General features: G+C 37.8%; 51 protein-coding genes and 1 pseudogene (1 of these 52 running past the window's edge). 16 read left to right on the top strand and 36 right to left on the bottom strand.

Features of this window, described 5'->3' with window-relative positions; genetic code table 11:
• From IEV74_RS17130 to IEV74_RS17120, 3 genes are all read right to left on the bottom strand, one after another.
• Nucleotides 1-1,216, bottom strand: partial view of an ABC transporter permease gene (locus IEV74_RS17130; protein WP_188456592.1) — the 5' portion only. 35 nt of this gene lie to the left of the window's left edge; the window shows 1,216 of its 1,251 coding nt (coding positions 1-1,216); it begins with the start codon at nucleotides 1,214-1,216; its stop codon lies beyond the left edge, outside the window.
• The gene (locus tag IEV74_RS17125) at nucleotides 1,209-2,108 is read right to left on the bottom strand and encodes an ABC transporter ATP-binding protein (RefSeq protein ID WP_188456591.1); all 900 of its coding nucleotides are present in this window, start codon (nucleotides 2,106-2,108) and stop codon (nucleotides 1,209-1,211) included. The genes IEV74_RS17130 and IEV74_RS17125 overlap by 8 nt, the downstream gene beginning before the upstream one ends.
• A 171-nt stretch (nucleotides 2,109-2,279) precedes the next feature.
• Nucleotides 2,280-2,489 carry a helix-turn-helix transcriptional regulator gene (locus IEV74_RS17120; protein WP_188456590.1) on the bottom strand — a complete coding sequence of 70 codons (210 nt, stop codon included), beginning with the start codon at nucleotides 2,487-2,489 and terminating at the stop codon, nucleotides 2,280-2,282.
• Nucleotides 2,490-2,664: 175 nt separating this feature from the next.
• Between IEV74_RS17120 and IEV74_RS17115 the strand changes: the two genes are divergently transcribed.
• Complete coding sequence (locus IEV74_RS17115) at nucleotides 2,665-2,850, top strand: YhzD family protein (RefSeq protein ID WP_188456589.1); 186 nt, start codon at nucleotides 2,665-2,667, stop codon at nucleotides 2,848-2,850.
• Nucleotides 2,851-2,902: 52 nt separating this feature from the next.
• Here IEV74_RS17115 and IEV74_RS17110 read toward each other — a convergent pair whose 3' ends face one another.
• Together IEV74_RS17110 and IEV74_RS17105 are read right to left on the bottom strand one after the other, a co-directional pair.
• A complete protein-coding gene (locus tag IEV74_RS17110) occupies nucleotides 2,903-3,673 on the bottom strand; it encodes an enoyl-CoA hydratase-related protein (protein WP_188456588.1) in 771 nt (256 codons plus the stop codon).
• Between the two features lie 117 nt (nucleotides 3,674-3,790).
• Complete coding sequence (locus tag IEV74_RS17105) at nucleotides 3,791-4,153, bottom strand: YlbF/YmcA family competence regulator (protein ID WP_188456587.1); 363 nt, start codon at nucleotides 4,151-4,153, stop codon at nucleotides 3,791-3,793.
• Between the two features lie 551 nt (nucleotides 4,154-4,704).
• Here IEV74_RS17105 and IEV74_RS17100 point away from each other — a divergent pair.
• The gene (locus IEV74_RS17100) at nucleotides 4,705-5,595 is read left to right on the top strand and encodes a PucR family transcriptional regulator (protein ID WP_188456586.1); all 891 of its coding nucleotides are present in this window, start codon (nucleotides 4,705-4,707) and stop codon (nucleotides 5,593-5,595) included.
• Between the two features lie 112 nt (nucleotides 5,596-5,707).
• Complete coding sequence (locus tag IEV74_RS17095; protein WP_188456585.1) at nucleotides 5,708-6,805, top strand: ABC transporter ATP-binding protein; 1,098 nt, start codon at nucleotides 5,708-5,710, stop codon at nucleotides 6,803-6,805.
• Between the two features lie 204 nt (nucleotides 6,806-7,009).
• On the opposite strand, the gene IEV74_RS17090 is transcribed toward IEV74_RS17095, so the two are convergent.
• Nucleotides 7,010-7,210 (bottom strand): alpha/beta-type small acid-soluble spore protein, encoded by a 201-nt coding sequence (locus IEV74_RS17090; RefSeq protein ID WP_188456584.1) that lies wholly within the window; start codon nucleotides 7,208-7,210, stop codon nucleotides 7,010-7,012.
• A 476-nt stretch (nucleotides 7,211-7,686) separates the two neighbouring features.
• Nucleotides 7,687-9,072, bottom strand: a complete 1,386-nt coding sequence (gene fumC / locus IEV74_RS17085; protein WP_188456583.1) for a class II fumarate hydratase — start codon at nucleotides 9,070-9,072, stop codon at nucleotides 7,687-7,689.
• Between the two features lie 263 nt (nucleotides 9,073-9,335).
• Here fumC and IEV74_RS17080 point away from each other — a divergent pair, with 263 nt between their 5' ends.
• On the top strand, nucleotides 9,336-10,253 hold the full coding sequence (locus tag IEV74_RS17080; protein ID WP_188456582.1) for a zinc dependent phospholipase C family protein: 918 nt from the start codon (nucleotides 9,336-9,338) through the stop codon (nucleotides 10,251-10,253).
• Between the two features lie 405 nt (nucleotides 10,254-10,658).
• Here the strand turns inward: IEV74_RS17080 and IEV74_RS17075 are convergent, their stop codons facing one another.
• Both IEV74_RS17075 and IEV74_RS17070 read right to left on the bottom strand, forming a co-directional pair.
• The gene (locus tag IEV74_RS17075; RefSeq protein WP_188456581.1) at nucleotides 10,659-11,960 is read right to left on the bottom strand and encodes an MFS transporter; all 1,302 of its coding nucleotides are present in this window, start codon (nucleotides 11,958-11,960) and stop codon (nucleotides 10,659-10,661) included.
• 101 nt (nucleotides 11,961-12,061) lie between these two features.
• The gene (locus tag IEV74_RS17070) at nucleotides 12,062-12,295 is read right to left on the bottom strand and encodes an IDEAL domain-containing protein (protein ID WP_188456580.1); all 234 of its coding nucleotides are present in this window, start codon (nucleotides 12,293-12,295) and stop codon (nucleotides 12,062-12,064) included.
• Between the two features lie 248 nt (nucleotides 12,296-12,543).
• Between IEV74_RS17070 and IEV74_RS17065 the strand changes: the two genes are divergently transcribed.
• Nucleotides 12,544-13,416: a cation diffusion facilitator family transporter gene (locus IEV74_RS17065; protein WP_188456579.1), complete on the top strand. Its 873-nt coding sequence runs from the start codon at nucleotides 12,544-12,546 to the stop codon at nucleotides 13,414-13,416.
• Between the two features lie 124 nt (nucleotides 13,417-13,540).
• Here the strand turns inward: IEV74_RS17065 and IEV74_RS17060 are convergent, their stop codons facing one another.
• The 3 genes from IEV74_RS17060 to IEV74_RS17050 are packed head-to-tail and all read right to left on the bottom strand — an operon-like array spanning nucleotide 13,541 to nucleotide 15,131.
• On the bottom strand, nucleotides 13,541-14,071 hold the full coding sequence (locus IEV74_RS17060; RefSeq protein ID WP_188456578.1) for a GNAT family N-acetyltransferase: 531 nt from the start codon (nucleotides 14,069-14,071) through the stop codon (nucleotides 13,541-13,543).
• Between the two features lie 41 nt (nucleotides 14,072-14,112).
• On the bottom strand, nucleotides 14,113-14,406 hold the full coding sequence (locus IEV74_RS17055) for an AzlD domain-containing protein (protein WP_188456577.1): 294 nt from the start codon (nucleotides 14,404-14,406) through the stop codon (nucleotides 14,113-14,115).
• Nucleotides 14,403-15,131, bottom strand: a complete 729-nt coding sequence (locus tag IEV74_RS17050; protein ID WP_188456576.1) for an AzlC family ABC transporter permease — start codon at nucleotides 15,129-15,131, stop codon at nucleotides 14,403-14,405. The genes IEV74_RS17055 and IEV74_RS17050 overlap by 4 nt, the downstream gene beginning before the upstream one ends.
• A gap of 373 nt (nucleotides 15,132-15,504) precedes the next feature.
• Between IEV74_RS17050 and nhaC the strand changes: the two genes are divergently transcribed.
• Nucleotides 15,505-16,872 (top strand): Na+/H+ antiporter NhaC, encoded by a 1,368-nt coding sequence (gene nhaC, locus IEV74_RS17045; protein WP_188456575.1) that lies wholly within the window; start codon nucleotides 15,505-15,507, stop codon nucleotides 16,870-16,872.
• Nucleotides 16,873-16,886: 14 nt separating this feature from the next.
• Here the strand turns inward: nhaC and IEV74_RS17040 are convergent, their stop codons facing one another.
• Together IEV74_RS17040 and map are read right to left on the bottom strand one after the other, a co-directional pair.
• On the bottom strand, nucleotides 16,887-17,663 hold the full coding sequence (locus IEV74_RS17040) for a cobalamin-binding protein (RefSeq protein WP_188456574.1): 777 nt from the start codon (nucleotides 17,661-17,663) through the stop codon (nucleotides 16,887-16,889).
• 26 nt (nucleotides 17,664-17,689) lie between these two features.
• The gene (map, locus tag IEV74_RS17035; RefSeq protein ID WP_188456573.1) at nucleotides 17,690-18,442 is read right to left on the bottom strand and encodes a type I methionyl aminopeptidase; all 753 of its coding nucleotides are present in this window, start codon (nucleotides 18,440-18,442) and stop codon (nucleotides 17,690-17,692) included.
• 236 nt (nucleotides 18,443-18,678) lie between these two features.
• Here map and IEV74_RS20050 point away from each other — a divergent pair.
• Nucleotides 18,679-18,786, top strand: a pseudogene (locus IEV74_RS20050) (YjcZ family sporulation protein); the annotation flags it as partial.
• Between the two features lie 109 nt (nucleotides 18,787-18,895).
• Entirely contained in the window at nucleotides 18,896-19,009 is a 114-nt protein-coding gene (locus IEV74_RS17025) for a YjcZ family sporulation protein (RefSeq protein ID WP_188456572.1), read from the top strand.
• Between the two features lie 107 nt (nucleotides 19,010-19,116).
• Here the strand turns inward: IEV74_RS17025 and IEV74_RS17020 are convergent, their stop codons facing one another.
• The 7 genes from IEV74_RS17020 to IEV74_RS16990 form a co-directional block, all read right to left on the bottom strand.
• A complete protein-coding gene (locus IEV74_RS17020; protein WP_188456571.1) occupies nucleotides 19,117-19,875 on the bottom strand; it encodes a (S)-benzoin forming benzil reductase in 759 nt (252 codons plus the stop codon).
• Between the two features lie 125 nt (nucleotides 19,876-20,000).
• Complete coding sequence (locus IEV74_RS17015) at nucleotides 20,001-21,371, bottom strand: dipeptidase (protein WP_188456570.1); 1,371 nt, start codon at nucleotides 21,369-21,371, stop codon at nucleotides 20,001-20,003.
• A gap of 303 nt (nucleotides 21,372-21,674) precedes the next feature.
• Nucleotides 21,675-22,811, bottom strand: a complete 1,137-nt coding sequence (locus tag IEV74_RS17010) for a bifunctional cystathionine gamma-lyase/homocysteine desulfhydrase (protein WP_188456569.1) — start codon at nucleotides 22,809-22,811, stop codon at nucleotides 21,675-21,677.
• Between the two features lies 1 nt (nucleotide 22,812).
• Nucleotides 22,813-23,748, bottom strand: a complete 936-nt coding sequence (locus tag IEV74_RS17005; protein WP_188456568.1) for a PLP-dependent cysteine synthase family protein — start codon at nucleotides 23,746-23,748, stop codon at nucleotides 22,813-22,815.
• A gap of 15 nt (nucleotides 23,749-23,763) precedes the next feature.
• Nucleotides 23,764-24,225, bottom strand: a complete 462-nt coding sequence (locus IEV74_RS17000; protein WP_188456567.1) for an S-ribosylhomocysteine lyase — start codon at nucleotides 24,223-24,225, stop codon at nucleotides 23,764-23,766.
• A 19-nt stretch (nucleotides 24,226-24,244) separates the two neighbouring features.
• Entirely contained in the window at nucleotides 24,245-24,883 is a 639-nt protein-coding gene (locus tag IEV74_RS16995; protein ID WP_188456566.1) for a class I SAM-dependent methyltransferase, read from the bottom strand.
• 292 nt (nucleotides 24,884-25,175) lie between these two features.
• Nucleotides 25,176-25,841 (bottom strand): YhcN/YlaJ family sporulation lipoprotein, encoded by a 666-nt coding sequence (locus tag IEV74_RS16990; RefSeq protein WP_188456565.1) that lies wholly within the window; start codon nucleotides 25,839-25,841, stop codon nucleotides 25,176-25,178.
• A gap of 169 nt (nucleotides 25,842-26,010) precedes the next feature.
• On the opposite strand from IEV74_RS16990, the gene IEV74_RS16985 reads away from it, so the two are divergent.
• Entirely contained in the window at nucleotides 26,011-26,247 is a 237-nt protein-coding gene (locus tag IEV74_RS16985) for a YhdB family protein (protein ID WP_188456564.1), read from the top strand.
• An 84-nt stretch (nucleotides 26,248-26,331) separates the two neighbouring features.
• Here IEV74_RS16985 and IEV74_RS16980 read toward each other — a convergent pair whose 3' ends face one another.
• The 7 genes from IEV74_RS16980 to IEV74_RS16950 form a co-directional block, all read right to left on the bottom strand.
• Nucleotides 26,332-27,486: an anti-sigma-I factor RsgI family protein gene (locus IEV74_RS16980; protein WP_188456563.1), complete on the bottom strand. Its 1,155-nt coding sequence runs from the start codon at nucleotides 27,484-27,486 to the stop codon at nucleotides 26,332-26,334.
• Nucleotides 27,483-28,211 (bottom strand): RNA polymerase sigma factor SigI, encoded by a 729-nt coding sequence (gene sigI, locus IEV74_RS16975; protein WP_188456562.1) that lies wholly within the window; start codon nucleotides 28,209-28,211, stop codon nucleotides 27,483-27,485. Before sigI ends, IEV74_RS16980 begins: the two co-directional genes overlap by 4 nt.
• Nucleotides 28,211-28,375, bottom strand: coding sequence for a hypothetical protein (locus tag IEV74_RS16970; protein WP_188456561.1), 165 nt, complete (start codon nucleotides 28,373-28,375; stop codon nucleotides 28,211-28,213). The genes sigI and IEV74_RS16970 overlap by 1 nt, the downstream gene beginning before the upstream one ends.
• A gap of 278 nt (nucleotides 28,376-28,653) precedes the next feature.
• Nucleotides 28,654-29,370: a PRC-barrel domain-containing protein gene (locus tag IEV74_RS16965; RefSeq protein ID WP_188456560.1), complete on the bottom strand. Its 717-nt coding sequence runs from the start codon at nucleotides 29,368-29,370 to the stop codon at nucleotides 28,654-28,656.
• A gap of 626 nt (nucleotides 29,371-29,996) precedes the next feature.
• Nucleotides 29,997-30,833: a S1C family serine protease gene (locus tag IEV74_RS16960; protein WP_188456559.1), complete on the bottom strand. Its 837-nt coding sequence runs from the start codon at nucleotides 30,831-30,833 to the stop codon at nucleotides 29,997-29,999.
• Between the two features lie 15 nt (nucleotides 30,834-30,848).
• Nucleotides 30,849-32,876 carry an ABC transporter ATP-binding protein gene (locus tag IEV74_RS16955; protein ID WP_188456558.1) on the bottom strand — a complete coding sequence of 676 codons (2,028 nt, stop codon included), beginning with the start codon at nucleotides 32,874-32,876 and terminating at the stop codon, nucleotides 30,849-30,851.
• Nucleotides 32,876-34,624, bottom strand: coding sequence for an ABC transporter ATP-binding protein (locus IEV74_RS16950; protein WP_188456557.1), 1,749 nt, complete (start codon nucleotides 34,622-34,624; stop codon nucleotides 32,876-32,878). Before IEV74_RS16950 ends, IEV74_RS16955 begins: the two co-directional genes overlap by 1 nt.
• Before the next feature lie 505 nt (nucleotides 34,625-35,129).
• Between IEV74_RS16950 and IEV74_RS19955 the strand changes: the two genes are divergently transcribed.
• Entirely contained in the window at nucleotides 35,130-36,089 is a 960-nt protein-coding gene (locus tag IEV74_RS19955) for a methyl-accepting chemotaxis protein (RefSeq protein WP_308419012.1), read from the top strand.
• A 221-nt stretch (nucleotides 36,090-36,310) separates the two neighbouring features.
• Here IEV74_RS19955 and IEV74_RS16940 read toward each other — a convergent pair whose 3' ends face one another.
• The 5 genes from IEV74_RS16940 to IEV74_RS16920 all read right to left on the bottom strand — a co-directional run bounded on the left by IEV74_RS16940 (nucleotide 36,311) and on the right by IEV74_RS16920 (nucleotide 43,951).
• A complete protein-coding gene (locus IEV74_RS16940; protein WP_188456555.1) occupies nucleotides 36,311-36,565 on the bottom strand; it encodes a hypothetical protein in 255 nt (84 codons plus the stop codon).
• A 973-nt stretch (nucleotides 36,566-37,538) separates the two neighbouring features.
• Nucleotides 37,539-38,225, bottom strand: coding sequence for a respiratory nitrate reductase subunit gamma (gene narI, locus IEV74_RS16935; protein ID WP_188456554.1), 687 nt, complete (start codon nucleotides 38,223-38,225; stop codon nucleotides 37,539-37,541).
• Nucleotides 38,212-38,775, bottom strand: coding sequence for a nitrate reductase molybdenum cofactor assembly chaperone (gene narJ / locus IEV74_RS16930; protein ID WP_188456553.1), 564 nt, complete (start codon nucleotides 38,773-38,775; stop codon nucleotides 38,212-38,214). The genes narI and narJ overlap by 14 nt, the downstream gene beginning before the upstream one ends.
• 30 nt (nucleotides 38,776-38,805) lie before the next feature.
• The gene (gene narH / locus IEV74_RS16925) at nucleotides 38,806-40,278 is read right to left on the bottom strand and encodes a nitrate reductase subunit beta (protein ID WP_188456552.1); all 1,473 of its coding nucleotides are present in this window, start codon (nucleotides 40,276-40,278) and stop codon (nucleotides 38,806-38,808) included.
• Nucleotides 40,268-43,951: a nitrate reductase subunit alpha gene (locus IEV74_RS16920; RefSeq protein ID WP_188456551.1), complete on the bottom strand. Its 3,684-nt coding sequence runs from the start codon at nucleotides 43,949-43,951 to the stop codon at nucleotides 40,268-40,270. Before IEV74_RS16920 ends, narH begins: the two co-directional genes overlap by 11 nt.
• 400 nt (nucleotides 43,952-44,351) lie before the next feature.
• Between IEV74_RS16920 and IEV74_RS16915 the strand changes: the two genes are divergently transcribed.
• The 4 genes from IEV74_RS16915 to IEV74_RS16900 all read left to right on the top strand — a co-directional run bounded on the left by IEV74_RS16915 (nucleotide 44,352) and on the right by IEV74_RS16900 (nucleotide 49,815).
• Complete coding sequence (locus IEV74_RS16915) at nucleotides 44,352-45,341, top strand: TDT family transporter (protein WP_188456550.1); 990 nt, start codon at nucleotides 44,352-44,354, stop codon at nucleotides 45,339-45,341.
• Nucleotides 45,342-46,040: 699 nt separating this feature from the next.
• Complete coding sequence (locus IEV74_RS16910; RefSeq protein WP_188456549.1) at nucleotides 46,041-47,549, top strand: spore germination protein; 1,509 nt, start codon at nucleotides 46,041-46,043, stop codon at nucleotides 47,547-47,549.
• A gap of 8 nt (nucleotides 47,550-47,557) precedes the next feature.
• Nucleotides 47,558-48,676: a GerAB/ArcD/ProY family transporter gene (locus tag IEV74_RS16905; RefSeq protein ID WP_188456548.1), complete on the top strand. Its 1,119-nt coding sequence runs from the start codon at nucleotides 47,558-47,560 to the stop codon at nucleotides 48,674-48,676.
• Nucleotides 48,673-49,815, top strand: a complete 1,143-nt coding sequence (locus IEV74_RS16900; protein ID WP_188456547.1) for a Ger(x)C family spore germination protein — start codon at nucleotides 48,673-48,675, stop codon at nucleotides 49,813-49,815. The genes IEV74_RS16905 and IEV74_RS16900 overlap by 4 nt, the downstream gene beginning before the upstream one ends.
• Before the next feature lie 254 nt (nucleotides 49,816-50,069).
• On the opposite strand, the gene IEV74_RS16895 is transcribed toward IEV74_RS16900, so the two are convergent.
• From IEV74_RS16895 to IEV74_RS16885, 3 genes are all read right to left on the bottom strand, one after another.
• Nucleotides 50,070-51,278 (bottom strand): quaternary amine ABC transporter ATP-binding protein, encoded by a 1,209-nt coding sequence (locus IEV74_RS16895; protein WP_188456546.1) that lies wholly within the window; start codon nucleotides 51,276-51,278, stop codon nucleotides 50,070-50,072.
• Complete coding sequence (locus IEV74_RS16890; protein ID WP_188456545.1) at nucleotides 51,275-52,135, bottom strand: ABC transporter permease; 861 nt, start codon at nucleotides 52,133-52,135, stop codon at nucleotides 51,275-51,277. Before IEV74_RS16890 ends, IEV74_RS16895 begins: the two co-directional genes overlap by 4 nt.
• A 93-nt stretch (nucleotides 52,136-52,228) precedes the next feature.
• On the bottom strand, nucleotides 52,229-53,227 hold the full coding sequence (locus IEV74_RS16885; protein WP_188456544.1) for an ABC transporter substrate-binding protein: 999 nt from the start codon (nucleotides 53,225-53,227) through the stop codon (nucleotides 52,229-52,231).
• A gap of 587 nt (nucleotides 53,228-53,814) precedes the next feature.
• Here IEV74_RS16885 and IEV74_RS16880 point away from each other — a divergent pair.
• Together IEV74_RS16880 and IEV74_RS16875 are read left to right on the top strand one after the other, a co-directional pair.
• On the top strand, nucleotides 53,815-54,270 hold the full coding sequence (locus IEV74_RS16880) for a MarR family winged helix-turn-helix transcriptional regulator (protein ID WP_229683229.1): 456 nt from the start codon (nucleotides 53,815-53,817) through the stop codon (nucleotides 54,268-54,270).
• A complete protein-coding gene (locus IEV74_RS16875; RefSeq protein WP_188456543.1) occupies nucleotides 54,267-57,362 on the top strand; it encodes an MMPL family transporter in 3,096 nt (1,031 codons plus the stop codon). The genes IEV74_RS16880 and IEV74_RS16875 overlap by 4 nt, the downstream gene beginning before the upstream one ends.
• The last annotated feature ends 309 nt before the right edge of the window (nucleotides 57,363-57,671 follow it).

Raw genomic sequence — 57,671 nt, 5'->3', positions numbered from 1 at the left:
AATCTTTCAATGAATTTGATTTACCGTACATCAAGACTCCACCCTTGTAGACCCTTGCGCCAATTATTGCAAATATAATGATAGTACCAATTAATATTGCTAAAGACAATGCTACCTCCCACACAGGAACGTCCAGCATGCCAACTCGTAAAAACATGAGCATCGGACTAAAAAATGGAATGTATGAACTGATGGTAACAAAACTAGCATCAGGAACATTTAAGCCGTACATCGCAATTAGAAATGCGGCAACAATTAAGAACATCATCGGCATCATTAGCTGCTGTACATCCTCAATTCTGCTAACTAGTGAGCCAAGCATTGCTGCCAATGTGGCATAAAGCAAATATCCCAATGTAAAGAATACAATTGCATAAATAAATAGTGAAACAGATGCACCCTCAATGCCAAAATAACTAAATACACCACCCGTTAGTTCATCCTGATTAGCAGTAATCATGGCATAGGCTACACCAACGATCAGAATAATTTGTGTCAGTCCCAGCAACGCAATACCGATTATCTTTGCAAACATCTGCGTAACCGGGGAAACACTTGAAATTAAAATTTCCATAACACGCGATGATTTTTCCGTCGCTACATCCTGTGCAATCATTTGGCCATACACTAACACTGTAATGTACAATAAGAATAACATTGCATATACAATACCACGTGCTTGGCTGAGCTCTTCGCCCGTTTTTGCACTTTTGTCTAATGCAACCGCATTAAATGTAACCGGTGCATAAATTTCCGCTAATTTAGCCTGATCAATACCCGCCTGTTGTGTTGCAACGGCCACTTTCAGCTGTTGCAATTGTTGCTGAATTGCCGTTTGTTCACCCGCTTCAGCAATTGTCTTTGCAAAGTAAGTAGCTTCCGGGAGTCCATTTTCGTTTAATGATAATGTGATTAGTGCTTCATATTCCTCGGCCTGAACGGCATCCTTGGCGTCCGCTTCAGAACCATTAAATGCTTCCAATTCCATTTCCTCATTTGTACTTTCCAATCCTTTTTTTAGCGGATCAAATAACTCACCTGATTCATCTAATACAGCTATCTTATCTGTACTATCTCCTGCAAATTTATCCATAATTGTTTGGAAATTTGTTGCACCAACTACGAACAAAAGTGTGATAATTGTACTGATCATAAACGATTTTGTTTTAAAACGTGTCATATAGGTATGTGATAATATAATCCAAAACTTATTCATAGGAGGCACCTACTTTCTCAATGAAAATATCATTTAATGACGGTTCCTCTAGGTCGAATTTTCGAATGAAACCTTTACCTTGCAATGCAGAAAAAATAGCCTGTGATACATTCTCATTTTCTATTTGCAATTCGCACCCTTCAGTTAGTGCCTTGTAGCTGATAACTCCAGGCTGATCTTTTAAAAATTCAAGCGACTCATCTGCATGAATAATTAAATTTTTCTTGCCAAACGACCTTTTGATCTCACGCAGTGACCCTTGCACAACCTGCTTGCCCTTATGAAGAATACATAAGTGTTCACATAGCTCTTCTACATGCTCCATGCGATGGGACGAGAACACTATTGAAGTGCCTTGTTCCTTTAAATCAACAACCGCTTCCTTTAGCATTTCAACATTTATTGGATCAAGTCCGGAAAATGGTTCATCTAAAATTAACAGCTTCGGTTTATGTATGACTGCGGAAATAAATTGTATTTTTTGCTGGTTACCTTTAGATAATTCCTCTACCTTCTTATCGATGTATTCAGGTACCTTAAATCTTTCAAGCCATCCTTTCAGTTCCTTTTCAACTTCACTTTTTGTCATACCACGTAATTTCCCAAGATAAATTAACTGATCTCTTACTTTCAGCTTTGGATACAAACCTCGTTCTTCCGGAAGATAGCCAATTAAATGACTTTTGTTATAGTTAATCGTATCACCATTCCAGGAAATTTCCCCTTCCGTAATGTCTAATAATCCAAGAATCATTCGGAACGTAGTCGTTTTACCAGCACCATTTCCTCCTAGAAAACCAAACATTTCTTTTTCTGGTATTTCCAGTGAAAGATGATCAACTGCAGTATGTTGACCAAATCGTTTAGTCACATCTTTTAATACTAATGTCAATGTTTATTCCCCCTCTTTTCCCTTTTTTCTTTTATTTTGTCTGCAACATATACACTTGTATAATAAGTTACGATATGAAAATCATCAATAGCATTAAATAAGAAAAATATCTACCACACCATTATGATCGGTTGCATAGTGATTACTTTTAACCAATTTATCCATCTATTTTCATTTAATGTTCTCGTCACCTTCAAAAATAAATAAATCCTCTATTGTACAATTAAATGTTTGGGCGAGCTTGTGGGCTAAAATTAACGATGGCTTATACTTCCCCTTTTCGAGCGAGATAATAGTCTGTCTGGACACATTCAATTTATGTGCCAATTCTTCTTGTGTAATATACAGCTCATTTCGCTTTTCCTTAATTAACGTTTTCATGTTAACTCCTATACAAAATAAGGTTTTCTTTGCGCATAGTTTACGTGACTCTATTCAGGTTGTCAAGTTTACTTTACACCAAAAATAAAATAAATTATTGTTAAAGGCAGGATAATTCCAGAATATCGCGAATATATACTTTAACTATGTATTTGTACTTCAAGGAGGATACTACATGCGGACCTATATATTAACCGTATTTGAGAAAACTGGGAAAAAGCTGCTGGATGAATCCTTTCAGGCAGCAAATGATGAGGAAGCGAAAAAAATTGGTGATGCTCGTTTAACAAAAGAAGGTTTTAATGAACATACTTTCCGCTGCGTATCACCAGAAGCAAAATTAATATTATTTCACCGGTAAATTCACGATTAGACGACTTCCAGCATGTATAAGAAGTCGTCTTTTAATATGTCTATTTCCCAACAAAAATAGGTTTTCTTTTCCCTAAAAATGCGTCCACACCTTCATCATGATCCTTTGTGTGACAGAGCTCCCATTGTATGTTTTTTTCTTCGTTCAGGAAATATTTCAGCGTTTCCTTCTGATGCTGATGATAAAGCATTTTGGTTTTTACCATTGAAGTAAGTGGCATCGAAAGCAGCCTTTGTCCTAACAACGCTGCATGATCAAGTGCATGTTCCTCTGTAATAACATCAACCAGATTCATTTTCTTTGCCTCTTCAGCCTTTACTTGTTCCATTCCCCATGTAAATTGTTTGGCCTTGTGGGTACCGAGTCGCTCCTGTAACCAAAAATGGCCACCTCCATCAGGTGCAAGTCCAACTCCAAGAAATAGCATCCCAAGTTTAGCATTTTCATTGGCCACAACATAATCAGCTGTAAGAGCGAGACTTAATCCTAACCCAGCAGCGGAACCCTGAACTGCCGCTATGACCATTTTAGGCATCATGTATAGTTTCATGGCAATAGAGCAAATCGTATCCATTACATTGTCATAATAAGCTTTGTCACTAAAATCTGCCATCATACCAATATCCCCGCCCGCACAAAAGGCTTTACCCTTTCCGCTGATGATCACAATCCGATCATCATTCTGTTCAACCTGCTCAACTACATTTAATAGGTCCGTAAGCATTTCTTTATTCAGGGCGTTATATCGGTCAGGTCTGTTCAAATAAATATACGAAATATGATCAACACTTTCGAAAAGTACGGTACTCATATTAATCCCCTTTCTATGTATCCATATTAATCATTAATTCGATATCGCATTCGAATAATCCTGCATATCAAAAAAACGATTCGCGGATTAACCCGCGAATCGTTTTTATAATATGTTTTATTCAGCATTTTCCTGTGATGGATCACCATAAAGTTCTTCTAATGGCTTTGTAATGATTCGGCTAACGTCATTAATAACAAGATTTAATCGTTGTTCTTGTTCCATTAGCTTTGAAATGTCTTTATGCTGCTGAACCAATTCAACAACCTGACGGGCTTTTTCAACTTCTTCTTCTGTAATTTCCTGACCTTGCATTTGTTTCTCCTGCAATTCCATTTGTGTGTTACGGAAATTATCAAACATTTGACTTGCTGAGTCGTCACTCATTACGGCATCATAGGCTTCTTTTAAACTTTTAAATTCGTCACTTTCACGAATGGCTTTCTCTAAATCATATGCACTATCATAAATGTTAGGCAATGTACTTCCTCCTTAAAAATCTGCTAATGTATTCCTCCCCTACTATACCAAACGAGTTCTATCATGTATACTATTTTCTAAACCGAACTGCTTTAAAACCACAGTACTTACATATAAAAATACGATCAACATAAAAAGGCTGTTTTCTTTAGGATTGTTGTTTTTTACTTAATAGACGTAAACTGCGACGTGAATTTTGCATTTTACGTTGCTCATTGACCCCGCAGCCCGTATACACTACGCTTTCCGTGGGCGGCTGATGAGCCTCCTCACGCTGACGCGCTCCGGGGTCTCACCGATGCCTCATCTCCCACAGGAGTCTCCGTGTATACGGGCTGCTAGCAGGAATGAATATGCTTTTTTTATTTCCTCATCCCTATAAACGTATGAAGTTATAAAATATCACATTAGTGTATTTCCGAAACGGTAGTAGTCTAAGCATTTCATTACGTCGCAGTCTACGGAAACAATGCAGTAAAAAGGAACAAAATAGAAAAAAACCTTTTTTAAAAGTTTTTCCCATTTATACGACTAAAAGAAGAGGATAGATTATGATAAAAAAACTTCAGGAAATTTTTCCATCGTTAATTCTAAAATCAAATACACATCAGAATGACAAGTATCTATGGTACATAACACCTGACAGCGAGGTTATTGGAATAGAAAAGGATGAATTAACAACACAAGCAGAAGACCTGCTGGCAACGTTTTTAACACCCTATCATATTCAATTGCCAATCCCTACAGATAAAGAACAGTATTGGACAAACCTTATTCATACAAATGAAATGAACACAAATCAGAAATCAAATTCCCCTTACCGGTTTATCTATTTTTCATATGCAGAAAACAAGTTAGATCCACGCGCTTTTCATGAGGCAATAAATGAGATATTCACAATGCCAATGCCGATCCTCTGGGAAACCGATCATTCTGGAATAATTGTTGAAGAGCAATCCGTTTTAACAGATGAAGCTACCTCCTTCGAACAAATAATTGATATTCTAATGAGTGATTTGTATGTAAAAATCAATTTTTTCATTGGACCATTTCTCCATCAATTGAATGATGCCAAATCTTACTATCGAGCATTAATAGAAAATGCTGATAAATCATTTGCCCATTCCGAAAAAAAGGTAATAACCTATGTTGAAGCAATTCCATATTTAATTATAGAAAAAATAGGATTCGATTTTCGTGCAATGATTTCAGAAATGATTTTAAAAGAAGTAGCTGATGATCATGAATTGCTGCATACAATAGAAACATTTATTGATTGTAACTTAAATGTTTCCGTAACGGCCAAAGAATTGTTTATGCATCGGAACAGCTTACAATACCGCATCGATAAATTTATTGAAAAAACAGGTATCGACATTCGTAATTTTAATCATGCCATGACTGTATATCTAGCAATACTTTCCAAAAATGATCTGGACTAGCAAACATGCACAAAGCATTTTTAAATGTTTGTGCATATTTACTATTTAAGCTTTTCCTAATTTTATATACAATTAAATTAATGAAAATGCTTACATACAGGAGGAATTTATAATGGCAGAATTACGTTTGGACCATATTCAAAAATCCTATGACAAAAAAGTTATCGCTGTAGATGATTTTAATCTACACATTAAAGACAAAGAATTTATTGTTTTCGTTGGTCCGTCTGGGTGCGGGAAATCAACAACATTACGTATGATAGCTGGATTAGAGGAAATTACTGGCGGCGAGCTTTACATTGATGATAAAAAAATGAATGATGTTGCACCTAAAGACCGTGACATTGCAATGGTATTCCAGAACTATGCATTGTACCCGCATATGAATGTTTACGATAACATGGCATTCGGTTTAAAGCTTCGCAAATTTAAAAAAGATGAAATTCAGCAACGTGTAAATAATGCAGCCAAAATATTAGGCCTGGAGGCTTACTTAGACAGAAAACCAAAAGCACTTTCCGGTGGCCAGCGCCAGCGTGTTGCTTTAGGGCGTGCAATCGTCCGTGATGCAAAAGTATTTTTAATGGATGAACCATTATCAAACCTGGATGCTAAACTACGTGTACAAATGCGCGCGGAAATTCAAAAGCTTCATCAGCGTCTGCAAACAACTACTATCTACGTAACTCATGACCAAACGGAAGCTATGACAATGGCAACACGCCTCGTTGTAATGAAAGACGGAATTATTCAGCAGGTTGGTGCACCTAAAGAAGTATATGACAATCCCGAAAATATATTTGTTGGCGGGTTTATCGGATCACCTTCTATGAACTTTTTAACTGGAACACTTAAAAAAGACCATCTTCTATTGAATGATGTAAAAATTAACGTTCCAGAAGGTAAAATGAAGTCACTTCGCGAAAAAGGATATGTCGATAAAGAAGTTATTCTAGGTATTCGTCCAGAGGATATTCACGATGAACCAGTATTTATTGATTCTACACCTGACACTAAAATCACTGCTACAATTGAAGTAGCGGAACTAATGGGTGCAGAAACATATTTGTATTCAAAAGTTAACGACCAGGACTTTATCGCTAGAGTCGATTCCCGTTCAGATATTAATGGCGGGGAGCGTCTCGATCTAGCATTTGATATGAACAAAGCCCATTTCTTTGATCCAGATACGGAACTTAGAATTAGATAATACTCCATTCAATGGAAATGTCTAATAAAATAATAGTACGGAAAAAAACAGCGATTTGCATTCTGAAATCGCTGTTTTTTGTATAATAACAATAATATTGTAAATACTACCAATTAATTATGGCAAATATAGAGGGATGTCTTGAAAGACTATCCCTCTATATTTTGAAGTAGGGAATGGGCTAAAACCCATTTCCCGTCCATGTTATTGAGGTTGTCCGCCAAATTGTTGTTGTGCAGTAGCAACTAGACGTTTTGTGATTTCACCACCAACAGAACCGTTAGCACGTGAAGTAGTATCAGCACCTAAGTTAACACCAAATTCTTGAGCAATTTCATATTTCATTTGATCAAGAGCTTGTTGAGCTCCAGGAACTACTAATTGGTTTGAATTGTTGTTAGCCATGTTTATCACCTCCTGTAATCATATTGTTAGCATTTCCTAAAAACTTATCACAAAATATAGTTGGTAAATTGTGCTTATAGCAAAAGTGTCAGTGTTGGAAAGTAAAAGGAACATACTAGCTCATTTTGCAGTGTAAAAGACTTTCGGCAACAATATTGTAAATAGAATTGATAACTATATTAAATGCTGGTTTAACCGTTAACTTTTAATCCATCAACAAAGTACGATCAATATTTCTCAATCTGATTTTTTATGCTATTGACTCACTATCAAATTGGAACCTTTATGGGTTTTTCGGTTTCCTTTCCCTTAACTTTTCACATTGTACCGTCATTTATCACCTTTAAAACTATGTGAAGACTAAATTTATCCAACCAAAAAAGCAGGTGCGAATTCGATTATGAATTGCCCTGCATTTTTTTGCTATATGTTTAAAAGAAAAGCCATTACAAATAAACATCAATTTAAGGAGTTTATTATTTTGGGTATGTCATTTCCTTTGGATTAACGTACTTATCAAACTCTTCCTCTGTTAGTAATCCTAATTCAACAGCGGTTTCTTTCAAGGTTGAATTGTCATTGAATGCTTTCTTTGCAATTTTAGCAGCATTCTCATAGCCGATATGTGGATTCAATGCTGTTACCAACATTAAAGAATCATTCAAATATTTTTCAATTTGTTCATGATTTGGCTCAATTCCCTGAATACAGCGTTCGTCAAACGATAACATACTATCAGCAAGCAAACCGCAAGATTGCAGGAAATTATAAGCTATAACTGGTTTAAATACGTTTAATTCGAAATTACCTTGACTTGCTGCGAAACCGATTGTGGCATCATTCCCCATTACTTGTGCTGCTACCATTGTCACTGCTTCACTCTGGGTTGGATTAACTTTCCCTGGCATAATGGAGCTGCCTGGTTCATTTGCTGGGATTGTGATTTCACCTATGCCACAGCGCGGACCACTAGCCAACCAGCGTACGTCATTTGCAATTTTCATCAGATCAGCAGCAAGTCCTTTTAATGCTCCATGTGCGTAAACTGTTTCATCGTGACTGGTTAACGCGTGGAATTTATTCGGTGCAGATATAAAGCTTTTTCCTGTTTCATCGTTGATTGCCCCACAGACTTTTTCGGAAAACTCAGGGTGTGCATTTAATCCTGTACCTACTGCAGTTCCCCCGATCGCTAGTTCTCTTAAGTATGGCAGGCTCTCGGTAATCATGCTCTCTGACTTTTCAAGCATACGATGCCAGCCGCTTATTTCTTGACCAAGTGTTAATGGTGTAGCATCCTGCAGGTGGGTACGACCAATTTTCACAATATCATTAAATGCTTCCATTTTTACTTTTAACGTATCTTTTAGTGTTCGCACAGCAGGCAGTACAGCATCTTCAACCTTTAAAACAGCCGCAATATGCATTGCGGTTGGATAGGTGTCATTTGAACTTTGCGATTTATTGACATCATCATTTGGATGCAGTTTTAAATCGCTTCCTTGATCTGTCAGCCATTGATTACCAACATGTGCAATCACTTCATTAACATTCATATTTGATTGTGTTCCGCTGCCAGTTTGCCAAACCACTAAAGGAAAATGTTCATCAAGTTTCCCTTCTACTACTTGGTCTGCAGCGAATGCTATTGCCTCAGCTTTTTCCTTATCCATTAACCCAAGATCACTATTTGCTTTTGCGGCACTTTTTTTTAGGATCGCGAAAGCCTTAACTATTTCTTTAGGCATTTTTTCGTTACCAATTGGAAAGTTTTGTTTACTTCGTTGTGTTTGTGCTGCCCAAAATTTATCGGCAGGTACTTTAACCTCTCCAAGCGTATCCTTTTCTATACGATAATCCATTCATGAAGCCTCCCTATGTATTATATGCTTGTATTTCCCTTTCTCTATTCTAGTATAGCACGATTTCCAAAACAATTTTTTTGTTAGCGAAATAATAATTCATCCCTTTGACATGGGCTATTTTCCAAAATAATTTTATAAAGTGAAACTTGTAGAACGGTTGAAGTTTTCCTATGTCCTTTCGATTTTGGCTGATTGAGATCATTTTTTACCAAATTTTATGGAATGTCCCGTATAATAGATAATAGGAAGGAGGGTTTCGTATGCCCAATATATGGACACATATGCTTTTTTGCGAGGATGTTGCAGATACAATCAATTATCCCGGCAAGTTAACACAACATGATGCATATATGAAATTAGGAGCTCAGGGACCAGATCCTTTTTTTTATTATAATTTTTGGCCATGGGTTAAAATTGAGCCTGTCCACAACATTGGAATGGTGCTTCATACAAAGCGATGTGGCAAATTTTTAATGGATTTAATTGAATCTGCAAAGGATATGGAACATCACATTCAAGCATATGTATTTGGATTCGTTACACATCATATTCTGGATAGAAATGCACACCCGTATATCCATTATCGTGCGGGTTATGATGGCAACAAACACCAAAAGCTTGAAATCCTTATTGATACAAAAATGATGGAAAAATACCATAATCTAAAAACATGGAAAGCGCCCGCATACAAAGAGATAGATATAGGATATAAATTGGACAAAGACACTGCAGGCTTACTTCATACAACAATTCAGAAGCATTATCCCGAAGTCAAAGAAGAAACAACGATGCATACGATAACTAAATCCTATCGTCATATGAAATTGGCGTTACGACTCTTAGCAGATCCACATGGCTGGAAGAATAAATTATTGGGATCGCTTGTCTCATCCTTCTCACACCAGCCAATAAAAGATGATGTCGACTATTTAAATTTAAATGAAAAAACCTGGTATCATCCCGCAACCAATGAGCCGTGCTCTGAAAGCTTTGTTGAGCTTTATAACAATGCTCGCGCGGAAGGAATAGAAATTATGACAGCAGTTCTGACATATTGGACTGGCGGAAGCGAAGAAACTAGACAGTTGCTTCAGGATTTAATTGGAAATATATCATACGATACTGGAAAACCATTAGAATTAAACCTGGAGAACAAATATAGTGAACCTATTGTATAGGACGGGAGATAAATACTGCAAATTTATGGGAAATTAATAAACAGCCTAAATTAACAGATAATGTGGCTGGGATAAAAGTATTTAGTTAAAGACATATCCGAACTAAAAATTCTGCAATTGGAATTTATATTAGTTCGGATATTTTTTATGGGTAGAACGAGAAATAGAAATTTATATACCAGACCGTATACAGAGACTCCTGGGAGATAAGGCATCGGTGAGACCCGAAAATAAAGTGTATACGGGCTGATGGCAAAAGAGCAACATAAAATGCAAAATTTACGTCGCAGTTTACGTCAACTGCGTATTAAATTACTACCGTTGAAAAAGCAATATTCTAACTATCCAATTCTGTTATCGTTCTTCTTTGAGCCAATGTTTTATTATGTCCAGCCCCCATTTTTATTAATGAAGTTTGATTTCGATTTTCTCGTCTGGTTTTGTATTTCTTCTAGCATCTGCCATACCTTTTTCTATATTTACAAATCGTAAAAGTATAATACCAATAATAAAGAATATAACAAGCGATATAATTCCTAATCGGCTGGAACCGGTAAGCTGACCAACTAAACCGAACAAAAACGGACCAAAAATTGCAGCAAATTTTGATGATATACCGTAAAATCCAAAGAATTCCGCATGTTTATTTGCTGGAACCATTCGACCATAAATCGATCTGCTTAACGATTGTGCTCCACCCTGAACAAAGCCCACACAGATTGCCAAGAGATAGAAATGGGTTGCTGTTGTCATAAAATATCCTAGAATCACAATTCCAACATAAACATACAGCGATATTGTCAACGCCTTTTTCGCAGTAATTTTCTTGGCAAGCCATCCAAAAAAGAATGTACAAGGAATCCCAACAAATTGTGTTATTAATAGTGCAACAATTAATGAATTTTGCTCAAGCCCTATCTCTGTTCCATAGATAGTTGCCATCTTAATAATGGTCGAAATGCCATCATTATACATCCAAAAAGCAAGTAAAAATATCAATAATTGCTTATACTGTCTTAACTCTTTAAATGTAGCCGAAACACGAGTATATCCAATTTTAATATACGAATTATCCCGCTTTTGCCGAACACGCTTCTCTTCTTTTATGTTTTTCAATAACGGCAACGAGAAAATAAGCCACCACACACCTACAGTAGCAAAGGAAATTTGGCTTGCTGCAGTAGAATTCGGTATTCCAAACATGTCATATTTCAGAATCAAAAGAATGTCTATTGCTAATAATATTCCACCACCAATATAGCCGAAAGCAAATCCGTTGGAAGAAATTTTATCAATATCTTTCTCAGCCGCTATTTCTGGTAAAAAGGCATCATAAAAAATATTGGCACTTGAAAATCCTATCGTTCCAATAATCACCAAAAGTGAAGCAAATAGATAATCTCCTTCCCCCACAAAAGCTAATAAAATACTTGCAATAATTCCCATAAAGGCAAAGAACCTGAGAAATTTCTTTTTTGCCGCAGAAAAGTCACTTATGGCTCCTAAAAATGGTGCTAAGACAGCTACTATTAATACTGCAATTGATTGCGAATATCCCCAATAACTTGTAGCTACCGTATCATCCAGATTTGCAGCAGCTACATTGGAATAAAATATTGGTAATACAGCAGCCATGATAACTGTAGCAAATGCCGAATTACCAAAATCGTACAGCATCCAGCTAAATACAGTTTTTTTCTTATCCATACGCACAATCCCCCTTTTCTAAAGCATATCAAATTGTTTAGATGAATAGGGCATTTTTTCATAAAAATAGCCCTACCAAACCAGGTAAGGCAATGTTTTATTTACTCCCAAATAAAATGTCTATATTCTTTGCTTAGCTTTAAAAATTCCTCTTTGTTTCTTTTATCAATGGAGCTATTTATTGCGGCTTCTAACTGTTGTTTATTCCAGTTGAAGCATAATTCATCTAAGATCATTTGTGAAGACAGCTTTAATTCAAACGGGATTTCCCTTTTAGCATGAAGGGTTTTACCATCATAACGATAATAGCGATAAATCAACTTTTCCTTTTTCATGGAACACGCCCCCTTGTTCCTTTTTTCTATTATCCTAAATTTTTGGAATAATTGCAACAGAAATGAAAAAAATCAGTAAAAAATAATTTAGTTGCCTACATATCTTAAGTTTTGCCACACGAAACTTACTTTGCTATTGTCAATACATGTAACCAGGCGCTTGAATGTTTCTCTAGACTCACTGCATACTACTTTGATAGACTATTATAGCTGTAAAAAAAGCGTTGTATTTCACTGGAGGCACAAGCATGGATCACGCAGAGAATTTAAAAAGAGGAGAAAAAGGTGCATGGATTAGCATCTTTGCCTATTTATTGTTATCAATTATTAAATTAGTAATTGCATATATCGGGGATTCAGAAGCATTGCGCGCAGACGGATTAAACAACTCCACCGATGTTATTGCCTCAATCGCAGTTCTTGTCGGTTTAAAAATTTCACGCAAACCGCCTGATAAAGATCACCATTATGGTCATTACCGGGCCGAAACAGTTGCTTCGTTGTTCGCCGCTTTTGTAATGATGTTTGTCGGCATTCACGTGATATACGATACATTTAAAAACCTGGCAGAGAATAACACAACCCAGCCAGAAATGTTAACAGCATGGACAGCTTTCGGTTCTGCCATCGTTATGTTTTTCGTTTATCGGTATAATTTAGCTCTAGCCAGTAGAATAAATAGCTCCTCACTATACGCGGCAGCCCAGGACAACCGTTCCGATGCATTAGTAAGTATTGGGGCCTTTGTCGGTATTATAGGGGCGCAATTTGGAGTATTTTGGCTTGATCCTTTAGCGGGATTAATAGTTGGAATTATTATTTGCAAGACTGCCTGGGACATTTTCAAGGATGCAACACATACATTAACTGACGGGTTTGATGAAAATCAGCTTGCGAAAATAGAGTCAAGCATCGCAAAAGTCCAAGAGGTTAGAAAAGTTGAGGATGTAAAGGGACGAATACATGGAAATCAAGCATTTGTGGATATTACAATTCTTGTTGATCCAAAACTAAATGTAAAGGAAAGCCATGCCATTACAGAGAAGATTGAACACTTATTGGCAAGGAAGCATAATATCACATATGCTCATATCCACATTGAACCGTATAAACCTAAATAAAAAGCACCGTATTAGGTGCTTTTTCAAATGTAAAGAACAGATTAAATTTGACTCTATGTTATTAATGTATGACATGGTTAGCCTCTTCAAGATCAAGCGCCTGGGTTTTGTTCTATCAAAACAATTACTTTAACAGTTTTAACAGCTCGTCAATGTTTTCCCACCCATAAGCAGTTTCCTGGTATGTTCCTTCACCGATTGTTGTTATTTCCTCTCCAACCGGCAATGCTTGATATCGTTCATAAAACCTGCTGGAAGGATTTTGCTTTAATATCCAAACTAACAGGGATGTAAAGCCAAGTATTTTCATTTCCTCGGCAAATACTTGTAAAAGCTTTGCACCAAGCCCCATTCGCTGAAATTCATCCAGTAAATAGATTGTGTATATTTCACTATCATAATTAAAGCGCTTTGTCCGTTCAGGACCGCCGGAAATGAAGCCTGCAATTTTTTCATCATTATGTATAACAAATGTACATTGCTCTTTCTTCTGTATTCGTAATACTGTCTCCCATAATGCTTTTCGATTTTCATATGTCATATTGGATAAATCTTTTTCATCTAGTAAATCCGTATACGTACTCTTCCAGCTGCTTACATGAATATTCGCAATTGCTGAAGCATCTTCATAAACAGCTCTTCTGATCGAAAACATAGAAAGTTCCCCCTGTCGTTCAATTAACACTTCTCTGATCATTATATTGTAAAAAGAAAAACAGTTACGATTGCACCTGCCACAACTAAAATGACATTCAGCCCAATATACGCCAAGATAATAGCAACTATCCCACTGATTAATCCTACATGCGGCTGGTCCGCTTTAACGGTCATAATCCCCGGAAAAATCAGTGCCCCCAAAGCTGCATATGGAATAGCATTTAACCAGCGATTAGCCCAGTCGGGAAACTGTATTTTATCAACAATGTATGCAGGTATTAACCTCGGTATCATCGTTACAAGTGACATGCCAATAATTATTGCAAAAATCATGATTGGTCCCCCTTTAACAGGTAAATTCCGCTTAATCCACCTAAAACAGTCCCAAACACAATTGCCCAGCCATCACTCATAAACAGGCTGCACAATGCGTTAATCAGCATCGCAATAATGGCAATTAGCCCTACTTTTATTTCCTTTTTTACTGATGGGACCAATAAACCAATAAACATAGCATACAAGGCGATCCCCATACTTTGGCTAAGCTTCTCCGGAATGATTTCGCCCAATACACCACCCAGAAAGGAACCAAAAATCCATGAAAAATAAGCCGTTAAAATTAAGGCCAAATAAAATAATGCGCCTTTCTCCACTTTTGCTTCTTTCGTATGTAAAGAAGACACTGCAAACGTCTCATCAGTCAATCCTAATGATAAAGGAACTTTCCAGTTAAGTCCAATCCCCCGAATACGATTCATAAATGATAAACTCATTACAAAGTGACGGAAATTAAGTACAAAAGTTGCAATAATAATTTCTGCTGTACCTGCTCCAACTGCAATCATATTCGCTCCCATAAATTGGCTGGCTCCTGCAAAAACAAGAACACTCATCATTGTCAATTCCATTAACGACATTCCTGCCTGTTTTGCTAAAACACCATAAGTAACCGCAATAGGCAAATACCCCAGCATGATCGGAAAACCAACAGCAATACCACGTTGAATCATATGTAACGATTGTGGCGCCTCATCTTTATTTATAGCCTTTGTCACCATTATGCGTACTCCTCTGAATTGAAAATTTAAACTATTATAACGGATTTTTTTTAATATAGAAAGGAATTGAACCGGAAAAAATTTATATTGACAAATATAGAAAAAACAATGTATATTAGCAATTAATATTTCCAAAAAAAGAATAGGATTATCCTAAGAATGCGAAGTAGAGTTTTTCCGGGCAGTATTAGAGACAAGGTGAATGGTGCAAGCTTTGGCAGGAAATGATTCGAATTACACATTCGGTTTAAATGGATCTTTTTATAAGAGGATAAGGCACTTACTTATCAATCAGGGTGGTAACGCGGAGTAAAGCTTCGTCCCTATTTAGGGATGAAGCTTATTTATATTACAACATCAGGGAGGGGCAACCATGTTTCCAATCAACCCCAAGCATCATCCATCAACAGGGGAGTCTGTTTTATTTTTCATTTTTATTGTAGGACTTATTAGTTATTTCATTATTGAATTGGGTACTGTTCCACATGTACCGATTCTGCTGGGGATCTTTGTACTCCTAGCATATGGTTTAATGAAACGGATTCCATTTAAAGATCTTGAAGAGGGAATGACTGCTGGAGCTAAATCCGGTATGGGAGCTATCTTTTTATTTTTGTTAATTGGTGTCCTAATCAGCAGCTGGATGATAAGCGGGACAATACCAGCACTTATAAATACTGGTTTCACGTTCATTGGCGGTACATGGTTTTACGCTATTGTTTTCGCGGTAACAGCGATTGTCGGAATATCACTAGGAAGCTCCTTGACCACCACTGCAACGATAGGTGTTGCTTTTATTGGGATGGCAGGTGCTCTTGATGCCTCACTAGCAATTACAGCTGGCGCAATCGTTTCCGGGGCATTTTTTGGTGATAAAATGTCACCATTGTCAGATACAACAAACTTGGCTTCTACAATTGTTCAGGTAGATTTATTTGATCACATCAAACATATGTGTTTAACGACAGTCCCAGCCTTTATAATTACTTTTATCCTATTCGCATTACTCTCGCCCAATGAAACTGTACCGATGCAAAACATCACAAAGTATCAGGATGCATTGGTACAAACGAACTTAATTCATTGGACATCATGGCTGCCTTTGCTCGTGCTGGTTATCTGCACAATTGTTAAAGCACCTGCCTTTATTGCATTAGCATTTAGCAGTGTTTTGGCAACGATTTTGGCTAGTATCACGAATCATTTACCATGGTCTGGTATATGGTCCATTTGGTTTAACGGATATACTGGAAATACGGATTTCCAGCCAGTTAATGACCTTCTGACAAAAGGAGGCATAAACAGTATGCTATTTACAGTTTCACTGGTTATTTTAGCGTTAGGATTTGGCGGGCTTCTATTTGTAACTGGTATCGTTCCATCCATCTTAACTGCATTCCAGGAAAAACTTAAAAAGGTAAGATCGATTGTAATTTCTACTGCTGCAACCGCCATAGGTGTGAATGTTTTAATTGGTGAACAATATTTATCCATCATGTTAACAGGTGAAACATTTAAAGGCATTTATCAAAAATCAGGACTTCCTAACAAAGTCCTATCCCGAACATTAGAGGATGCAGGGACAGTCATTAATCCACTCGTTCCATGGAGCGTTTGCGGAGTATTTATTGCTGATGTACTGGGTGTTTCGGTATTAGCGTACTTGCCATTTGCTTTCTTTTGTTTACTAAGCCCGATCATTACGATTATTTTTGGAGGAAAAGTATATAAGAAAAGCTGACCTTACATGCAGGGTCAGCTTTTTGTATATGCTATTATTGATTCCAATTTCCGCAAACCTTCTAGTAGTCTTGGCGATGGCCTGCAGTAGAGGGACTCTTCCAATACATGTATGTTACCATTTTGAACCGCCTTCATTTCATCCCAGCCTGGTCGTTTGAGAACTAGCTCGGGTCTCATCTTTTCTTCCTTTACGCCAACCCACACCATACAAATATGATCCGGGTTTCGTTTTTTAACATCCTCCCAGTTGGTTTGAACACTAGCAGCGTCTTCCGTATCGAAAACATTTCTTGCACCGGCAAGCCTGCTTATTTCTGTTAACCAGTTCACTTTTCCCGGAGTAAAAACTGGTTTTGGCCACCATTCCCAATAAAGAAGCGGTTGATGTAATTTAGTAAGGGATTTACTCTTAAAATATTCCAGCCCTCGACGAAAAACTACAGCTTGTTCCCGGCCTAATTCAGGACAATCTAATGCGTCTGCCACCGTTTGAATGTCCTTGGCAATTTCTTCAAGGGAATTAGGATTTAATATAATATATGGTAACTCCCTTTCTTCCAAAGCAGCTATATTCCTCTCCATTCCTGGTACACTTAAAGAAGCTAGAACGATATCCGGCTTTAACGCTGCTACTTTATCCATATCAATAGAAAGATCCGGTCCCAATTTTGGAAGCTTATTCACCTCTTCCGGCCAATCTGAAAAGTTATCTACACCTACCAATAAATCGGTTTTACCTAGATAAGCTATAATTTCAGTATTACTTGGACAGATAGAAATAACTCGCATACTATTCCCTCCAGAGAAAAAACGAATTAACTGTCTTGCTCCGTAATAATTAACGGACCATCTTTCATAATTACAATCGTATGTTCATATTGTGCGGAACGTCCCCCATCGACCGTTCTTGCTGTCCAGCCATTGGTATCCATCTGACTTTCCCACGTACCCTCATTTATCATCGGTTCAATTGTGATTACCATTCCTTCTTTTAAACGTAAACCTTTATTCGGCAATCCAAAATGGGGAATGTGCGGATCTTCATGCAATGTTGGTCCAATTCCATGTCCGGTAAAATCTCTGACAACTGAAAATCCTTCTCCCTCAGCGTATGTCTGAATAGCGTAACCGATGTCACCAATACGGCTCCCGACTTGTGCCTGTTCTATCCCTTTATATAATGCCGTTTTTGTAACGTCTAACAGTTTCTCACCTACCTGGTCCACTTTACCGACTTTATAAGACCAAGCAGAATCAGCTAAACCACCATTTAAATTAACAACCATATCAATTGTTACAATATCACCATCAGCTAGTTTTTCCCCACGAGGGAATCCATGACAAATCTCATCATTTACCGATGCGCATATTGCATACGGATAATCGTTAAATCCTTTTTGTTCTGGAATTGCACCATGTTTCCTCAAAAATGTATCAACGAATGTATCAATTTCCATAGTTGTAAGTCCAGGTTTTATCATTTTTGCTATTTCTTTATGTGTTTGAACAAGCAGCCTGCCAGCCTCTTGCATCATTTCAATTTCTCGTTTGCTTTTTCGTGTAATCATGACTTTTCTTCCCTTCAAACCTTTATTACTATAAATTATTCCCATTTAGATTTATGTGCACCCTCAAGTTTATCATAAATTCACCCTAAAATACGTTTAGACGCATAGAAACTTTCCATTCCTGATTTTTACCCTTTATGTATTATACGCACCTTAATATTAGCAAATAACTAAGCCCATTTAAACATTAGCCCTTCCACGATCCGGCCAAACGCATACATTGAATAGAAGAGGAGGTGGAGTTTTTGAGTGATCGACATGGTGGAGGCAACTATGCCTTTATTGTTGTGCTTTTTATCCTTTTAATAATCGTAGGAGCTAGTGGGTTTAGAACTGGCGGTTATGGTGGATACGGTGCCGGCGGTTATGGCGGTTATGGTGGTGGCTATGGCGGTTTTTAGTTAACCACTATCCAAAAACTTTCAAATAATACTTGGGGGAGGTGAGCATATAATGAGCTACGGTCAAGGTGGCGGCTACGGCTACGGTGGTGGCTTCGCATTAATTGTCGTACTATTCATCCTGTTAATTATTGTTGGTGCAGGTGGATATCTTGGAGGATATTAATCCCTTTACATTATAGATCGCTCCTAATATAACTTCACAGCGACTATAATTCTATAATGTCAACATTCCTTGAAAATCTGCCTTCATGATAGGCAGATTTTCTTACACTATAGATAATCCTTTACATCGTATATTTTTCCATTTATGATATTGCCCTTATCAGTCAAAATATCGACTAGTACCCCGCCTACTGCATCCGTATCTTTTAATAAGTTGCTTTTTTTGAAGTTTTTATATTTATCTACATCCTTAAATTCCTCATACGAGCTTGAGCGAATTTCCTCCTGCATCGCCGTATCCATCACTCCAGGGTTAAAAGCAATTACCTTACTGCCTGTTTTAAGTACATCCTGCTCAAGTGCAGCCGTCTGAGTATACATATTAATACTTGCCTTCGTACTGCAATAGGCACTCCATCCATATATTGGCCTATTTGCAGCCCCAGATGTAACAGTTACACCGACCATAGGTATTTCTAATTCATGAGCTTTTTTTAAAAATAAATTTGTGAAAACCATTGGTGCGATTGTATTTACGTTTACATGTCTAATAAGTTCAGAGCTATTTATATGCATGGACTGATCGATTGGTCCTAAGGAAGCAGCATTATTTACTACATACAATGCTGATGGTTCATATACAAAAATTTGCTTTAGAATCTGTTCAGCTATTGACTCGATGTTATCGGAATTTCCCAGATCACATCTAAAATGCTGGAAGGTAACATTATTTTGCTCCGCTATTTCTGCAAGCTTTTTATTCCTTTGACGTGAAACCCCAACAACATTTATACCCAATTCTAAAAACAGCTTAGCAATTGACTCGCCCAATCCACGTGAAACACCCGTAACAACAGCATAGTTCATTCCTTCACCCCATTCATTACTATTCAAATTACAGCAATTTGCTGTTTTAATTGCACCAGCATTTTATTAACCCCTAATATGAAAAATTCTCCCCTCGGCCAATTAGCAAAGGGAAGAAAAGGTGCTTATTTACCCGTTACTTCGCTCCAATAATGTGCTAATGTTTCCATTCCTTTATCAAAACTATCCAATGGAAAACTCTCATTAGGTGAATGCAATCGATCATCAGGTGTACCGAATCCTAATAGAACAATTGGAATGTTGTAAATGGCTTCAATCCATTCAACGACAGGAATTGATCCACCCATTCGTACATAAACGGTTTCTTTATCAAATGCTTTTGTATAACTTTTTGCAGCTTTTTCAATTAAAGGATGGTTCGGTTCAACTTTATATGCTTTTGCTGAAAGTTTTTCTTTTTTCACTTCAACCGTAACACCTGTTGGAGCTACCTTTCTAACATGTTTCTCAAGCAGCCTCTGAATTTTTTCGGGATCCTGGCCTGGAACAAGTCGACAAGTTATTTTAGCAGCAGCTGATGATGGGATAATCGTCTTTGTGCCCTCACCTTGATAGCCGCCATAAATTCCATTAATCTCAAATGTTGGTCGTGCCATTGTATGTTCTTTTGCTGTATACCCTTTTTCTGAAACTGTTTCTTTAACACCAGTTGATGCCTCATAATCTTCACCCTGTACTTGTTTTATCAATTCTCTATCTTCATCAGTCAGCGGCTCAACGTCATCATAAAATCCATCAACCGTTATAACTTCATCCTGATCTTTCATAGATGCCAAGATATGATTCAGTGCCATAATCGGATTGCGAACTGCCCCGCCATACATACCAGAATGCAAATCATGATCAGGTCCAGTCACATTTATCTCTATACCAGTAAACCCTTTTAGCCCATATAGAATGGTCGGCTGATTTTTTGCAACCATTCCAGAATCTGATATAACTGCAAAGTCCGCATCAAATTGCTCTTTTTTATCATGAAGGATTTCATATAAATTCTCACTGCCGATTTCTTCTTCTCCCTCAATACACACCTTTACGTTTAACGGCAGCTTGCCTTCGGTTTTCATGTATGCCTCAAACACAGCAAGATGCATGAAAACCTGTCCTTTATCATCACTTGATCCGCGCGCATATAAACGGCCATTTCTTACCTCTGGTGTAAATGGATCGCTTTCCCATAAATCAATTGGATCAACCGGCTGCACATCATAATGACCATAAAATAAAACAGTCGGCACATCTGGTCCCGCTTGATTGTATTCCGCATAAACAAGCGGATGTCCGCCAGTTTCCTGCTGTTCCACTTTATCAAAACCAATATCGTTCAAATAGGTTTCAAGAAAAACTGCCGCTTCCTTAATATCTTTTTTATGTACACTGTCCGTACTTACACTTGGAATGGATAAAAATTGATTTAATTTTTCTAAAAGCTGCTCACGATTTTCGGATAGATAATGTAATTCTTTTTCACTCATATTCAATTCCTCCAATACTATTTTCTTATAGTTTAGCATATTCTATTTAGGTTGGACTAATCGGATGAATTTGCGTCACCGTCTCTCGGATTGATGTTCCGTCTCTCGGGTTGATGTTCCGTCTCTCGGGTTGATGTTCCGTCTCTCGGGTTGATGTTCCGTCTCTCGGGTTGATGTTCCGTCTCTCGGGTTGATGTTCCGTCTCTCGGGTTGATGTTCCGTCTCTCGGGTTGATCTTCTATCCCCCCTCGAGCCTTCACCAAACAAAAAGAGAGTAGCCCAGCTTGGCCACCCCCTTATAAACTATTCGTTCAACGCTTGTTTCAAATCTTCAACCAAATCCTCGCTATCCTCAATACCAACAGATATACGGATCAGTCCATCAGTAATTCCCAGTTCGGCCCTTCTATCTGCAGGAATGGATGCGTGTGTCATTTTTGCAGGGAGGGAAATTAGGCTTTCAACAGCCCCAAGACTTTCTGCCAATGTAAAATACTTAACCGTCTTAAGCACTTTTTCAGCACGTTCTCCACTGCCCACATCAAACGAAATCATTCCACCAAAACCTTGTGCCTGCCCCAAAGCTATATCATGTCCACGATGATCAGAAAGACCAGGATAGTAAATTGATGACACCTGATCATGCCCTTGTAAAAATTCCACGATTTTTTTAGTGTTTGCCTCAATCGCTTCCATTCTTAAGGCAAGCGTTTTAATTCCCCGCATCAATAACCAGGAATCCTGTGGTCCCAGCACTCCGCCAACAGAGTTTTGAATAAAATGTATACGCTCCGCCAACTCTGAAGAATGAACGGCAACAAGTCCCGCTACTACATCACTGTGCCCACCAATATATTTTGTCGCACTGTGTAAAACAATATCTGCACCAAGATCTAATGGCTGCTGCCAGTATGGTGTTGCAAATGTATTATCAACAATTAATAATAAGTCATGTTTTTTTGCAATCTCAGCCATTTTAGCTATGTCTGTTATTTTTAACAGTGGATTGGTCGGTGTCTCCACATACAATGCCTTCGTTTTATCGGTTATAGCAGCTTCTGCTTTTTCAGGATAGCTTGTATCTACATAAGAATGGTTTAAATTAAAACGATTCAATACTTTCGTCATTAAACGATAAGTTCCTCCATAGACATCATCGGTCATAACAATATGATCGCCAGAATCCAACAACATCATAACCGTTGATATTGCAGCCATCCCCGAGCCAAAAGCAAATCCTGCCTTACCATTTTCCAAATCTGCTATGACTGATTCAAGTGCTGCTCTTGTCGGATTTCCAGTTCTGGAATACTCATAGCCACGATGGTTGCCAACACTATCTTGTTTATACGTACTGACTTGATAAATCGGCACCGAAACTGCACCTGTCTGCTCGTCACCTGTTACGCCGCCATGTATCATTTTTGTTTTTCGTCGCATATTATTCTCCTCCATCTACAACCCCAGGGTATATATTTTTACTTAAATATCGATCACTGCCATCCGGAAATACAGTAACAATCGTTGTACCTGGCTCTGCTTGTTTCGCTTCCTGTAAAGCGGCATACATTGCTGAGCCGGATGAACTCCCTACAAGCAGTCCTTCTCGTTCGGCTAATTGCACTACCATATCAAATGCGTGTTTATCCGAAACCGTATGCACGGCATCCATGTATGAACGGTCCATGTAATCGGGTAAAAACTCCATTCCAATACCTTCTGTTTCATGTGGTCCAGGTTCTCCACCAGCAATAATTGATCCCTCTGGTTCAACGATGACTGTTTTTATCGTTGCTTTTTGTTCCTTTAAATAGTGAGCACTTCCCATAAAAGTACCTCCAGAACCGGCACCCGCAACAAATACGTCTATATCGCCATTAAGGTCATTCCATATTTCAGGTGCGAGCGTCTTATAATACGTTCTGGGATTTGCTGGATTTCCAAATTGCTGTGGTGAAAAACTATTTGGTATCTCACTTACTAATTGCTTCGTTTTATCAATAGCACCCACTATGCCAGCCTCACGAGGTGTGTGAACTATTTTTGCGCCAAGAGCCTGCATAATCAATTGTTTTTCCTGACTAAAGTGCTCCGGCACACAAAAAATGACGGAAAGGTTTTTGTCTAACGCAGCAAGTGCCAAGCCAATCCCTGTATTACCAGCTGTTGGTTCGATAATTGTGCCGCCCTCTTTGATTGTACCACTTGCTAATGCATCGGCTATTAATTCCTGTCCAAGCCGATCCTTCACACTCCCGCCTGGATTATAAAATTCCAGTTTTGCATATAGTTTTATCCCATCAGGAAGATTGAACTTTGTAATTTCAAGCAAAGGGGTTTGGCCGATTAATTCTTTTATTGATCGATATATCGCCATGTTATCTCCTCTTAGTTAAAAAACTTCATGCCATTCATTACGGTGCTCAAGCATCTCTTTTGCAATTTCCTTAGCACCTTCCAAACTATGATTTGCCGCCCATCCGCATTGCACTTCATTGCAGGCTGGTACTTCATTTGCCTCCAAAACATCATGAAGTGTTTTTTCAAGCGTATCTAAAACCTGTTCATAATTATCATTGTTAAGAATAGCTAAATAAAAACCAGTTTGACAGCCCATTGGACCGATATCCAGTACATTATCCATGTGATTGCGAATATTCTCAGCCATTAGATGCTCAATCGAATGCAATCCTGGCATATCCATATGTTCTTTATTAGGTTGTTTAAAACGAATATCATACTTGTATACTTTATCACCACTTGCACCTTCTGTTACCCCTACCAAACGGACATATGGTGCTTTTACCTTTGTATGATCTAGATTAAAGCTTTCTACATTCATTTTTTTTGCCATTATAATCGCTCCCTTGTATTTATCTTTTATTAGCAATTACCAACCAAACAAAATCATTCATTTGCTGAAACGTCACGTTAAATCCATTACTAATAAAAATACTTTCTAAAACCCCAGTTGTTGGATAATATTCTCTTTTCAAATCCTCTGCCAATTCACTATATCCTTTTGCCTCGGCGTCTTTTATAGCCTTTTCCTTTGCTTGATCGGATTCAAACATTGTATCCGCGAAAATGACCTTACCATATTCTGGAAGCATTGAGGCATATTTTTCTATAGCAATAGCCTTTTCCGAATCGGTTAAATGATGAAATGCATAGCTGCTGACAATAGACTCAATTGGATCAGCTGTTTCCGGAAAATCTATAAAATCGCCATCCTTTACGTCAAGGGCAGGAATTTTCTGTACTGCTAATTCACGCATAGGTCTTGATGGTTCGATCCCATACACCTTTTTTCCGCTTTTCAACAGCTTTTCAGTTAGATTACCAGTACCCACACCAAACTCAAGAACGATACCTTTTGCATGTTTAGATACCTCATTCAATATTGTATCATACTGTGCGAAAACCTCTTTGTATTGAGGGTCAATTCCCGCTACACTGTCATCATACTTTTCCGCCCAATCCTCAAAAATGTCAAGAAATTCACGTCCCATTGTATGCTCAACTCCACCCAATATATTAAAGCATAGTAATTCACTATGATTAGTAAGAATTATATGTAAAACTATAGCATATGTTTACGGTAAATTCAAAGATCCCTTTTGTATGCTAATTAAGAAGATTTTTGACTAAGCTGCCCATTCGCTAAGAGCAGTCACGAACGGTGATCAGGAATGGGATTTAATTTACGATCTAACAATAAAAGACCCCCAAAAGTTAGTTTTCTGCTCTAACCTTTGAGGGTGGTACTAGCGTGTAAGCACTCGTTTTTAATTTTGCTAACGATTATCTTTTATCCTGTGGGAAGATTCGTTCAATCATATTGCCGATTTGATCAAAAAATCCTTCGACTGGTTCACCATTTCCAGCGTCATTTGCATAGTTATTTGTCAAATCAACAAAGTCAGGATTTGTAGAGACATAAACATTGTCAATATCCTTGTCAACCGATTTTACGATATCCGAAATTTGCTTTTTCACTTCGTCAGTCAGTTCATCACCGTTATCATTACCATTGTTATTGATACCGTTGTTATTGATGCCATTATTATTGTTAGCATTATTATTGTTCATATTAGTATTATTGTCAGCATTATTATTGTTAGTACCGTTATCATTGTTGGTATCTAATTCAGCAGCAACATATGCATTATTTTCAGTTGTCAATACATACGCATTGTTGATTTCTTTAATTTGATTTGTAATTTTATCGGCTGCTTCCTCAGCTACTTCATATCGATTGTTATTATTGTTGTTCATATCCTGATTGTCGTCATTCTCAACATTTCTTAGCGGCTGACGATCATTTGTATCATCTGCCGTATTGTTATATCGTGTTTGTTCTGTATTTAAATCATTATCGTTCGGCTGCCCCTGATCATTGCCATTATTCCCACACGCTACTAATGTTAACATTGTTGCCATACCAATACTTAATAACTTCCATTTCATTTGTTCCATTCCTCCTTGTTAGTTTGATTTTAGTATGTTACAGCAACTTATTTTTATTCTTTAATGTAAATAAACCTTTTTTTGGCAAACACACCATTTTTGTGTCAGACAATATAAATAAATATCGGGGAAACTACAGTTAATCCTTTATTTGAAGGAGGATAAATAAATGGATATACCGGATTATGATAAAGCCCTATACTATACGCTGTGGGGACAATGGGATGATTTATTGGTACTGATGGTTCGCACAAATGATGATATGCTTTCAAAGAAAATCCAAAATTTCCTTCATGCATACCACTACTCACTTGATGAAACAAAAATTCTTGAAAGCCATGACAATTTGCTTTATTACATTGACCATGCAATGAAATATACCCCAACCGCGATAATGGAGGTTTAAAAAGGGAATGCACCAATTGGTGCATTCCCATTTTTATACTCACATAAAATTATAATTCGACTTTTGTGCAGCCAATATTTAATTTTAGCGGTGACCGTGTCCGTGATTGCGTTTATTTTTATGTTTGTTATGTCCTTGATCATGATGTTTTTTATGATAATTCCCTTTATGTTTACCTTTGTTTTTACCTTTATGCTTTCCATTATCATGCTTGTTATGTTTATATTTCTTATGTTTTTGATTGGCTTTTTTCTTATGGTTATTGTTTTTGCCTTTATTATGTTTAACACGAGTTTCTCTCATTTTCTTCGCTTTGGCATTTCCTTTGCCATTATTTGCTTTTACTTGTTTAACTGAATTTTTCTGATTTGAATTTAATTGACCATTTTTTTCTTTGTGTTTACTTGAATGCTGTTTTTCCTCGGAAGCTTTTTCACTGGCCTTTTCAGACTTTTCCTTTGAATCAACCGGATCCGCATTATCAGACCTATTATTATAGAAAGAATTTATAATTGCTTTTTCCTCATCATTTACTTGGTCCTGTTTGCTAATATCCGTATCGTCATTCAATGAATTTTCTTCTCTAAAAGATTCGGCCATCAATTTGTTCATTGATGTTTCCTGTTCCTTTGCATTTTCACGTATCTCTTTTGGAACACTAAATGTTGCTGTTTTCCAGTCTGTATGATGGTCAAGAAAATAGCTGTCAATCGTATTTAATACAGATCTCTTATGGGTATTGCTATCAACATAACTGACCCCGACTAACACATTCTTTCCATTTTTTATTAACCCTTTTTCTTCACTTTTATCCATAATATCAGATAAAACTTCATCCAATGGCTTACTCTTATAATGCGTTAATTCTTTCACTAATTTCTTAGCATCATCGTTTAACGGCAATATAGAGCGTACCTTTAAATCCTCACCAATCTCCAGCTCGATACTGGGATTAATATCGACATTTACATAGGCATACGTTTTGCTTGAGTTTGATATAAAATAAAAAGGCATCACAATTAATAACAGCAAACAGGCCATTGCAATTAGTCGAAAGGATTTATTTACTTTACTGGGATGAAAAAAGAATAGTAAATGTTCGTTTTCTTTATATATTTCATAGGAAACTTCAGCACCAACCGCAGCGTTTTTTACCGGTTTTGCTTTTTGAAAATTCCCATCCTGCGTCAACACAATTGTGTATCGGCGATGTTTTTCCATTACTATCGCTTTTTTCACTGACCCACCCCCTTGAGATAGTCCTTAAGATATACATAATCCTCACTAAGTACAATAAATATCGCCAAAATGTATTTTCGGTTTCGCTCTAACGTTTTTTTACTGACATCGACCTTTTTAACAAGTTCTTTAATAGGAAGTTTTTTCTTTCTATGCACAAATTCGCGCAGGTTCTCATCATCAAAAAGGATTCTTGCCGTATGTACCGCTGAATCACGGGCATCCCTATGCTTAGGTGAAGATTCAGTAAGTTCGGCCAATGTTAATTTATATCCTTTTAGCTTTTCTTTGAAATCAGCGATCTCTTCCCTGCGATACCATGCCTCTTGTTCCCGCTGATAAATTTCTTTAACAGCGACAATTTCAGTTGGATTTTCCATCTGCTCTTCATCATACGTTTCGTCCAATGATGCAGCGATTGGAGTTTTTTGTACATAGCGAATGTAATCAATCACTTTACGCTTCACGACCAGTTTCGCAAATGATAAAAAAGAACTCCCTCTATCAGATGAATAGGACAGTATGGCTTCATTAAAAGCAGACAGACCTATACTGAATTCATCATCTTTCTTTGGATCGATATAACGTTTGCACACTTCCGACACACATTTAGCAATAAACGGTTGATATGTCTTTAAAAGATAATTTTGCGTTAACTCGTCCCCGTTTTGAGCTGAGGTAATCATTTCTTCGAGGGATTTTTCTTTTAATGACTGACTGCTCATCAACCTTTAACACCCCCAGCCGTTATAAAATTCGTTCTATTTCTATTATTTTTGGGTGTAGTTTTTAAGTTATCAAATATATTTCCATTCATCCATTTATATTCCATGATGTATCCACCATCTTTATTAAGAGTTAAGTATTCTATATCATCTATATATTCCATTGGCAAAGCACATTGGTCAGCTTGCTGAGCGTATTTCCACAGGTTGAAACGGACCACTTTGCTATTGTTTATAAATTTTCATACAAATTATCTATTATTTAGTCAATATGATTCATTTTAACGCATGGCCTGTACCGTTGCTATCTCAAAATATTTACAGTTTCTTTAAAATACCATTACCAACAGTCATCAGGATGAAATAGTACGATTTTTTGGCATAAAAAAACCTATGCCACTTAACCTGACATAGGCGGTCTATCCCCGATGGGTGTCCGTTCTTATAAGCTTTTTATAATATCTTTTTTTCCTTCAAAACGTTTTCGTTGTTTTAATGAATCTACTGTATAATCAACATAGATATCCTTTTCCAGCCAATCAGCTGATTGAATAGAATCTGCTTCTAACAGATAATAGGTTTCAACTGGGACCTCTGCCGATTTTAATACTAGGTAGCGTATTTTCCAGTATTCATCATCAACAATCATGTCATCAATGACACCTAATTTCCCATCGCTTGCATGTACCTTCATTCCTATTGCATCAGCTTCACTGCGTAAATCATATTCCGTATTTTCGTATGACTGTAATTCATTTGTAAATTCACTTCTCTCGGAAGCATGATCGGCGAATGGTGCAAATGGACGATCCTGCGCTCCCCATAGCATCGTGCCAAACCAATATCTGCTCCATCCATAATAACCAGTTAGGGTAGATTCGGTATCCCTAGTCAGTGGCTGATTATCTGGAATAGACGGACTGTTCCTAATCGTTCCCTTATCATAACTAACTTCCACCAGCTTCTCCATTTCGTTGAGCTTTACAAATGAAGTTGGTGATAAATATACATTCCTGCCCGGTAACCATTTTCTTGTATCAATAATCGCATACCGGATTGCCCAGCTATGATCATCAAAGTAAAGATCTTGAATTTTCCCCATTTCTCCATCAGTCGCATCAATTCTGTAATCTTTGAGTTCTGAAGTATAATACATCATCTTTTTTTCCTCCTAAAAAGCATGATATAGATAGATTCCCGTCTTCGTTTTTTTCAAACAATAAGGCTTTAGACATAACTAAAACGTTTACTCAAAAGACGAACGATTAAATATTGGATGGTTGAAACGTTACATTTCCAGCGGGGGGATCTTAATACATAGTTGACGTAAAATGCGACGTAAATTTTGCATTTTACGTTGCCCTTTTGCCCCGCAGCCCGTATACACTACGCTTTCCGTGGGCGGCTGATGAACCTCCTCACGCTGACGCGCTCCGGGGTCTCACCGATGCCTCATCTCCCACAGGAGTCTCCGTGTATACGGGCTGCTAGTATGAGGGTATATGATTTTTCTATTTCATTCTACTCATATTTGCAATGGGTTTATATGCTGTTGGGTTATTTTATTTTTCTTCTCAAGCTAGTTTTTAAAGGAATATGAATTACTGTGTACTCATATTTCACTGCACTAGTCCGGGATCAAGGATTAAAACTTAATTATTAAAATGATTTACGTCGTAGTTTACGGACAATTAACAGTAAAGATTACGAATACCCAATAGAAAAATCCGAACTAATACAAATTCTAATTGAAGAATTCATAGTTCGGATTTGACTAAAATACTTTTATCCCTGCCTCATCTTCCCATCATAATGTTCGTAAAAATAGTCAATGGGAATAAATAAGCCAACTTTTCCATGGTCCTTGTGATCCAATGTTGCAAATACGACACCAATTACCTCACCTTGTTGATTAATAACCGGGCTGCCGCTATTTCCCCGATATACTGGAGCATCAATCATAAGCACGTTATCATTCCAATCATTCAATTTCGTAAAACCAATAATAGTCCCTTTATTGGCAATACCATTGAAATATAATGGGTTTCCGATAAAATAAATTGATTCATCAGGTTTAAAATCTGCTTGCTCGGCCAGCGTTAAATGTGGAAGGTTTTTCCCTTCCACGTCCAAAACTGCTAAATCAACATCCGGGTACTCACCAATAACTTCTGCATGATAAAATTGATTATTAGGAAAAGCAACCGAAACAGATTCCCCACCCTCAATGACGTGATGATTTGTAAGGATGATTCCGTCACTTGAAATGGCAAAACCAGTTCCCTTACTATCACCAGTTTCAACAACCACAACTGCCTTCTTATACGTACGGATCTCATCTTGAGCTGATAATTTAGCAGATGTAATCAAAAAATCAATTGCTGGTATGGAAAATGTTTTCGGTAATAATGCGACGAGATTGAATACCATCGCAAGTGCAATTAACCAAAACGCCCACTTTGGAAATGGGCGTTTTGGTTTAGGGTTTTCTTTTTCTTGTTTAGAACGAGCAAGTGCTTTTTGCCGTTCTTGTTCAACAAGCATGATCAATTCTTCATCATCAATTTCTTCATATAAATCATCATCAATTACATCGTGGTCATGTCGATTCCTATTAGTCATAAGACACCCCTATGATTATACAGCCTCTCTCGCTTTCCCCTGCTGCATTTGATACATTTGATGATACAGACCTTTTTCACTAATCAGCGCTTCATGATTGCCCTTTTCTATTATTTTACCATGTTCTAAGACAAAAATTGTATCAGCTTGCTGAATAGTTGATAATCGGTGCGCGATAACAAGTGTCGTTCGCCCTTTTTTTAATACATCCAATGCTTTCTGAATGATGCTTTCTGTTTCCGTATCAATATTAGCCGTCGCCTCATCCAGGATTAAAATAGCTGGGTCGAACGCAAGTGCACGTGCAAATGATAATAGCTGACGTTCGCCTAATGAAAACGTGCTGCCGCCTTCAGTAACCTTCTCATCGTATTTATGCGGCAATTTTTCAATAAAACGATCTGCTCCAACTGCCTTTAACGACTGAATTGCCATTTCCCGGGTAATACGGGGGTCATTCATCGTTACATTTGAAATAATCGTTCCGGAAAATAAAAATGGATCCTGAAGTACGATTCCCATATAACTTCTCACCTGCTGACGTGACCATTCCTTCGTTTTTTGTCCATCAATCATAATGGACCCCTTTTGCGGGTCATAAAAACGGAACAGCAAATTCATGATGGAGCTCTTACCTGATCCTGTATGCCCCACAAATGCCGCGGTTTGGCCCGCCTTTACTTCAAAGGACATATCTTTTATGACATAGTCTTCATCATTGTATGCAAACGATACATGATCAAATCGGATGTTCCCGCGATACTTCTCAATTTTATCGTTGACGACCTCTTCACCATCACGATCAATCAGCTCGAACACACGTCCCCCTGCTACCCTTGCTTGCTCAATTAATGGCAGCTGATTAACAATATCTGTTACAGGTTCAAATAAGCGGTTCAAGTAGTCCACGAAAGCATAAAGCAGACCTACTGAAATGATGCCTCCAGGCTCAAATGAAATGAAGCCAAAATACCAGATAAAACCTACAAATGCTAAATTACGAATTACCGTTACGAGATTATACGAGGTTAACGCACTTAATTTAACCAGTTTACGTTGATACGTAAAATTACGCTCATTTAATACTTCAAATTCTTCTTTCGTTTTCTTCTCCCTGCTAAATGCCTGTATGATCGGCATACCTTGAATTGCTTCATTTATGTTACCATTTATTTCACTTACTGTTTGGCGGATTACTTTATTGTATTTCGTACCAAAATGCTTATATACTTTCATCCAGCCATAGATTAACGGAATAAGCAACAAGCTAATTGCTGCCAGCTTCACATCTAATATAAACAATGCCGCAAAAATCCCCGCCATATAAATAATACTTGTAACAACAATCGATAATACCCGTTCATATAAATCACGGATTGCTTCTGTATCGTTTGTGATACGGGCAACGATTTTTCCTGCAGGCTGATCTACATAATAATTAATCGGAATCCGCTGCGTGTGTGCGAATATATCATTACGCATTTTTTTAACAATCTGATTGGACACTTTTTGCAGCAAAAACGTTTTAAAAAATTGAAAAAACGCTGCAATTAATAGTAATGCCATATATAATCCTAACAAAAATAGGATTGGTCCTCTCTCAGGCTTAAAAAACGGATAGATATCAGCTAATGAGAGTTTCTCTCCATGTGCTGTAACGGTTTCCTCTGCAGTTGTGATTGAAATTGTGTTCCCTTCTACGCTGCGTTTACCTGTAAGAGGTACATCCCCTTTAACAAAATAATAATCTTTTTCTACTTGCACTATCGTAGCAAGCTCTCCTGTTTGATCTGCTTCTGTTAATCGATCAGCTCGTTTATAGTAATTTCCCTGATAGGAAACGGTGTATTTATCATCATTCTGCTCAACCATTTGCCAATTGCCTTCCACCCCAAGAATGTGGTCATCAATCACCTTCTTTGCGATTAATGGACCTGCAAGTTCAAGTGCAACAGCAATTACTAAGCAGATTAAGCCAATAATAATGCTTTTCTTAAAGTCGAGTGCATAGCGCAATAACCGTTTTTCAGTTGATGGTTTCATTAGGAGATCACCTCCTCATTTTCCAGCTGCTGCAGCTGATATTGTTCTTTATACCAGCCATCAAGCTTCATTAACTCCTCATGTGTACCTTCTTCTGCGATTCTTCCACCCTCGAGCACAATAATATGGTCCGCATGTGTAACGGCTGACATCCTATGTGCAGCGATAAATGTCGTTTTATTTTTGCGTTCTTTCCGTAAATGTTCAATAATCTTCGCCTCAGTTTTACCATCAACAGCCGACATTGAATCATCTAAAATGAGAATTTCCGGGTCTTTAATAAATGCCCGAGCCAATGCTACACGCTGCTTCTGACCACCAGACAGCGTCACACCGCTTTCGCCAACCTGTGTATCCAGTCCATTCGGAAGCTGTTTAATATCATCCAAAAAGTGTGCCAAATCCATGACACGAAATATTTCTTCATCGGATGCATCCGACCTGCCAAATTGAATATTTTCACGGATCGTCTTCGAAAACATGATCTGATCCTGTGGGACATAGCCAATCCAGGAACGAATTTGTTCTAAACTGATTTCATTATGATCAACGCCTGAGATGGTGAGATTCCCCACTAGTCCAGGATATTGGCGTAGCATTAATTTAAACAGTGTCGTTTTACCTGCACCAGTTTTACCAACAATACCAATTGTTTGACCACGTTTAACGTTTAAATTTACTTTAACTAATTGATTCTGTTTTGAAGATGGGTAGGAAAATGATACGTCTGTAAAATCAATTGAATTAACCAATGAAACTAATTTCGGATTCTCTGCATCCTTCACATCAGCATCATAACCCAGCGTTTCATTTACACGATCCAATGATGCATTACCACGCTGTAGAATATTGATTAATTCCCCTACTGCAAACATAGGCCAAATCAGCATTCCGAGATAAACGTTAAATGTTACTAAATCACCTAAGGTAATCAAATTTTCAAAAACAAGAAGTGCTCCGTAACCAAGACCAATTGTATAGGATAAACCAACCAGAATTTTCATTGTCGGTTCGAATAGCGCATCGATTTTTGCAACTTCAATGTTTTTTTGGTAAACATCCTCTGTCATTTTCTGAAACCGTTTCTCATCCTGTTTTTCCTGAACAAATGCTCTTATGACGCGGACACCGCGAATGGACTCTAATACTTCATTATTCATATCACCAAATGCAGCTTGTGCCTTTGTAAACCTGGCATGAATCGATGCACCGTATTTATTCATTACAATTGCCATAATTGGTAATGGAATAAGTGCAGCAAGGGTTAGCTTCCAGCTGATTGTAAAGCCCATCACAGCAACAATCATTAACATGAATATACTTGAGTCAACTAAAGTTAAAACTCCAAATCCTGCTGTTAGCTGTATCGATCGTAAATCATTTGTTGAACGAGCCATTAAATCTCCTGTTCGATATTTCCCAAAAAATGTTGGTGTCATCCTTAAAAAATGATCCATCAGCCTGCTCCTGGTCCATCGTTCGAGGATAGCTGCTCCACTAAACAATGTATAATCCCATAAAAATGAAATTGCATAATGGATGAACGTTAATACTAGATATCCCGCGATGAGCATAACCAAAAGCTTCACTGTCAACGTTTCGAACTGTATTTCATCGATGGAATACCCAACCAATTTAGGCGGTATTAAACCAATCGCACTAGCTATGATCAAAGCCACTATTGCAAATACATAGCGCTTCCAATAATGTTTAAAAAACCAGTCTAATTTCTTAAAAACCTGAAACATCCAAATCACCTACTCTGCCTAAAATCCAATAATGTTTTAAAATTAAAGCCAATCTATAGTTTAATCATTTACATGTTCATTGCCCCTCAAATCCAAATTAATAAATTTTTCCATTAAAAAAGCATACGCGCCCGTGACGTATGCTTCGTAACTATGGGGAAATCTCCATAAAATCACAAAAGGGCCACAGACACATGTGACCCTTACAAAAACAAGAATAAAAAATTATGTATTGCTAGAATACGTTTCGATTACCCTTGAAGGCCACACGAAATATTAAATTGCGATTGTTTTTCATCTGAATTCTTTTTTCCATTGTCGTGACCTCCTCTCACTTTGATTCTCAATAATTATAGTATTGGGAAAATTTAAAGTCAATATCTTTTTTAATTTTTTTTAAATTTACTTCAACAAATTAGAATTGTAACCGAAATTAATAATGTAATGGTACAATTGAATCATGGCATTTATAATGAATTTGGCCTATATTCTAGGGGGAAATATTATGTTGGGCAAAAAAAATAAACAAAACAGTATACAGGAAAAGCTAAACCAGGCAAATGAGAAAATTAAGCAGCTGGAAAAAGAAAAAACAGCCATAACTCAGGAAAATAAACTTTTCCTGGATCAGTTTGAAAAGAACTTATTACATACAATCGAACAGCATGAGCACGTGAACACACAGCATCATGATTTAGAAGACCTTATCGTACAAATTAAGCAGCATTTTGAAGAAATTCAATCACTTGGCGAGGAATCAAGTGAGCATTCCAATCAATTGGTTGAAAAAGGTAATGGTTTAGTTGATTCATCCGATTCATTAGCCAAGCAATCCGAAGAATATCAAGAAATAGTCGAGAAAAACAAACAATTGATGGATAGTCTTGAAATGCAAATGACGAAAACCGCGGGAAGCATGCAGGAGCTTGGTGAACATTCCAACACGATTAAAGAAATTGTTCAGGTTATCAGCGAAATTGCAAACCAGACAAATCTATTGGCATTAAACGCATCAATAGAGGCAGCACGTGCTGGTGAACATGGGAAAGGCTTTGCAGTTGTTGCAGCAGAGGTTCGAAAACTTGCAGAAAACACAGCAGAAAGTACGCATCATATCGATGAGGTAACAACAACCATTCAACAAAAAATTCACGAAGCAGAACAAGACACTTACGAAAACCAAAAAACATTACAATCATCAACAGAGATCAACAATAAGACTGTCAATATGCTAATTGAAATGGCGTCCATTGTTCAAACTGTAAAGTCAAACACACAGGATGTACTGGAAAACATTAATAGTCAAAACGAGCTTACCATGGAAATGGTAAACTACATTGATAAAACAAACGATTCGTTCGATACAATCAAACAGGCTATTATCCAGCACATTGAAGACGCAACAGTTGTAGATAAGCAATTAGCATCTGGTGTTGAAGGAATCCAGGGATTAGCTAAGCAATAAGGGAAAAGTTGAACTGTGTATGAGCCTGAGGAGCTATCAGTATCATGTTACTGGAACTACAAAATCATACGCTCTACAATGCCTTACGAAAGGTGTCACTTGAAGGACAATCTGCATCCTTCATTCAAAGAATGGAAATCTACCAGCTGAAATTAGCAAAATACTATCAGAATATAATTCAAAAAAAGAGAATCGCTCAAAAAGGAGTGATTCTCTTTATATTATCTTGCTGTCTGTGTTTTATTTTTGTCATTTGGTCTGGTATTGCCTTTGCTTAATCCTAGTTCCACCATTTTAAATACTTTCTCAAAAGGGATTTGTGTTGCTTCCGCTATTTGTTCGATTGAAACATGAGGATGTTTTAAAATATAATTTTTAACTCTATCACTTTCCATTAGGCATGCAGTACACATCATAAACGGGCTGGATTCCATTGGTTTTGCACATAATCGACAATTTCTAACAATATACCCCATCTACTCACCCCTTATGCCTTTTATTATTTCCATAATACACCATAATTGCAAAATGAACAATATAATGTAGAAATATTTCGAAAAATGATTCTATGTATTCAGTATATGACAAAAGACTCGGATATCTATTTATTATCCTAGAATTATGTATAATAGCCTTGAACTGCCCGCCTCTTTACCCGTAATGCTGATGCTAAAATAAGTCATTTATTTATTCTAAAGGGCATTCATCCTCCCTCAAAAAAAGAGACCGGGACGTAACTAAAATGAACAAACGATTACAGGATAGGACGGTTAGAACGGAACATTTCCATCGGTAGGTTCTTAATACGTAGTTAAAATAAAATGCGACGTAATATTCTCGGGTCGCCGTCCGGGATCGCTGCGGGCGGATGCGCACCTTAGGGCACGGCCTCAGCCTCCTCGAGAAAACCACTCTTTGGTGTCATCGGACTCGTGCTTTTCTGAGCAGGAGTCACCGCCCGCAGCGATGCCGGACTAGTGAAGTGGAATTAATATATATCGGTACATGCATAGATTGTAATTATTAAATATAAAGTATCTATAATATCTTTAAGAAATCATGATTACGTTATAAATACACTTACTAGCAGCCTGTATACACGGAGACTCCTGTGGGAGATGAGGCATCGGTGAGACCCCGGAGCGACGAGCAAAACATCCACCGAATAAGCTACGAGTTGTGAGGAGTGCAGCATCACCGAAAATGCTTGCAACACGACGAACACCCAGCGTGAGGAGGCTCATCAGCCGCCCACGGAAAGCGAAGTGTATACGGGCTGCGGGACCAAAGAGCGTCCAAAATAATGCAAAATCACCACAAGTATTTACGTCGCATTTTACGGATAAAAAGCAGTAGAATTTTACGGATATACAAAAAGAAATATCCGAGCGAATACAAATTCTAAATTGAAGAATTCATAGTTCGGATATCTCTTAGACTAAAATACTTTTAAGCTTTCCTTGTTCTGCTGCGATAGACAACATAATTTCTTCTCATATATCGAAGTGGTAAACTAAACACATGTACCAGTCTTGTAAACGGCCAAACCACTGCAATTCCATAAAACGCTGAAACATGAATCTTAAACCATACAGGCACCGAAGCCATAAGCTCGGGCTGTACATGAAATACAAATAACCCTCTGAGCCATGGCGCAATTGTCGTTCTGTAATCAAATCCATGTGCATCTATATTGGCAAATGTCGCAGAAATTCCAGAACCGATAACGATTAATAGAAAGAACAGAACTGCCCAATCGCCTTTAGATGAAGTAGCTCTCACACGTTTAACTGTGAATCTACGGTAATATAGTAATATTAGCCCAACAAACGCAGCAATTCCGGCTGGGATACCAAACACGAGTGCAACGGTATGATACATATGCTCTGAAATTCCCAGTGCGTTATAAAGCTCAACAGGTACAATTAATCCTAGAAAATGTCCGCCAAACACGATTAATATTCCCCAATGAAATAATTGTGACCCTATCTTGATACTTTTCTTGTCTAAAAACTCACTTGATTTTGTACTCCAGCCAAACTGATCACGCTGATAGCGATAAATATGCCCACCGATAAAAATTGTCAGGACAATATAGGGAAAGATCCCCCACAACAATAGGTCAATTAAGTTCATTGCTATCCACTCCTTCTGCACTTGCAGCAATTCCCGCATGGTTCATAACTTCCTGCAGCGCTTCAAGCAGCAATACATAATCACTTTCAGCCTTTTGAAGCTGAATCCTTATCTCATCAATATTTTTGTAGTACATCTGTAGAAGCTCGGAACTGATTGGGACAGGAACCAGTGCACAAAATTCGAGCATTAACGGTAAATAATCCGGTAGCTCCTTCTCTGAAGCATGAAATCCATTTGACTCATAAAATTTCTTTAGCTTCAGCAATTCAAGTCCACGTTCACGCTGTTCACCCAATTTTAAATACGTAACATATAAATTAGTAATTTTCCCAAAGTCAAAGTATTCGATGTAATGATCTATCCATTCTTCATACGACAAACATTCTGCCCGCTTAAGAAATGACTTGATTTTTTCCTTGACGGTTATATCTTGCAGGTCATTAATGGCGGAATTTATTTCTGGCAGAACCTCTGCTCTCTCTTTATCGGGATATTGTAATAGGAATGAGATTACTTGATAACCCATCTTTATTTCCAGTTCATTCATATTTATCACCCTTTCAATTCGAAAACTGGTTTATGCTAAAACACCGCAGCTTCCCGGTCCGCCTGCAAAGTCCAAGCCGCATGCACCTTGTTCGCTATAGGCATCTTCAGCAACCTCTTTATGGCTTTTCGGTATAACAAAACGGTCACTGTATTTAGCAATTGCCAATAAGCGGAACATTGTTTCAATTGCTTGTTCATTCAAGCCTAATTGATGAATCAGCTCAATGTTAAAGCTTTTTCCCGTTTGCTTTGCACGCATATAATTTCGCATGACTGCCATTTTCTTTAATACTGTACGAATCTGTTCTGTATCACCGGCTGTTAACAGATTAGCAAGGTATTCAATTGGTATACGCATTTGGTCAATTGCAGGGAAAATATCCTCTGTATCAGCAGTGCTTCCTTTTCCTTCAATTACGTTCATAATTGGACTTAATGGCGGAATATACCAAACCATTGGCATTGTCCGGTATTCTGGATGTAATGGCAAAGCAATTTCCCAATCAATTATCATTTTATAGATTGGCGATTGTTGTGCTGCGTCAATCCAGTCTTCAGGGATTCCTTGTTTCTTCGCTTCCTTTATGATTTCCGGATCATGTGGATTAAGAAAGATACCAAGCTGTGCTTTGTATAGATCCCGATCGTTTTCAACCGATGCCGCCTCTTTTACACGATCAGCATCGTAAAGCATAACCCCAATGTAACGAATCCTTCCCACACATGTTTCAGAACAAATCGTCGGCTGACCATTTTCAATTCGTGGATAACACATCGTACATTTTTCTGCCTTATTCGTTTTCCAGTTAAAATATACTTTTTTATACGGGCATGATGTAACGCAATGACGCCAGCCGCGGCAAGCGTTTTGGTCAACTAGGACGATACCATCCTCATCACGTTTGTACATCGCACCTGATGGACATGAAGACACACATGATGGATTAATACAGTGTTCACAGATCCGCGGAAGGTACATCATGAATACATCTTCAAATTCTGTTTTAATCGATTCTTCCATTTCTACTACGTTTGGATCACGGAGTCCTGTAATATGACCGCCAGCAAGGTCATCATCCCAGTTTGGACCCCATTCAATATCCATAAACTCATTCGTAATAGTAGATTTAGCACGTGCCACTGGCTGATGCTTTTTCTCCGGACTATTTGTTAATGTTTCATAATCGTATGTCCAAGGCTCATAGTAATCTTCCAGTGTTGGCTGATATGGGTTGTAGAATAGATTCAATAGACGATTAACCTTACTGCCGGATTTAAGGCGAAGTTCACCATTTTCCACTTCCCATCCGCCACGATATTTCTTCTGGTCCTCCCATTCTTTTGGATAACCGACACCGGGTCTTGTCTCCACATTGTTAAAATACATATATTCTGCACCCGGACGATTTGTCCAGGTGTTTTTACATGTAACACTGCACGTATGGCAGCCAATACATTTATCCAAATTCATTACCATTCCAACTTGCGCCTTAATTCTCAAGCCAGTCAACCTCCTCTAATTTACGAATGATAACATTTAAGTCACGCTGATTTCCTGTTGTTCCATAATAGTTAAATCCGTAGCTTAATTGCGCATAGCCACCAATCATGTGTGTTGGTTTAACATGAATTCGAGTCGGACTATTATGTGTTCCGCCGCGATTTTGGGTTAGCTTCGTACCAGGAACATGGATGTGGCGATCCTGTGCATGGTGCATAAATGCTACCGTTCTGGGAATGCGGTGTGACACAACTGCACGGGCAACAACTACACCATTTCGGTTAAAGCATTCAATCCATTCATTATCTTTCACATCAATTTCTTCTGCATCATCTTTGTTGAGCCAAATCGTTGGACCACCCCTGAACAATGTCAGCATTGGCTGTGAATCAAAATACATGCTGTGAATGGACCATTTATTATGTGGTGTCAAATAATTCAGCACAATCTCTTTTCCTTCTACCTTTGGACGATCGGCCCGAAACGGTGTATGGTCAAGAATCGGTTTAAAGGTTGCCATTGATTCACCGAATTCCTGCATCATTTCATGGTCAAGATAAAACGATTGTCTCCCGGTAATTGTTCTAAAAGGAATCATTCGTTCTATATTTGTTGTGAATGGAGAATACCTTCGTCCACCCTTTTCCGAGCCGCTAAATGCAGGAGATGTAATTACTGTTTTTGGCTGTGCAGTAATTTGATCAAATGTAAAGCATTCTTCCGCACGTTCTTCGGCAAGATCGGAAAGCTCCAAGTTTGTTTTCTCTTCTAATGCCTTCCATGCCTTAACAGCAACTTTCCCGTTAGTTGTAGATGAAAGCATCAATACTGCTTCACACGCATCACGTGCGGATGTAATGTCTGGACATCCATCCGCTATACTTCCATTCCGAATGGTACCGATCGTATGTTTAACCTTTTCATATTCTTCTTTCATTTCCCAATTGATACCCTTGGTTCCATAAGGCTTCGATCCGATATTTGGTCCAAGTCCAGTCATTTTGCTGTAGAGCTGTTTGTAATCATATTCCACTACATGAATTTGCGGCATGGTTTTTCCAGGAATCGGCTCGCATTCACCTTTAGACCAGTCTTTAATTTCACCAAATGGTTGGGCCATTTCCTGTGGTGTATCATGCAGTAATGGTGTTGCTACAACCTCTTTTACCGGTTCCATCTCTAATTCTTCAGCTAAATTAGATACACCTTTTGCAAGTTCTTTAAAAATATCCCAGTCCGATTTTGACTCCCAAGGTGAAGCAATTGCCGGGTTAAATGGATGAACGAATGGATGCATATCTGTGCTTGACAAGTCATGTTTTTCATACCATGTTGCTGCAGGCAGAATAACATCGGAATACAATGCCGTACCAGCCATCCGGAAATCTAAGTTGATTAATAGGTCAAGCTTTCCTTCCGGTGTTTCATCACGCCAAGTAATTTCTTCTGGACGTAAACTGTCTTCATCCGAATTCAGCAATCCATGTGTTGTACCAAGTAAGTGTTTTAAGAAATATTCATGCCCTTTACCGGAGCTGGAAATCAAGTTCGCCCGCCATACAAACAGGTTGCGCGGGAAGCTTTCTGGTGCATCAGGATCCTCAATAGCAAATTTAAGCTTGCGTTCCTTTAATTGCTGTGCAACATAGTTTCCGATATCTTCTGAAGTTTCGCAGCCATTCGCAACAGCTTCCTTATAAACGTCTATCCCGTTACGATCAAATGTCGGATATGCCGGCAGCCAGCCTAGTCTTGCTGCAAGAACATTATAGTCCCCATAATGCTCATAGCGAGGCTTATCAACAGTTGCTGCCGTTAAGCTGCTGACCGGGATCTCTTCATAACGCCACTGTCCAGTTGCAAAATAGAAGAATGATGTTCCGTTCATTAGCTTTGCCGGGCCATGCCAGTCTTTTGCAGTTGCAACATTGGTCCACCCTTCAGCAGGACGTAATTTTTCCTGACCTACATAATGAGCCCAGCCGCCACCATTGACACCTTGTGCGCCGACCAATAAAACCAAGTTAACGACTGCCCGGTAAATCGTATCTGAGTTATACCAATGGTTAATCCCTGCTCCAACAATTATCATGGAGCGGCCCCCAGTATCAACAGCGTTCTGTGCGAATTCACGAGCAATCTTAATGATTAATTCACGTTTAACACCAGTTATTTTCTCTTGCCAAGCAGGTGTAAATGGTGTTTCATCGTCATATGATTTCGCAGCTTCTCCACCGATTCCGCGGTCAATTCCATAGTTGGCAAGCATTAAATCGTATACCGTTGCTACATATGTTTTCACTCCATCCAGTTCTACAGTTTTAACTGGAACGGCACGATGCAGCACACTGCGTTTTTCTGCATCGAAATATGGCATATTAACGATCGCAATTTCATCTTCTTGTCCTAAAAAGCTTAATGTTGGTTCAATAGCTTCCTCTGTATTTTCATCAACTAAATGTAAGTTCCATTTTCCTTTATCATCCCACCGTGACCCCATTGTCCCTTGTGGAATAGCAAAATTGTTTGTTGCTTTATTAAACATTGCAGGTTTCCATTCACTGTTTTCCGATTCCTTTCCTAGATCCGCTGCATGTAAAAATCGGTCTGCCACATAATGATCCTTGCCTTTTTTCAGGCGAACAACAAATGGAAAGTCTGTATATTTTTTAGCATACGATTCGAAATATGGCTGCATATTTTTGTGATAGAATTCATTTAAAATAACATGCCCCATCGCCATTGCTGCTGCACCATCAGTCCCTTGTTTCACGCTCATCCAATCATCTGCAAACTTGGTTGATTCTGCATAATCAGGACTAACAGATACAACTTTCGTACCTTTGTAGCGTGCTTCCACCAAGAAGTGTGCATCCGGTGTTCTTGTTAATGGAACATTAGAACCCCAAGTCATAATATAGCCTGAATTAAACCAGTCTGAGCTTTCCGGTACATCGGTTTGATCACCCCATATTTGCGGTGAGGCAGGTGGTAAGTCAGCATACCAATCGTAAAAACTGAGCATTGGGCCACCCATCAATGACATGAAACGGCTGCCCGCTGCATGGCTGATCATCGACATCGCTGGAATTGGAGAAAAACCAACGTTACGGTCTGGGCCATATTTTTTAACAGTATAAAGTGTGGATGCCGCCACAAGTTTTGTTACTTCATCCCAATCAGCACGGATTAGTCCGCCTTTACCTCTAGCACGTTTATATAGATTTGCTTTTTCCGGGTCTTCTACAATGCTTGCCCATGCTTCTAATGCATTTGAATGATTGTCCAAAGCCTCACGCCAAAGCATTAACAGTTTTTTTCGTATATATGGATATTTCACTCGCAATGGACTGTAAATATACCAGGAAAAGCTAGCCCCGCGAGGACAGCCGCGTGGCTCAAATTCCGGCATGTCGGGTCCTGTTGTTGGATAATCAAGCTGCTGCCCTTCCCATGTAACAATTCCGTCCTTTACATAAATGTTCCAGCTGCACGAACCCGTACAGTTTACACCATGTGTACTTCGGATTACTTTATCATGCTGCCATCTTCTTCTATATACATTTTCCCATTCTCTGTTGCCCTCTTGTAATTGGCTGTGATTGTCGGAATATGTTTCTTTTGGTTTCATGTACGTTAGTCTTTTCCATAATGGAGAATGTTTCTTTTTCACAGGAATTCCCTCCAAGTTCAAGTTATAGGCTTTACTTCGCTCTATGGCTTAATTAAAACAGGGAATCTAAATTATAACTGTGAAAAATGTCACACTTATTACCGGATTCATTAAATAGACACTTTTGTATCTTTAAATGTGATAATTGTCACGTTTACGAATTCATATCCACAACCATGCATATCCGCTTTAAGATGGGGTTAATAAATGTGTCAGAAATGGTATAATTTATTTTGTTGTTTCTTGTAAAGCCTATAATTGTGATATTTTTCACAGAAATTCGCGCAACCCCATGCTATTTTTTATACGAGATTATTAAAAGTGTTTTTGATTGGATGTGTTAACAATGTTACTGAAGGGGCCTTATAAAAAGATCGAGCCCGCATCGGGTGCAATTATTATGGCTAATGGAATTTTTTTGATTGGTGCGGTAGATGCTTTTCCTTTTCTGGATATCCAAATAGGAAAATATTTAGCTTTTATGCTGCTTATTACATGGATTGTTATTTACAAATCACTGTCTGTCCAATTTTTTCATCGCGATTTTTTAATTCCATTTATTCAGCACCCCGTCAATTCATTTGTAATTGGCACTTGGATTGCAGGTGTTTCCGTTTTATGTAATGTATTCATTAAATACTTCCCGGAAATTTTGCTGATTACCCAGGCGATGGGAATACTGAACACGTTTTTATGGTTGTTCTTTCTGATGAATTGTTTCTACAACTTTAAACAGCTTTTATCCGATCATCAGGACTACCCGGTACACGGCGCAATATTGTTATCTACAGTTGGAACACAATCTATTATTATCCTGTTAAATAACGTATTTTTTAGATTTCCAGTATACTTTTCTGAAGCAATCATTATTTTAGGATTCATATTTTATCTGGCAGGTATGATGTTAATAGGAAATCGCTATATAAGACAAAAAGGTTGGACATTAGCAGATGACTGGGCAAACACAAACTGTATTATCCATGGTGCATTATCGATTACAGGTTTAGCCATTGTTACGACAAATACCTTTACACCAGAATTTGTGACAGTTTTTTGGATAATCGTATTTGCTTTATTAATTATCGTGGAGGCTATTGAGGTAATTCGAGCAATAAAACGTATTAAATTATACGGCTGGAACAAAGGAATATTTACTTATCAAATAACTCAGTGGTCCCGAAACTTTACCTTTGGCATGTTTTATACCTTTTCATTAGTGATGCACAAAAATCCTTTTTATCCAATAGACGATCATCTTTTTCAATTCCAAGAACAATTCATGCGCTTTTGGGCTTGGGTTGTATTACTGGCATTAATTGGACAAATCGCAGTATATGCAAAATCGCGTATAGAAGCTTTTTCTGCAGGGAAAAATAGGCAAATACAATAACAATCAGCATGCATAGTCGTGGCCGGGACAAAAGTATTTTAGTCAAAGAAAAATCCGAACTATGAATTCTTCAATTAGAATTTGTATTAGTTCGGATTTTTCTTTTTAGGTATTTGGAATACTTACTGCTAATTGTCCGTAAACTGCGATTGTAAGTATTACATTTTGCGATGCTCTTCGATTCCGCAGCCCGTATACACTTCGCTTTCCGTGGGCGGCTGATGAGCCTCCTCGTGCTTACGCACTCCGGGGTCTCACCGATACCTCATCTCCCACAGGAGTCTCCGTGTATACGGGCTGCTAGTAAGTGCATATGCATATTTACTGACTTTGTTTTACATAAATAAAAGGAATCATTAAGCAAAACATCTGTGGTATTAGAGTTACAATAATACCACTAACTAGAGTTGATATCTTATCATATCACTTCACCAGTCCGGCATCGCTGCGGGCGGTGACTCCTGCTCAGAAAAGCACGATTCCGGCTGGCGACCCGAGAATATTACGTCGCATTTTACGTCAACTAAATATTATGATCTTACAGTAGAAAAATACGTTCTAAACTCCCTATCCCTATAATCGTACGTCATTTTGAGGCAAACATTTTAGTTATGTCCCTGCCTCTTTTTTTGTTGCTATTATATTTTATGTATTTTTTCACATACTAATATACAGCGATCGTTATAGCAGGAGGTACGTATGAGAAGAAATCGAAATCGTAAAACAAATACGGATTCTATTTTCCCACTGAAGATTGATGAGCTTAAAAAAATTATTAAAGATAAGTTCGAAAAAAACCCAGATTTAACATTTAATACGTATGAGCAGAACAACAAAAAGATTGCCGTTTTTTTTATATCTTATCAAACAGACCCGGATAAAGTGGAAAACTTTTTACTAGAACCGTTACTGAAAATAGATAAAGAGTGGACCGGACCAACTATAAAAAATGAAATTCCATTATCTCCTGCAGCTACTGCCAATAAGCTTGAAGATATATTGCGAAATTTAATTATTGGTGAAGCCTTTGTTTATGTAGAAGACGAAGATGCTGCTATTTCTTATGCATTAATACATAAAGAAAAGCGCCAAGTATCAAAGCCTGAAAATGAAACAGTCGTACTTGGCCCGCAGATAGCTTTCACGGAATCTTTGATTACAAATCTAAATGTTGTCCGGTGGAGCTTACGATCAACGGACTTAGTGTTAGAGAAGATTTTAATTGGAAAAAGAGCCCCCCGTGAGGTTCGTCTAATTTATATGAAATCTATAGCTAATGAAACACATGTAAATACAATGAGACAGAGACTTCAAGATTTAGATGTTGATGAAATAGAGGATAGTAATGTGTTGTCACAATATATAGAGGATTCATCATCAACGATTTTTCCGCAATTTTATACAACTGAATTGCCTGATCGATTTTGTTACACAGTTGGTAAAGGACGAATTGGTGTATTAGTTGAAAACAGTCCAACAGGAATATTGGCTCCTTCAACACTATTCAGTTTTTTAGAATCAACAGAAGATTTATATATGCGCTGGAATATGGGCTCATTTTTAAGGATATTACGCTTTGTTGCAATGTTTATTTCCGTCATTTTAACACCACTATATGTTGCAGCTGTAACGTATCATTATGAATTAATTCCCCCCCGTGAGCTTATTACACTTGGACAATCCAGGGCAGTTGTTCCATTTCCGCCAATAATTGAGGCATTAATTCTTGAATTTTTAATTGAACTCTTGCGTGAGGCCGGTGCAAGGCTTCCTACTAAAGTCGGGCAGACAATTGGTATCGTTGGCGGGGTAATTATCGGGCAGGCGGTTGTTCAAGCGGGATTAACAAGCAGTATACTAATAATCGTCATTGCGATGAGTGCACTTGCATCGTTCACAGCACCCAGCTATTTAATGGGAACAACTATCCGTGTCATTCGTTTTCCAATGATATTTTTAGCAGGAATGTTCGGTCTAATAGGAATTATTTATGGTATCTGTTTTTTAATAATTCATTTATTAAAAATTAAGTCATTAGGCGAACCCTATCTTGCACCTGTATACCCATTTCGCTGGGCTGATTTAAATAAAGCTTTATACCGTGCACCATACGCATATCAATATAAACGTTTTTTGTCATTCAGACCGAAAGATTTACTTCGTTTTAAAAAGCGTGAGGCAATTAAAAAGCACGATATAGATGAGTAGGTGGATCTGTGGATGTTAATGTAACCATAAAGGAAAATATACGTATCCGGGCGTTTTATTTATTTTTCATTATTGTATCCATCCAAATAGGTGTTGGACTCTTGGGTGCTCCTATGTATATTTTCACAGAAGCACGCCAGGATTCATGGATATCGATTATAATTGCGCTTGTTTATCTATTGCTCGTATTATTTGTCATGTTTCGAATTCTAAATCAATATGAAAACGCTGATATATTGGGAATTCAGGTTGATGTGTTTGGAAAATGGATTGGGAAGGCACTGGGAACGTTATATATTGTTCACATTACAATAGCGTTGCTGTCTGTCCTTGTTACGTATATTGAGGTAGTACAGATTTTTATTTTTCCGGAATTAAGCTCCCTTATTATCGGATTTCTATTGCTATCATTGATCATTTACGGTGTACTTGGTGGCATTCGGGTAGTCATTGGTATTGTGTTTATCATCTTTTTTCTAACTCACTGGCTTTTGTTTCTTCTTTATGAACCAGTTATGAGAATGGATATGACGCATTTTCAACCCATGTTCCATGCTTCCATTATCGAATTATTCAAAGGGGCAAAAGCAACATCCTATACATTTATGGGTTTTGAAATACTCTTTTTCCTTTATCCCTTCATACAAAACAAGGGCAAGGCTAAATTTCCTGTCTATCTAGGTGCATGCTGGTCGGCTGGAATCGTGTTAATTAATACTGTAATAGCAATTGGCTATTTCAGCCCGCATCAGCTTGAGCATTTGGAGTGGTCTGTCTTATCACTTTATAAAATCGTAACGTTTCCATTTGTAGAACGATTTGATTACATCTTTGTTGCAGTATGGATGATGGTGGTCTTAACCACTATGATGTTATTGATGTGGGCCATAACTTACGGATTAAAACGTTTGTATAAAATACCCCAAAAAACAACATTATATCTTACTTCGTTCATTCTTTTAGTTATTTGCGGGTTTATTTCCTATCACTATCTGGTAATTGCTTTAACAGATCAAGTTGCCAGAATTGGGTTTTGGATCACATATGTTTATCCATTCTTGCTATTACCGCTTGTACTATTAAAAAAGCGTTTTCGAAAGAATAAAAAGGGAAGTGAGGGGAAATGAAAAATACGTTATTAGGTATGTTGGTACTGTTAATGGTTCTTCTCACTGGATGTGTGCAGCCGAAACCAATAGAGGAGCTTGGAATCATAAATACCCGTGGTGTGGATATTATGGAAAATGATAAAATTGAAACAACATTAGTATTTTTAAAATTTAATTCCAGGGATCAGAATATATCCAAAACAATTACAGGAGTTGGAAATACTATAAAAAATGCCCGTAATAAGGCTAATTTCAAGAGTAACTTCCAGTTGACGCCAGGTCAAATCCGCTTGGAGATTTACGGCAAAACTACTGCTGAAAAAGGTTTGTTGCGCTATTTGGATACACTAATTCGTGACGCAAGAGTCTCTGATACAATGTATTTAACCGTAAGCGCAACGACCGCAAATGAAATAATTACTTCTACACAAAATCAAGAATCCGGCATGAATATTGGGAAATTTTTACATGACCTTATTGAACGAAATATTAAAGATGACACGATACCGCGTGTTACATTGCAGGATTTTGTTCACATGTTTTACGACAAGGGACAAGATCCTTACTTACCGATATTATCAATAAAAGACGATGCCCCGGCGATAACAGCCATGGCCATTTTTCAAGGGGATAAACTTGTTGGGCAAATATCGTTGGATGAAACGCTTTTATTAAATTTGTACAACAAAACATTCAATGTAGCACCATTAGAAATTTCATTACCTCAGAAACCCTTTGATAAGTTTCAGAGAAAGTCAAACCAGGATGGTCACGCAGAAGATAATTTTTATATTGTTATGACAGTGATAAATGGTGAAAGCAAAACCAAAATGGTTGACGTACAAAACCTTAAATTCCAGACAAACATAAATTTGGATGTTAGTTTATTAGAGTTAACGGAAGATATTAACATCAAAAATCCAAAGGTTATCAAACTTTTTGAAAAAGAGATAGAAAAGGATATTAAGCAGCAATATGAGAAACTTTTAAGTAAGTTACAGGAAATGAACGCGGATCCATTTGGTTACGGAAATATCTATCGTACGAAAAAACCGAGTGGCAATCTTACGGATTCAGATTGGAGGGACAAATTTCCAACAATAAAAGTTGATTTTAAAGTTAATGTACGGATTCTTCATCACGGAACTACACCATAAAGAAACTATAGTTGATTTATGGTTTGGATTAAAAGATTGTGCTTAATTAATTTCGAAAAGTGGGACTGTGGTATAACTGAAACTTTGGCTTAAAAGTTGACTTGTTACAGGATTGGATGGTTAAAGCGTTGTATTTCCAACGGTAAAAACATAATGAATACCAAAAAAGAGAAATCCGAACTAATACAAATTCTAATGGAAGAATTCACAGTTCGGATTTCTCCTTTGACTAAAATGCTTTTTGTCCTAGCCACTTATCCAATATAATCTTCACTCTCATTTACATCCTCTGCAACTAATCCAGACAATACATGTACACGCAAAATGAAGCCGATCAGCTTATCTTCTTCATTTACAACAGCTAATGGAAATTTGGATTCCAGCGTTTTGGCAATTAAATCGTTGACATATTCATCCCGTTGAACAACCGTAATATCAGTACGCAAAACATCCTCTAACGTTTTCTTTTCCTTTATTCCAGCAATTGCATCGTCTATCGTAACAATTCCTTTTACATGTCTCCCGCGATCTACTGCAAACACACTGGAAATATTGTTTTCTTCCATTTCTTTGATCGCAACATTTAATCCATCCTTCATTGAGACAAGTGCATTTGGTTTAATCATAACGTGCTCAGCCTGGAACACCTTTGAACGATCAATGTCCTTAATAAAATCGGATATATAATCGTTTGCAGGCTCTTCGATTATTTCCTCCGGTGTACCGACCTGAACAACCTTACCGTCCTTCATTACCGCTACCCGATCACCAATTTTAAATGCCTCATTTACATCATGTGTTATAAAGATGATTGTTTTTTGTAAGCGTTCTTGAATGTCCAATAATTCCAGCTGCATTTCGCGACGAATTAAAGGGTCCAACGCACTAAATGGTTCATCCATTAGCAAAATATCAGGATCATTCGCAAGTGCTCTTGCTAATCCAACACGCTGCTGCATTCCACCTGACAGCTGTTCTGGATATTTATCCTCGTACCCTTTCAATCCTACATTTTCTATATTCTTACGGGCAATTTCCTGACGTTCCTCTTTTGAGACATTACGTATTTCCAGTCCGTACTCCACATTTGCCAATACCGTACGATGATTAAACAGACCAAAATGCTGGAAAACCATTGCAACCTTTTCCTGTCTTACACGTTTTAATTCGGTACTATTGTATTTAACAATGTCTTCCCCATCAATAAAAATCGATCCATTTGTTGGTTTATTTAACAAATTAAAGCATCGAATTAAAGTGGATTTTCCGCTTCCTGATAAACCCATAATTACAAAGATTTCTCCTTGCTTTATTTCCATCGATGCATCATATACACCAACTGTATGACCCGTTTTCTCCAAAATTTCGTTTTTCTCCATACCATCCTTGATCATTGGAATAACAGACTTGGGCTTAGATCCAAATATTTTAGATACATTCTCAAGCTTTATTTTTGTTGTCATTCACTTATCCTCCTATGCTTCTGGAGTTTATCGGCGATTCCGTTCGTCACGCGGTCAATTATAATTGCTAAAAATACAATACTAATACCTGCTTCAAACCCTAGTGAAATATCGATACGATTAATCGAAACTAATACCTGCTCACCTAATCCTTGTGCCCCTACCATTGAAGCAATTACAACCATCGCAAGTGCCATCATCGTTGTTTGGTTAACACCAGCCATTATGGTAGGTAGTGCTTGCGGTAATTGAATTTTACGCAGCATTTGCCATTTCGATGATCCAAATGATTGGGCAGATTCGATTACCTCTTTATCAACACCGCGTATAGCTAGCTCGGTTAGTCTTATTACTGGGGGTAATGCATAAATTAACGTCGCAGCGATTGCAGAAATGTTTCCTAATCCAAAGAAGAAAATTGCAGGAATTAGATAGACGAAGCTGGGCATCGTCTGCATAGCATCAAGAATTGGCCGCATAACGGTTGAAAATCCTTTACTAAACGCCATCCAAATTCCAAGTGGTATACCAATTACCAGTGAGATAATTACTGCAGTTAATACCACTGCAATTGTAGTCATCATATCCTCCCACAAACCGAACGTGCCAATAAGGAAAATAAATATACTGTACAATACACCAGAAAATAATGATTTAAAATACCAGCCAAGTAAAAAGATTACAAGAATAAATGTCCACCATGGCATCCATAAGAGTGTTGTTTCAATGCCATTAATAATTTCAGAGGATAAAAGGTAAATAAAATCAAAAAAACCTTCCAGTGAAGAATCTAGAAAATCGACAAATTCCTCCACATAATCTCCTAACTGAGTAGTTATATCCGGAAAACTTCCCATAGACAGACTGTCAATGAAAACAGCCTATTCACCTCACTTTTTTCATTAAATTAGAAAAGCAGCCAACCTATTAGACCGGCTGCTTAGGATATGTTACTTCATGGATTCTTTTACTTTTTCTGCTACATCTTCTGGAACCCAACTAGTCCATAAATCTTCATGCTTATTCATCCACCATACTGCCGCTTCTTCAGCAGAAGCCTGATTTTCATCCATATACTTAAGTGCTTCCTCAGTCAAAGCACTTGATGTTTCGTAATTGCCAAGGAAGTCGACAATTTCTGGTGCTTGTTCAGGTAAATCTTTATGAACAGCGACAGTAACATCGTTCGGTGGAAATTCAGTTGCTTTGGTTTCCTCAAATACTTCTTTATCGTACTCAGGTTCCACGAGCAATGTTAAATCGTATTTAGCAGTTACTGCTGTTGGGGACCAATAGTACCCAACCCATGCTTCACCAGCATTAATTGCATCTGTTAATGATGCAACAATGGCAGCATCTGATCCAGGTTTAAAGTTTACAAATGTATCATTTAGTCCATATGCTTCCATTTTTTCAGAGATTGCTTTCTCCACTGCCCAGCCGCTTGGGGCATTGATTAACCGGCCTTTATCAGGCTCCGCTGGGTCGGCAAACAATTCGGGATACTTCTTAAGATCCTCCACCGTTTTTAAATCAGGTGCCATTGGTTCGATACCGCGTTCCTCATCACCCTCGATAACATATGTTGGTACATATAACCCTTGTACATTATCATCGAAATTTACAGATACTTCCTTTATATCCCCTTCATCAATTGCTTCTGTGTAAATTTCTTTAATGTTATCTGTCCACGCTTCCATATAGACATTGATATCTCCTTCACGCAGCCCTTGAAAAGTAGCTGCAGTTGAACCCGGTGTTACTTCCGTATCAATACCATAGCCCTCTTCTATTATTTTACGAGCAATATTATTGTGAATACGAATACTATCCCAACCCGCATCGGCAAAAGTAATTTTATCAATATCACCGCTTGCCTCATCTGAACCACTGCAGGCAGAAAGTACTAATAGGAAAGCAGCAGCAGACAAAACGATTAACTTCTTCATTTTATTTCCCCATTTCTTATTAAATTTTTTTCTTCCATAATGAAAATACAAAAGAAAATAATTACCAATATATTGAATTATTTAAAAATTATCCGTGTACCATTACGCATATCTTCTGATTGAAGTTTTATTTAGGCACTGTTTGAAATATACATTTCATTTTTACGGATGAGGATTATGTGTTCGAAACTATAAACCTGTGGAGGATTCAAAAGGAATTACGATGAACATAATGTAACTGAACAACATTATTAATTGTATCGAACCTAAAATTTTAATACAAACGGGATAATGCTCGAAAAAAAGAGATTATTGTCGATTACATAGTCTTAGCTTGTATATAATCATGTCTATTAGCCATATGGAAGCAAATGCTCCATATAACTCCATAATGTCAAACTGCGTTTAATAGTGTAATAGCTATTTACCCGAATAATAAAAACGTAAACCAAAAATTGCCTATTTTGTGACAATATGAAAATAGGTTGCCAATTCAATCTTAAATTTGATAGTATAGAATAGTTCAATAGGTGAACTATTCAACTAATGAACTATTCGCATAACTAAATGAAGGCAGGTGCAGTTTTTTGCAAATAGAGTTAAAGGAGCTAATTAATCGTTATCAGGATGCAATGAACAGGGTCTATCGCAATGTAAATATTATTATGAAAGATAAAATTCATTCAGATATTACGACGGATCAATTTTCCACACTTCAATACATTCAAAAACATAAGCAATGCACCAGTACGGATATTGCGCATGAATTCGGTGTTGGCAAAAGCGCCGTTACAGCACAAATAAATCGATTATACGAAAAAGGTTTAATCGAAAGAAATCGGGATGAGAGTGACAGGCGTAATGTTTATTTGCATGTTACAGAGAAAGGCATTGAGCTTGTTCATTACACAGAAGATGAAGTATATGCAGCGATTGGTAAAAACCTAACACATTTTGATGATGAGGAAATCCAATCATTTATTCGTTCCTTAGAAAAATTAGCATCTGTTATGGACAATGATCAAAGGGGAGTAAATTCATGAAACACATCATACGTTTTCGCTGGTTCATAGCATTTATATGGGTTGCTGCTGCAGCATTATTGTTTATTTTTTCCCCGAATCTGCAGGATTTAGTGGCAGAGAAAGGGCAAATAACCGTTCCTGAGGGATATACATCACAGGAAGCGCAAGCATTAATAAATGATATGTCACAGGACGAAAACAAAAACACTACAAGTACGGTTCTCGTTTTCCATGATGATAACGGACTGGATAATACTGAAAAAGAAAAAATTGAAAAAGCAATCAAGCAATTAAATAAAAATCAGGATAAGCTTGCAATTTCCGATATTCTGGCATTCTATGAGGATCCAGCAATTGCAGATCAAACCGTTTCTGAAGATGGAAAAACTATTATGGTTCCTTTTCAGCTATCATTGGAAAATCAGGATATTGAAGAATCGCGAAAAAAAATAAGCGAAACGGTTGAGAACATTGAAGTAGAGCACTATTTAACCGGTGAACAGCTAATTCAGCAGGATATACTTAAAAACTCCGAGGAAGGTTTAAAGAAAACAGAGCTAATCACAGTTGGGTTAATTTTAATTATATTATTTGTTGTATTCAAATCATTCGTCGCACCTTTTATACCGTTGTTGACGGTTGGAATCAGTTACCTTGCAGCCCAAGGGATCGTTTCTATTTTAGCGGACACTGCTGGTTTCCCATTATCAACATTTACACAAATTTTTATGGTAGCGGTCATGTTCGGTATCGGAACGGACTATTGTATTTTGTTAATCAGCAGGTTTAAGGAAGAAATTGCTAAGCATGATTCAATTAAAGATGCAGTCGCAACAACCTATAAATCCGGTGGTAAAACCATTTTCTTCGCCGGCTTAGCTGTATTAATCGGTTTTTCAACTATTGGATTGTCTACATTCTCACTTTATCAATCAGCTGTAGCGGTTGCGGTAGGTGTAGCCGTTGTTCTAATAGCTCTCGCAACGTTGGTTCCATTTTTCTTAGTTGTTTTAGGAAAAAAGCTATTTTGGCCATTTGATAAAAATGTTGCACATAAAGAAAGCCGCTTGTGGGGAACCGCGGGGAAATTTGCCTGGGGAAGACCCGTAATTGCTTTATTCATTGTCGCGGTCATTACGCTGCCATTTTTGCTAACGTATGATGGAGATAAATCGTATAACTCACTGGAGGAAATCGGTGATGAATACGGATCAGTAAAAGGATTTAATTGGATTGCAGACAGCTTCGGACCTGGTCAAACCATGCCAACATCAGTTGTGATGGAAACCGATGAACCAATCGATACTGTCAAAGAATACCAAGCAATTGAAAGTATATCACAAGAAATTGCTCAAATCGACGGTGTTGATCAGGTTCGCAGTGCTACTCGTCCAGCTGGTCAAATTATAGAAGATTTTCTGGCACAAAAACAAACAGGAATGCTAGCCGATGGAATTAATCAAAGTACAGATGGGCTCCAACAAATACAATCGGGTTTGCAAGAAGCAGCAACAGAACTGGATAAATCAGCACCACAATTAAAAGAAGCACAAAACGGTGTAGACCAGCTAATGCAAGGGACACAGGATGCCAATAATGGCATTGGTGAGATTAGTACCGCCTTGACGCAAATCCAGGATGGTATTGAATCCGGCTCACAAGGTGCGGGTGAAATAAAAGCTAATTTAAATACAATTAAGGAGAATTTGGATAAAACGATTGCAGGTAATAAGCAATTGTTGGCTGGATATCAAGGAATAGCTGATGGGCTGGAAGGTGTTGAAAAACAGTTTGTCGGCTCGGATAAACTGGTATCAGGCATAAAAACTGCTTACAATAGCTTGGAGGATGTTCTTAGCAATAATCCAGATTTGCAAAATGATCAAGATTTCATGACTGCATTCAAGACGCTTGAGAAAATGCAGGAACAAGCTGGATCAATGACTGAAATTCAATCAAAATTAAAGGAACAAGTTATTGCTCCACTAAACAAACTTAACAAAGGCTTCAGCGAATCAATCGCTGGCCAGGAACAGCTTTCAGTTGGCATAGGGAAATTGATTACCGGTATCGAGCAGCTTCAGTCCGGTCTAAACCAGGCAGCAAATGGGCAGAATCAGGTAGTTAACAATATACCTAGCCTGCAAGATGGGCTATCACAAATTTACGGTGGTCAAGAGGAACTAAAAACCGCATTTGCTGATATGCAGGATCAATTAAGTCAGTTATCTGGCGGATTATCAGATAGCTCTGACGGATTGAAACAAATTAATGATGGACTAACAGATGTTCAAGGTTATCTCGGGGAATTCAACACTGATTCTAATAAACCAGTTGTTGTCATTCCTGAAGAGGCACTTGAAAATGAAGACTTTATCGAGGGTACAAAACCGTATCTTTCTGACGATAAAACGATAACAAAATTCGAGGTTGTCTTAACGCATAATCCATATTCAACCGCGGCAATTCATATGGTGGATAAGATTGAAGGCAAAGTAAACGATGCAAAACAGGAAACAGTTTTTGCAGATAGCGAACCGAAGCTTGGTGGTATAAGCAGTACAAATAACGATTTGCAAAATATTTCTGATGCCGATTACTCTCGCACAGTATTTCTGATGATTGCCGGGATTTTCATTGTTTTAGTTATTTTATTAAGATCATTAGTTATGCCGATCTATTTAATCGGATCACTCATTTTAACTTACTTCACTTCAATGGGTGTCGCTGAATTGCTTTTCGTTCAATTACTCGACTTCGACGGTCTAACGTGGGCAATTCCATTCTTTGCATTTGTTATGCTTATGGCATTAGGTATCGATTACAGTATTTTCTTAATGGATCGATTTAATGAATACGGGGAATTCAAGATCAAGGATGCATTGTTACATTCAATGAAAAACATGGGAACGGTCATCATTTCTGCTGCCGTTATACTAGGCGGAACATTTGGTGCCATGCTCCCATCTGGTGTGCTATCTTTATTGCAAATTGCAACCGTAGTATTGACGGGATTGTTCTTATATGCATTCGTAATGCTGCCTTTATTTGTTCCAGTCATGGTACGACTATTTGGCAATGTAAACTGGTGGCCGTTTAAAAGGAAATAATTAATGAAATTACTATTAAGTGTCTGGGACAAAAGTATTTTAGTAAAAAAGAAATCCGAACTAATTCCTATATTAGTTCGGATTTCTCTTTTTGGGTATTCGTGATCCCTGTAGCTAATTGTCCGTAAACTGCGACATAAATGCTTGTGGTGATTTTGCATCATTTTGGACGCTCTTTGGTCCCGCAGCCCGTATACACTACGCTTTCCGTGGGCGGCTGATGAGCCTCCTCACGCTGACGTGAAGTGACCCCGAAAAATTAGACACATTAATTTATTAAGTTATCAAGCAGCTTGTAGGGCAAGATTT

This window comes from Virgibacillus oceani, from assembly GCF_014638995.1.
Lineage (GTDB): Bacteria > Bacillota > Bacilli > Bacillales > Amphibacillaceae > Virgibacillus_E > Virgibacillus_E oceani.
This window is presented reverse-complemented; position numbering and strand designations above follow the sequence as displayed.

Excerpts from the sequence above, each read along its gene's own strand:
- IEV74_RS17025 (WP_188456572.1), top strand. The coding sequence starts at position 18,896 with ATGAGCTACGGTCAAGGTGGCGGCTACGGCTACGGTGGTGGCTTCGCA.
- map (WP_188456573.1), bottom strand. The coding sequence starts at position 18,442 with ATGATTACACGAAAAAGCAAACGAGAAATTGAAATGATGCAAGAGGCT.
- IEV74_RS16990 (WP_188456565.1), bottom strand. The coding sequence starts at position 25,841 with ATGAAATGGAAGTTATTAAGTATTGGTATGGCAACAATGTTAACATTA.
- IEV74_RS17100 (WP_188456586.1), top strand. The coding sequence starts at position 4,705 with ATGATAAAAAAACTTCAGGAAATTTTTCCATCGTTAATTCTAAAATCA.
- IEV74_RS16985 (WP_188456564.1), top strand. The coding sequence starts at position 26,011 with ATGGATATACCGGATTATGATAAAGCCCTATACTATACGCTGTGGGGA.
- IEV74_RS16940 (WP_188456555.1), bottom strand. The coding sequence starts at position 36,565 with ATGGGGTATATTGTTAGAAATTGTCGATTATGTGCAAAACCAATGGAA.
- IEV74_RS17090 (WP_188456584.1), bottom strand. The coding sequence starts at position 7,210 with ATGGCTAACAACAATTCAAACCAATTAGTAGTTCCTGGAGCTCAACAA.
- IEV74_RS19955 (WP_308419012.1), top strand. The coding sequence starts at position 35,130 with ATGTTGGGCAAAAAAAATAAACAAAACAGTATACAGGAAAAGCTAAAC.
- IEV74_RS17070 (WP_188456580.1), bottom strand. The coding sequence starts at position 12,295 with ATGAAAAAGGAAAAGTTGATTTATCGCTATTATCGTTATGATGGTAAA.
- IEV74_RS17120 (WP_188456590.1), bottom strand. The coding sequence starts at position 2,489 with ATGAAAACGTTAATTAAGGAAAAGCGAAATGAGCTGTATATTACACAA.
- IEV74_RS16900 (WP_188456547.1), top strand. The coding sequence starts at position 48,673 with ATGAAAAATACGTTATTAGGTATGTTGGTACTGTTAATGGTTCTTCTC.
- IEV74_RS16885 (WP_188456544.1), bottom strand. The coding sequence starts at position 53,227 with ATGAAGAAGTTAATCGTTTTGTCTGCTGCTGCTTTCCTATTAGTACTT.
- IEV74_RS17050 (WP_188456576.1), bottom strand. The coding sequence starts at position 15,131 with ATGGTGACAAAGGCTATAAATAAAGATGAGGCGCCACAATCGTTACAT.
- IEV74_RS17000 (WP_188456567.1), bottom strand. The coding sequence starts at position 24,225 with ATGGCAAAAAAAATGAATGTAGAAAGCTTTAATCTAGATCATACAAAG.
- IEV74_RS16950 (WP_188456557.1), bottom strand. The coding sequence starts at position 34,624 with ATGTTTCAGGTTTTTAAGAAATTAGACTGGTTTTTTAAACATTATTGG.
- IEV74_RS17060 (WP_188456578.1), bottom strand. The coding sequence starts at position 14,071 with ATGTTTTCGATCAGAAGAGCTGTTTATGAAGATGCTTCAGCAATTGCG.
- IEV74_RS17065 (WP_188456579.1), top strand. The coding sequence starts at position 12,544 with ATGGATCACGCAGAGAATTTAAAAAGAGGAGAAAAAGGTGCATGGATT.
- IEV74_RS16890 (WP_188456545.1), bottom strand. The coding sequence starts at position 52,135 with ATGGGAAGTTTTCCGGATATAACTACTCAGTTAGGAGATTATGTGGAG.
- IEV74_RS17110 (WP_188456588.1), bottom strand. The coding sequence starts at position 3,673 with ATGAGTACCGTACTTTTCGAAAGTGTTGATCATATTTCGTATATTTAT.
- IEV74_RS17075 (WP_188456581.1), bottom strand. The coding sequence starts at position 11,960 with ATGGATAAGAAAAAAACTGTATTTAGCTGGATGCTGTACGATTTTGGT.
- IEV74_RS16875 (WP_188456543.1), top strand. The coding sequence starts at position 54,267 with ATGAAACACATCATACGTTTTCGCTGGTTCATAGCATTTATATGGGTT.
- IEV74_RS17115 (WP_188456589.1), top strand. The coding sequence starts at position 2,665 with ATGCGGACCTATATATTAACCGTATTTGAGAAAACTGGGAAAAAGCTG.
- IEV74_RS16995 (WP_188456566.1), bottom strand. The coding sequence starts at position 24,883 with ATGGGACGTGAATTTCTTGACATTTTTGAGGATTGGGCGGAAAAGTAT.
- IEV74_RS17005 (WP_188456568.1), bottom strand. The coding sequence starts at position 23,748 with ATGGCGATATATCGATCAATAAAAGAATTAATCGGCCAAACCCCTTTG.
- IEV74_RS17015 (WP_188456570.1), bottom strand. The coding sequence starts at position 21,371 with ATGAGTGAAAAAGAATTACATTATCTATCCGAAAATCGTGAGCAGCTT.
- fumC (WP_188456583.1), bottom strand. The coding sequence starts at position 9,072 with ATGGATTATCGTATAGAAAAGGATACGCTTGGAGAGGTTAAAGTACCT.
- IEV74_RS16895 (WP_188456546.1), bottom strand. The coding sequence starts at position 51,278 with ATGACAACAAAAATAAAGCTTGAGAATGTATCTAAAATATTTGGATCT.
- nhaC (WP_188456575.1), top strand. The coding sequence starts at position 15,505 with ATGTTTCCAATCAACCCCAAGCATCATCCATCAACAGGGGAGTCTGTT.
- IEV74_RS16970 (WP_188456561.1), bottom strand. The coding sequence starts at position 28,375 with ATGGAATATATAGATGATATAGAATACTTAACTCTTAATAAAGATGGT.
- IEV74_RS17080 (WP_188456582.1), top strand. The coding sequence starts at position 9,336 with ATGCCCAATATATGGACACATATGCTTTTTTGCGAGGATGTTGCAGAT.
- IEV74_RS16960 (WP_188456559.1), bottom strand. The coding sequence starts at position 30,833 with ATGACTAATAGGAATCGACATGACCACGATGTAATTGATGATGATTTA.
- narI (WP_188456554.1), bottom strand. The coding sequence starts at position 38,225 with ATGAACTTAATTGACCTATTGTTGTGGGGGATCTTTCCCTATATTGTC.
- IEV74_RS16910 (WP_188456549.1), top strand. The coding sequence starts at position 46,041 with ATGAGAAGAAATCGAAATCGTAAAACAAATACGGATTCTATTTTCCCA.
- sigI (WP_188456562.1), bottom strand. The coding sequence starts at position 28,211 with ATGAGCAGTCAGTCATTAAAAGAAAAATCCCTCGAAGAAATGATTACC.
- IEV74_RS16965 (WP_188456560.1), bottom strand. The coding sequence starts at position 29,370 with ATGATGTATTATACTTCAGAACTCAAAGATTACAGAATTGATGCGACT.
- narJ (WP_188456553.1), bottom strand. The coding sequence starts at position 38,775 with ATGAATGAACTGGAAATAAAGATGGGTTATCAAGTAATCTCATTCCTA.
- IEV74_RS17040 (WP_188456574.1), bottom strand. The coding sequence starts at position 17,663 with ATGCGAGTTATTTCTATCTGTCCAAGTAATACTGAAATTATAGCTTAT.
- IEV74_RS17010 (WP_188456569.1), bottom strand. The coding sequence starts at position 22,811 with ATGCGACGAAAAACAAAAATGATACATGGCGGCGTAACAGGTGACGAG.
- IEV74_RS17020 (WP_188456571.1), bottom strand. The coding sequence starts at position 19,875 with ATGAACTATGCTGTTGTTACGGGTGTTTCACGTGGATTGGGCGAGTCA.
- IEV74_RS17055 (WP_188456577.1), bottom strand. The coding sequence starts at position 14,406 with ATGATTTTTGCAATAATTATTGGCATGTCACTTGTAACGATGATACCG.
- IEV74_RS16915 (WP_188456550.1), top strand. The coding sequence starts at position 44,352 with ATGGCTAATGGAATTTTTTTGATTGGTGCGGTAGATGCTTTTCCTTTT.
- IEV74_RS17095 (WP_188456585.1), top strand. The coding sequence starts at position 5,708 with ATGGCAGAATTACGTTTGGACCATATTCAAAAATCCTATGACAAAAAA.
- IEV74_RS16955 (WP_188456558.1), bottom strand. The coding sequence starts at position 32,876 with ATGAAACCATCAACTGAAAAACGGTTATTGCGCTATGCACTCGACTTT.